This is a genomic window from Ruegeria sp. BB7, assembly GCF_056539365.1.
Genome location: NZ_JBQFUV010000006.1, coordinates 113,917 through 170,281, shown reverse-complemented (window position 1 = coordinate 170,281; position 56,365 = coordinate 113,917). Strand labels below are relative to the sequence as shown.

Here is a 56,365-nt window from a genome sequence, read left to right as displayed (position 1 = left end):
TGCTGTGCGTGTCTGACAAGCCGTTGCACGGGGAATTAAAGCTTCCCGGCATGGCTTCGTCGTTCTATACCACTCAGGTCAGTCGCCATCTGGCGATCGGAATTCGCGCGATGGAACATTTGCGCGGCATGCCGTTAGAGCGTCTGCACAGCCGGAAATTGCGTTCATTTGACGAAACGGCCTTTCTCTGACGCAAAAAAACAACGGATTCCCCCTATTTTTAGGGTTTTTCGCGCTACTATTCGTTGTGTTCGGCCACAATATCCCGTTACAGTTACGCGGTGAGGCCCTATGTATCGGGCACGTTAAGGAGACCAAGAAATGGCAAAGCCTATGACAAAGACTCAGCTGGTTGCTGCTCTCGCTGAGGAAATGGGAACCGACAAGAAAGCTGCAAACGCCGCGCTGGAGGCCGTGACCGGCCTGATCACCCGCGAAGTTTCGGCCGGCGGCGCAGTGACCCTGCCCGGCGTTGGCAAAATCTACTGCCGTGAACGCCCCGAGCGCATGGTGCGCAACCCCGCCACCGGCGAGCAGTTCAAAAAAGAAGCTGACAAGGTGGTCAAAATGACCATTGCAAAAGCACTGAAAGACAGCGTGAACGGCTGATCCCAGCTTTCACTGCTTACGATTGAGGGCCGCCTTTTGGGGGCCCTTTTTCTTTTTTGTTTTGCGGATCGTGAACGACTGCTCGATCACCTGAGCTAGCCCCAGCTTGCTGGTGGCGTTTATAGAACTGTCATAGCTAAGACAGATTTCGCCTGACTACCCCAGATCAAAGATTTCTGTTGGCAATTGGGCTGCCGGTATGTCGATTTCTGCCGCCGCGTCCTCGGGCAAAGACAGCTCAGGAAACGTCGGGGCTTCAGGGGCAGAAACGTCCACTGGTAAATCTGGCAATTCGACGTCTGGAACGTCGATTTCCGGGAAGTCGAAACTTAACTCCTCGAGCTTGTCGATTGCATTTTGTGAGGGGTTTGGCACTTTTGTAGGCTTCATTCATCTTGCTCCTTTTAGTTATCCACTCGACGCTTTTTCAGGACGCTTTGATTTGCCTTTTTTGTTTTCGCACACCTATCCGATTCCAATGTGCCCGCTGAGTTTTCGGGCTTTTCTTGCACACGCCATTGTGAAGCATCCAAACAAACGAACAAGAAACAATCTGTTCACGTTGGGTAAACAGTAGTGGTCTGGTCACACCTTGGAAGCATCAGCGCACTGTCCAATCATGAATGACCACGCGAACAACCAGAACAATTAGACAGCCAAAGAACCGCCCCCAGATGCGAGCGTGATGTGATGGTGAGGCTTTTTGACAAGCAAAGCTTGCAGCCAAATTGGAAATCGGGAACAGTCCCAGCGACGTGACAGGAGGCCCTATGGACTTACGCGCAATTGCCATGGGGCTGGTTTTTGCCTTCATATGGTCGTCGGCCTTTACCTCAGCGCGGATTATCGTTGCTGATGCGTCTCCGCTATTTTCACTGGCTCTTCGATTTTTGATTTCTGGATGTCTGGGCGTCGCCATTGCGCGCGCCATGGGTCAAAACTGGAACCTGACGCGGCCTCAGTGGCGCGCGACGATCCTGTTCGGAATTTGCCAAAACGCCCTTTATTTGGGTCTGAACTTCTATGCAATGCAAACTGTTGAGGCCTCTGTTGCTGCCATCATAGCCTCGACCATGCCACTGCTTGTGGCGTTGGCCGGGTGGTTGTTTCTTGGAGAGAGGCTGCGCCCATTTGCGGTTTTGGGCTTATGTGCAGGCTTCGCTGGCGTGGCCCTGATCATGAGCACCCGCATCGGAGGCGGTGTCGACCTGTTTGGCGTAACCCTCTGCTGTATCGGGGCGCTGGCGCTGACCTTTGCCACGCTAACCATACGCGGGGCGACCTCGGGTGGGAATTTCATGATGGTGGTCGGGTTGCAGATGTTGGTCGGATCGGCCGTTCTGTTCGTCGCTGCACCTTTGTTTGAAACGATCTATATCCATCTGACAGTGCCTTTGGCGTTGGCCTTCACCTACACCACTTTGTTCCCTGGGCTGTTGGCCACGCTGATTTGGGTATTGCTGCTGGACCGGATCGGTGCCACCCGCGCAGCGACCTTCCATTTTCTCAATCCTGTTTTCGGCGTTACCATCGCCGCCATTCTGCTGGGCGAAAAACTGGGCCCATTGGACGTTGTGGGCGTCGGAATCACGACGTTGGGCATTCTTGCTGTGCAATTGTCGCGGCAGCCGCTTCAGGGCAGCAAGGTTTCCACTTGACGCAGCAACTTGGGCGCGTCGGGCTTAACGTTGGCTCCGTAGGTAGCAACGACCGAACCTTTCGAATCCAGCAGGATCTTGTTGAAATTCCACCTCGGAACAAACCCTGTCTGAACTGCCACGGACTTATAGAATGGATGCGCCTCCGGGCCAGTCACCGGGGTAATATCTGTCATTGGTAGCGTCAGGCCGTAGTTCAGCTCGCAGAATTCATTAACCTCATCTGCTGTGTTCAGTTCTTGGTTGAAAGAATCCGACGGCACAGCCAAAATAATCAATCCACGATCAGAATAATCCTTATAAACCTTTTGTAGAGCCGCATATTGGCCGGTAAATCCGCATTGCGACGCTGTATTGACGACCAATACCGGCCGGCCCCGCCAATCGTCGATGGACAATGTCCCACCGTCGATCGAGGCAAATTCACCACTTACAGGGGCCGCCTGAACCGCACGGCCTATCAAAATCAATGCAGTCAGAAGAAAAACGCGAACCATGGCAATACCTCCCTATTGTTTTGGTATACGTCACGGTCGAGCCTGCGGATCAACCGCACGACTGCGCGAGCGCATTGAAATAGGGCTTTGATTTCCACGTCCCTGCCCCCAGATTATGCCACAGGAAAAATGACCGGAGGAGCCATGACCCGCTATACCAAAGACCCCGAGGCCATCGCCGCCCTGTCGCCCGAAGAGTTTCATGTCACTCAGCGCAGTGGAACCGAGCGCCCCGGCACCGGTAAATACCTGAGCAACAAGGAACCGGGAATTTATGTAGACATCGTCTCGGGTGAGCCGCTGTTTGCCTCGACCCACAAATACGAATCCGGTTGTGGCTGGCCCAGCTTTACCAAACCCATCATCCATGAGCATGTGGAAGAATTCCACGATGCCACTCATGGTATGGTTCGCACCGAAGTCCGCTCAAAACATGGCGACAGCCATCTGGGACATGTGTTTCCGGACGGTCCGCGCGAACATGGCGGGCTGCGCTATTGCATCAACTCTGCCGCTCTGCGGTTCATCCATCGTGATGAGATGGAGGCCGAAGGGTATGGTGAATATCTGATCCATGTGGAGGAAATCCAATGACCGAAGAACGTGCCGTTCTGGCCGGAGGTTGCTTCTGGGGCATGCAGGACCTGATCCGCAAGCTGCCGGGGGTGTCTCGCACGCGCGTCGGCTATACGGGTGGTGACGTGCCCAATGCCACTTATCGCAACCATGGCACTCATGCCGAAGGGATCGAGATCTTTTTCGACCCCGCCACAATCACCTATCGTGATTTGCTGGAGTTCTTCTTCCAGATTCACGATCCCACCACGGTGAACCGCCAGGGTAATGACAGGGGGATGAGCTATCGTTCGGCCATTTACTATGTGGTTGACGGGCAAAAGCAGGTCGCGCTGGACACCATCGCCGATGTGAATGCCAGTGGCCTCTGGCCCGGCAAAGTGGTGACCGAGGTCGAACCCGTCGGTGATTTCTGGGAGGCAGAGCCCGAGCATCAGGATTATCTGGAGCGTATCCCGAACGGCTATACCTGCCATTTCCCACGCGCAGGATGGGTTCTGCCCAAGCGCGACGCAGCTGAATAAAGAGGCTGTTAAAACGATGAAGGGGCCACCATTTGGCGACCCCTTCGTGGTCTCATAGTTTAGTCAGTTGCCCCAAAACCAGCTCAACCATCCAAGGTTGACTGAGACCTTGAAGCGGAACCTTCCGCCCTTTGGACCACTGGCTTCGAGAAGCAGGGACGCTAACATAGCATCACTCCAATCTCATGCGTGGGGGACCCTTACGGTATGTGGCACCACGCGTTTGGCCAGCTTGCCACGATTGTTTATAGTCAGCGCTCGTGGCCAGCTCCGACATCTTCCGGTGGGCATGGCAATACACATCTGTGCAGCGTTACCCTTTGATCTTAAAATAGGAATGGAAACTTAACACTACAAGTGAAAGAATGTGGTTTTTCGCATTCTTGGGGCAGTGTCAGTGTGTCTTTCAAAAATCGAGCCTACCCTGTCGCCACTCGAGGGCGGCCGCTGGCCTCGACGGTAATCGTGGCCTCGACAAACACGTCCTGCGCCTCAATCCTTGCGGTTCGGACATCCCGGTCGACCACGACCCGGATATCCGCTGCACCAGCTTCACGGACCGCATCTTTAGCCTCGGTTCGCAACACCGATTCCAACAATTCCAACGCCGCGTCGGATTCGTTGAAATCCTGTGGTCCGTCTTCGAGGTGAACCCGGAACCGGCCCTCGGACGGGGACGTGACCGTCCCGGTTCTGCGCAGGGTTAGGCGGCCCACCACGGCACCGATGGCATTGGCCACGCCTGCATGTTCTGGCAGGATCATGTGACAGCGCAGACGCTCACCGACCGCAGGGTAATAGCTGGGCGCCGACGCCCCGAGGCCTACCACATCGACGTTCAACGTCGTATCCAGCGCCAACAGACCTCGGTGACCAGACAGGCCCCTTCGCGTCAGTACATGGCGGGCAAGATCAGCCGACGGAACGCCAAAAGCCTCAGCCTCTTCTGCAAAAGTAGTCTCTAACAAGGTCAATGTGGTTTGTTCGGTCAGCTGGTCCACGATGATCTGCGCCAGTTCCTCCGGCGTCTTGGCCAGCCTGTCACCAGTTCCGATCCGCTTGCGCGCGATCAGTTCCAGCGCTTTGTGCGCGGCATCCCGATCCCAGGAATCCAACCGACCCAAAACATGGCTGGCATCCGATGGCGTCACGCCCGAGACCTGAACGATCCCACGATCCACCAACCGCGCCAGAGCCCCGTTCTCTATCCGGGTCCGCAGTAAATCGCTGAGCGGTAGAACCTTGTCACCCAGCCTTTCAAGCAGGTCCTCTTCCCGCGCACCCAAACCTTCGGCATGAATACCGGGAACGCGGCGAGCGAAACGCGTGTCATGCTCGCCCACTGTCGTTGCCCGCAACTGCGCGTCCAAAGCGACATGAACGACCTCAGGCGCTTCGGACGCAATCAGCGATACCGGCAAAACTCGTCGCGGCCCCAGATAAACACCGCCGCCCAACCCTTCGGTCACCACATGCACCTGACTGTCACCACCCAGGCCATGGGTGCGCATCGCGACCGCCTCGACCATGGTGCGGAAGCCACCGACCTGGGCGCCAGCTGGATCAATCGCAGGCTTACCGTCGCGGATCAGCGCCACATCGGTGGTCGTGCCTCCGATATCAGACACAAGGGCGTTCTCAGTGCCCGTCAGCCAGCTTGCCCCGACAATCGAAGCCGCCGGGCCGCTGAGGATGGTTTCAATCGGCCGTTCACGCGCCTGCTCGGCGCTCATCAGGGCACCATCCCCACGCACCACCATCATCGGCGCAGTGATACCCAATTCCAGCAACCGGTCCTGCGCCCGCCCGATCAACCGGTCGATCATCCCGATCAGTCGAGCGTTCAGCACCGCGGTCACTGCCCTCTTGGGGCCATTCAGCTTGGCTGACAAGTGATGCGAACATGTGACCGGAGCGCCCGTCTTTTCCGCAATGATCCGCGCCGCCTCCAGCTCATGCGCCGGATTCCGGGTGGCGAACTGCGCCGCAATGGCAAAACCCGAAATGCCTTTGTGAGAGTCTAAGAACGCCTCAAGCGCCGCCACATCCAGCGGTGCAGCTTCGCCGCCGGCATGGGTGTGACCACCCCCGACAACCAGCGCCGGATCACCTTTCAACGCATCCCGCAGCCCGTGCTTGTCCAGATCGCCGTCCTTGAACCCGATATAGATCAGCGCGACGCGCCCGCCCTGCCCTTCGACCAGCGCATTTGTCGCCAAGGTGGTCGACAGCGACGCCATCGAAATCTGCTCCGGCGCCACCTGCGCCGCATCCAGAACCGCCTGAATCGCCTTGCCCACGCCAATCGCCAGATCTGCCCTCGTGGTCAGGGACTTGGCCGAGGCGATAACCTCACGCTCATCCCGGATCAGCACCGCATCCGTGTAGGTTCCGCCCGTATCCACCCCCAAAGCCAACGCCATCGGATTCTCCTTCCTGTTCGCTGCGGATGGGTTTAGCGGTTTGGACCGGCACGTCCAGCCTGTTTGCGGCACTTATGGCAATCGTTGCACCGCCCAGCGCGCAGCGTCGGAAACCGTGGGGTCCGGATCATCCGTCAAACCCTGCGCAACGGGCCGAAGCTCGGCCCTGCCCGAGTTTCCGATGGCATAGAGCACATTGCGCACAAACCGATCCCGCCCGATGCGTTTGACCGGCGATCCTGAAAACTTCGCGCGAAACGCCGCATCATCCAGCACCGCCAATCCCGCCAGAGCAGGTGCTTTCAGATCATCCCGGGCAGCATAGCGCATATCGCTGGCCGCAACTGCAAACTTGTTCCAAGGACAGGCCGCCAGACAATCGTCGCAGCCGTAAATCCGGTTGCCGAGCTTACCCCGCAACTCTTCGTCCACCGGGCCTTTGTGCTCGATGGTCAGATAGGAAATGCAGCGTGTTGCATCCAGCTGGTAGGGGGCCGGAAAAGCATCGGTCGGACAGGCATCCAGACAGGCCCGGCACGAGCCGCAATGGTCCACCTCAGCCATATCGGCAGGCAGGTCCAGAGTGGTAAAAACAGACCCTATAAAAGCCCAATTGCCCCAGTCCCGGCTGACCAGATTAGTATGCTTGCCCTGCCAACCCAATCCGGCTGCATGACCCAAAGCCTTTTCCGGCACTGGCGCGGTATCGACAAACACCTTCACCTCACCCCCAGCTTCGGCGATCAGCCAACGCGCCAATCGCTTCAGCCGCTTCTTGACCAGATCATGGTAATCTTTGTTTTGCGCATAGACTGAGATTGCCGCCTTGTCCGGGTAGCCCAAAACCTCAGTCGGATCATGTTCAGGCGTATAACTTTCGGCCAGCATGATGACAGATTGCGCCTCGGGCCAAAGCGCCGCCGGATCGCCCCGCCAATGGGACCGCTCGGCCATCCACCCCATCTGCCCGTGATATCCGGCCTTTAAGAACGCGTCCAACCGGGCCGGAACCTGCGGCACATCCCACGGACGACAGATACGACAGGATACAAATCCTTCGTTCAGCGCCTGCGCCACCAACTTTTCCTTTAAACCCGATCCGCTCTTCATCTGGCTAAAAATATCCTCGGGGGGAATCGCGCAACTGCGCGATGGGGGGCAGACAGCCCCCTTTTTACACTATCAGAAATCCAGATCGGCGTAATGCGGCGGTGGCCGGAAGCCGGGCACTTGATCCGCCAGAATAGACCGGAATGCAGGGCGGGATTTAATCTTGGCATACCAATCCTTAACCGCCTGAGAACGGTTCCAATCCACATCCGAAATGTAATCCAGCGCCGAGAGATGTGCAGCAGCGGCAAAATCCGCCAAGGTCATCTGATCCCCTGCCAGCCACCGACGGTGATCCAGCAACCATGCCATGTAATCCAGATGATACTTGATCGCCCGCGCACCTTCCTTGACGTTCTTACTGTCGGGATAGCCCTCACCCGTGACCTTCTTGTTAACCCGCTCATACAAAAGCTTAGAAGTCACCTCGTGGTGGAACTTGTCATCGAACCACCCCACCAGCCGGCGCACCTCGTATCGCGCCTCGGCCGTCTTTGGCATCAGCGCAGGCTCAGGTCGGGTTTCCTCGATATATTCGCAAATCGCAGCACTTTCTGCCATGACATGTCCATCCAGACGCAGCACTGGCACTTTGCCAGCAGGGTTGCGGCGCAGGAAATCCGGGTCTTTCTCCCAGTATTTCTCTTCGACCAGCTCAACCTCGATCTTTTTTTCTGCCAGAGACAGGCGGACCTTGCGGCAATAGGGGGACAGGGGAACATGAAACAGTCGCGCCATGGGCTTCCAATCGAACCAGTGAATACCCCCCCAGCTTTAGCCTTGAGGGGCGATAAGTTTCAATCCTCGAAACAATCCGCGCGACCATCTGCGCGGATGGTGGCCGCTCCTTCCAGAATGGACGACGCCCGCCTGCGGGTGAACACCGAAGGGTCGGTGACCGACCGTTTGCGGGGCGAGGGCAGAATGGCAGCAATCCGCGCGGCCTGCACCGGGCTTAACTTTGCGGCACTTACATTGAAGTTGCGCCGCGCTGCCGCTTCGACGCCAAACACGCCCTGTCCGGTCTCGGCCACGTTTAAATAGACCTCGAGAATGCGCTGCTTACTCCAGAAAATCTCGACAACAGGTGTAATCGAAGTTTCCAGCGCCTTGCGCACCCAACTGCGGTCCTGCCACAGGAACACGTTCTTTACGACTTGCTGAGTAATCGTGGACGCCCCGCGCGAACCGCCATCCTCCAACGCATCGCGGATGGCTTCGACATCAAATCCCCAATGCCGGCAGAAGTTAGCGTCCTCGGCTGCAACAACAGCACGGGCCATGACCGGAGAGATTTCTTCGATCGGCACCCAGTCACGTTCGACCTTGCCCAACCGGCGCCATTCGGACCAGATTGTATGGGTTATTGGCGGATTCACCACCGAATAGAGCATCACCAGACCAACGAAAAAGACCACGACGCCCAACAGGACACGCGTAACCCATCGACGAATCCGCGATAGGGTCTGTATCTTAGCCTTCGACGCCTTGCTTTTCTTACTGCTCGACTTGCGCGCTGCTTTCTTTGCCATCCTGTTGCTATACGACGCGGCGAACCGGTTTGGAACGGTTTATATCGCCAGCGCGCGGGCCTCGCGCGGGCGGATGACCGGGCGCGCGGTTTCCGGCAGCACCGGATTACGAGAACGCAGTTCCGGGAACAGACGCAATACTTCGTCCTGCGTGTCCTGCTCCACCTGGGAAATTGCGTGGCCCGGATAATAGCTTTCGCTTTTCGCCCCGTTGGCTATGACGATCTCATGCTGTGCAAACAAAAGATGGATGTACTCGACCTCACCACTTTCGACGCGCGTGACAGTGCGCCCGTTAACCAGGCAATGCGCCGCAATCAGCACCTCGGAATGTCCAAACAAATAAGGCGCGCGCCAGTCAGCAATCAGCATTCGATGCTGCGGAGATACGGTCAGCGGATGATTCAGCCCCAATACCCCGGCCTCGAATCGGATGGGGGCCAGTTTACCCTGCGCCTGCACCTTGGTGCGCCCCACCCAAAGTAAGGGCTGGTCGCCATGATCTGTGGTGGTGATTAAATCCTCTACTTTCAAATCCTCGATCAATCGAGGCCCCTCGGGTGTGCCGATCATCGTGCCAGGCGTGAAACAGGGCGGGCCAAGATCACCATTTGCAATATTGACGGACCCGAATGAGGCCCCCGTATCGCTGGTATCTGTAATGGACGAACTGACGAAAGCACCGTCCTGCAGTACCTGGCCATCGGTGGGTGTAAACACCTCACGCCCATCCGCCAGATAAAACGTCACACCGGTATAAGAGACCTGAGTGCCATCGCTTAACTCAACCGTCACCATGTCGTTGAAAAAAGAGGATGTGATGTCGACACCATCAACGGAATCACCGTTCAGGCGATTGATCAGATCATTGTCGTTCTGATCGACAATATCAAACTTCTGCACCGTCAAAGTCGAGCCAGGCACCGTCCCATTGGCTCCTGGATTGGCCGGGTCCAGAACAAAGAACTGATCCGTATAGGTCATCGGCATGCGACTGCTTTCACCTCCTTGTTTCTCTGGGCTGCAATCTGCCTGCATTTCCCAAAATAACTATGGCCACAACTAAACGTGGTCGGCATTAAATCGCAATTAACGAGGGGAAATTACTTTAAGACAAGGAAAACCCGCGTGCTTTTCGTGACACGCGGGCTTTGTTGTTTTCGGATGATCGCCTGGCTTATTCAGCCGGAACTGCTTCTGCTTCGTTGGTCAGAGGATGGCTGAGCTTGTTCAGCATCTCTTTCGGGCAGACCTGCAGGAAGTTGGCTTTTTCCACATCCCAATGTTGCAGAATGTCAGCGGCCTTGCGGCTGAAGGTCTCAGACTGATGGGTTTCGATCATCGATTTCAGCTGATCTTCCCAATGGTCGACGGTCACCGGGCAGGTCACCAGTGTTTCCATGTTCATCAGCTTTTCGGCCTTGCCTTCGGGGTCGTACAGATAGGCCATGCCGCCTGTCATGCCCGCGCCGAAGTTGGCACCGATATCTCCCAGAATCACAGCCACACCGCCGGTCATGTACTCACACCCGTTCGAGCCACAGCCCTCGATCACCACCTTGGCGCCCGAGTTCCGTACCGCAAACCGTTCACCGGCGCGGCCGGCAGCGAACAAGTACCCATCGGTGGCCCCGTACAGGACGGTATTGCCGATGATGGTGTTGTCATCCGCCTTCAGCGGGCTGACCTGCGGCGGGCGCACGACGATCATGCCACCCGACAGGCCCTTGCCGACATAGTCGTTGGCGTCACCCGACACTTCCAGCTTCAGACCCGGTGCTGCAAAGGCTCCTAGCGACTGACCGGCCGAGCCCTGCAGTTTGACATGCAGGTGGTCCGACTGGAACGTATTCCGCATGCCGAAATTCTGCACAATGTGGCTTGAGACGCGCGTACCGACAGTCCGGTGCGTGTTCTGCACCGCGTAGGACAACTGCATCTTTTCACCGTCTTTCAGGAACCGCGCCGCATCGCGCACGATCTCGGCGTCCAGCGTGTCAGGTACCGCATTCCGATCCTTGTCACGGTTGTAGACGATGTCATGCGCACCATCGACAGTGATCAGCAGCGGGTTCAGGTCCAGATCATCCAGATGTGCCGAGCCCCGGCTGACCTGTGCCAACAGATCGGCCCGACCAATGATCTCGTCGATCGAGCGCGCACCAAGGCTGGCCAACAACTCACGCACTTCCTGCGCGTAGAAGGTGATAAGATTCACAACCTTATCCGCGTTGCCGGTGAACTTGGCGCGCAGGTCCTCGTCCTGCGTGCAGACACCGACCGGGCAGGTGTTCGACTGGCACTGACGTACCATGATACAGCCCATCGCGATCAGGGCGGCGGTGCCGATGCCGTATTCCTCAGCCCCCATCATCGCAGCCATAACGATATCACGACCGGTCCGCAGGCCACCGTCAGTCCGCAGGGTCACGCGGTCGCGCAGATTGTTCATCGCCAGAACCTGATGCGCTTCGGTCAGTCCCATCTCCCACGGCAGCCCGGCATATTTGATGGATGTCGCAGGCGATGCGCCCGTGCCGCCGTTGTGGCCCGAGATCAGAATTACATCCGCCTTGGCCTTGGCGACACCAGCGGCAATCGTGCCAACGCCCGAGGACGCCACCAGTTTCACCGTAACCTTGCAGCGCGGGTTGATCTGTTTCAGGTCGTAGATCAGCTGCGCAAGATCTTCGATCGAGTAGATATCGTGGTGCGGCGGCGGCGAGATCAGGGTCACGCCCTTGGTCGAATGGCGCAGGCGCGCGATCAGGTCTGTCACCTTCATGCCCGGCAACTGACCACCTTCGCCCGGCTTGGCACCCTGCGCGACCTTGATCTCCAGCTCTTCACACTGGTTCAGGTATTCGGCAGTCACCCCGAACCGGCCCGAAGCGACCTGCTTGATCTTGGCCGACGGGTTGTCACCGTTGGGCTCCGGCACGAAATGCGCCGGGTCTTCGCCGCCCTCGCCCGAGTCAGACTTGGCTCCGATCCGGTTCATCGCCACGTTCAGCGTTTTGTGTGCCTCGGGGCTCAGCGCCCCAAGCGACATGCCCGGCGTGACAAAGCGTTTGCGGATCGAGGTGATGGATTCGACCTCTTCAATCGGGACCGGCTTGCCCATGGGTTTGAAATCCATCAGGTCACGCAGGTGGATCGGTGGGTTCGACTGCATCTTGGCCGAATACTGCTTCCACAACTCATATGAGGCTCTGTTACAGGCCATTTGCATCATATGCATCGAGGTTGCTTCCCACGCGTGGGTCTCACCAGACTTGCGCGCCTTGTAGAAACCACCAATGGGCAGCACGTCCAGACCGCTGGTCCAGCCCTTGGCATGGATTGCCTCGGCCTTGACCCGGATTCCGTGAATACCGATGCCCGAAATACGACTGGTCATACCCGGGAAATACTCTGCCACCATGGCACGGCTAAGGCCGACAGCCTCAAAATTCAGGCCACCGCGATAAGACGAGATAACCGAGATACCCATCTTGGCCATGATCTTGAGCAGACCCTGATCAATCGCCTCGCGGTAGCGGGCCACATTCTCGGTCAACGAACCGTCCAACAAGCCGCGTTCAATGCGGTCAGCCAGCGAATCTTCGGCCAGATAGGCGTTCACCACAGTCGCACCGCAGCCGATCAACACCGCAAAGTAATGCGGATCAATACATTCCGCCGAACGCACATTGAGCGAACAGAAGGTCCGCAACCCCTGGCGGGTCAGATGGCTGTGCACCGCACTGGTGGCCAGAATCATCGGCATCGCCACCTTGTCCGGCCCAGAATACTGATCAGTCAGCACCAAATGCCCGGCACCCGAGCGCACTGCCTCCTCAGATTCGGCTCTAATACGGGTCAAAGCACGATCCAATGCTCCTTCGCCGGGCTCAAAGCTACAGTCGATCTCGGCCAATGGAGAGTTGAAATTCTCGACCAGAGTTTCCCACTGAGCATTGCCGACAAAGGGGCTTTCCAGAACGATGATCTCGGTCTGGCTGCTGTCTTCGTCCAACACGTTCTTAAGGTTACCGAAACGCGTCTTCAGCGACATCACACGGTATTCACGCAAACTGTCGATCGGTGGATTCGTTACTTGGCTGAAGTTCTGGCGGAAGAAATGGCTCAGCGGGCGGTATTGTTTGGACAGCACGGCCGAAGGCGTGTCATCGCCCATCGAGGCCAGCGCCTCCTTGCCATCCTCGGCCATGGGCGCCAAGATTTGCTCCAGTTCTTCAACCGAATACCCGGCAGCGATCTGGCGCTTGCGCAGCTCCTCACCTGCAAACAGGGGCCGTTCGGTCACACCGCTCAGCGTAGCATCCAGATCGTTGATCTTACCAACCCATTCGCCAAATGGCAGCGCACGGGCCAGTTTGTTCTTGATCTGCGTGTCGCGGTAGAGCTTGCCCTTTTTCATATCTACGGCCAGCATCTGCCCCGGTCCCAGCGCGCCTTTTTCGGTCACGGTGGCTTCGTCAATTGGCACCATGCCCGCCTCGGACCCCGCGATGACCAGACCATCGCCCGTCACCACATAGCGCATCGGACGCAGGCCATTCCGGTCCAACCCGGCACAGACCCAACGGCCATCGGTCATGGCCAATGCGGCGGGGCCGTCCCAAGGTTCCATCACCGAGTTGCAGTAAGAATACATGTCACGCCAGGCCTGCGGCAGTTCCACCGCCTGCTTGGACCAGCTTTCCGGCACCAGCATGGTTTTCGCCATGGGGGCAGAACGCCCAGCGCGGACCAGAACCTCAAAAACAGAGTCTAACGCAGCCGAATCTGACGATCCTCCTGCGATGATCGGTTTGATATCATCGGCATAGTCTCCAAAGGTCGAGGACGCCATGCGGATTTCGTGGCTTTTAACCCAGTTGATGTTGCCCTTCAGCGTGTTGATCTCGCCGTTATGGGCCAACATGCGGAACGGCTGCGCCAGCCACCATTGCGGGAAAGTGTTGGTCGAATAGCGCTGGTGATAAATCGCAAACGCCGATTCAAAGCGTTCGTCCATCAAGTCGGGGTAGAACACGGCAACCTGCTCGGCCAGCATCATGCCCTTGTAAATGATCGAGCGGCAGCTGAGCGACGCCAGATACAAACCGGAAATCCCTGCAGACGCAGCGGCTTTTTCGATGCGGCGACGGATGACATAGAGCTCACGCTCGAATGTCTCCTCATCAACGCCCTTGGAATTCGAGATCAGGATCTGCTCGATCTCGGGGCGGGTCGCGTTTGCCTTTTCGCCCAAGCAGGTTACGTCCACCGGCACATGGCGCCAGCCATAGATGTAGTAGCCCATGCGTAAAACTTCGGTTTCAACGATGGTCCGGCACCGCTCCTGCGCGCTGAAATCGGTGCGGGGCAGAAAGACCTGACCAACGGCAATAAGTTCATCCAGATTGGGCTCGTGGCCTGTGCGACGGATCTGATCATAGAAGAAGGGTACCGGGATCTGTACATGAATGCCCGCGCCGTCGCCGGTCTTGCCGTCAGCGTCTACAGCACCACGGTGCCAGATTGCCTTGAGCGCATCTATCCCGGCATCCACAACCTTGCGCGACGGCTTGCCGTCAACGGATACAACAAGGCCCACGCCGCAGGAAGAATGCTCTTCTTCCTCTGAATAGAGACCGTTTTCCGCCATCCATTTGCGCTTGGCTTCTTCGGCCCGCACCCAATCGGCATCATATTTGGTCATTGGCTGTCTCCTTCTTCCGGCAGGGCATACATGGCTTCGACCTCGGCTTTGGTCATTTGCCTGCGTTCTCCCTCGAACGCGTATCCCTCGGGCTTTTTGTCGATATAGAGTTCAAGTTTCAGGGGGCTTCCGGTTCCGTTGTCGAACAATCCGGCGGCCATTTGTGTTTGTCCGTGCATTTCCCCGGGCAGGGTGATCCGGTACCACAGCGCCGATCCGCAATCCGAGCAAAACGCGCGTTCTGCCCAATCCGAAGACGCAAAGACCTTGACGGGTCCCAGCGCGGCGTATCCCGGTTCGGCCTGAAAGGTCACCAGCATCGAGCTGGTCCAGCGGCGGCACTGATCGCAATGGCAGGCACCCAGCGCGTCGCGCGCCGGGGTGGCGGTCACTGTAACCGCGCCACACATGCATTGGCCTTGCAATTCGGGCATTCGAACCCTCCTGTCGCTGGGCGTTGAGTTACTCGGCTGCGACTGCAGCCTTAGCATTGAACCTGTCGATGATCGCATCGGCGCAGTCGCGCCCGTCGCGGATCGCCCAAACCACCAGAGAGGCACCGCGCACGATGTCACCAATCGCATAGACGCCATCCATATCGGTCTCACCGGTCTGGAAGGCGGCCTTGACGGTACCCCAGCGGGTCACGGGCAGGTCGGGTTGACCAAACAGGGTGGGCAGGTCTTCGGGCTCGAAACCCAGCGCTTTGATCACCAGATCGGCCTCTTCGACGTAATCCGCGCCTTCGATCACCTCGGGCGCCTGACGGCCTGAGGCGTCGGGCTGGCCTAGGCGCATCTTCTGCACCATCACACCAGACACGTTGTCGTCACCGGTGAACCCCTTGGGTGCGCTGAGCCATTCAAAAATCACGCCTTCTTCCTCGGCGTTCTGCGTTTCGCGCTGCGAACCCGGCATGTTGGCGCGGTCGCGGCGATACAGGCATTTGACCGAGGTCGCGCCCTGCCGAATAGATGTGCGCACGCAATCCATCGCGGTGTCACCGCCGCCAATCACGACGACTTTCTTACCATCGGCGTTCAGGCGACCATTGTCGAAATCCTCAACTGCGTCACCAAAGCTCTTGCGATTCGAGGCAGTCAGGAAGTCGATGGCTTTTTCAATGCCATTCAGACCACTGCCCGGCATGGACAGATCACGGGATTTATAAACACCGGTCGCGATAATCACCGCGTCGTGCTTGGCGCGGATCTCTTCGAACTTGGCAGCGTCCACGTCACAGTTCAGGACGAACTCAACCCCACCATCGGCCAGCAGATCATTGCGGCGCTGCACGATGTCTTTTTCCAGCTTGAAGCCCGGAATACCATACATCAGCAACCCGCCCGCGCGGTCATAGCGATCATATACGGTGACCTGAATACCGGCGCGGCGCAGCATGTCTGCTGCGGCCAGACCACCAGGACCACCACCGATAATGCCAACTCTTTCGCTGCGCTCAGCAGCAGGCGCGACAGGCTTCACCCAGCCTTTGTCCCAAGCGGTGTCGGTGATGTATTTCTCGATGGTGCCGATGGTGACAGTGCCGTGGCCCGATTGCTCGATAACGCAATTTCCTTCGCACAGACGGTCTTGAGGGCAGATGCGGCCACAAATCTCGGGAAAAGTATTGGTGGCTTGGCTGGTCTGATAAGCTTCTTCCAGACGGCCAGTGGCGGTCAGGTTCAACCAGTCGGGGATATTGTTGTGCAGCGGGCAGTGCGACTGGCAATAGGGAACACCGCACTGGCTGCAGCGGCTGGCCTGCTCCTGCGCTTTCGCCGACGCATATTCCGCGTAGATTTCATTGAAGTCTTCTTTGCGCACCTCGGCGGCACGTTTTTCCGGCATGTCCCGGTCGATCTGCACAAATTTCAGCATCGGTTGCTTGGCCACGGGTCAGACTCCATGAATTGGCTTGGTCGAGTTTCTTTAAGAGATGTCATCACAAATGAAAAGGCAATAGTGCTGACCTAATTTAGAAAAAATCAATCGATCCGGAAACTATCTGTAAAATAATTGAACATTTTAGTTCCGATTCGGACTTATTAAGGTGCTTTCAATTTCTGCAGCACGCTTATACCCATTTCTCACAAAGAATGCGTGAGGGCAGCACGGCAGGTCAGATGAGTCTTTTCCAGTTGATTCTCACGGCGATTATTCAGGGTATCACTGAATTTCTGCCGATTTCATCTTCGGGTCACCTGATCCTATTGCCCAGCCTAACGGGTTTGGGCGATCAGGGTTTGGCCATAGATGTTGCCGTGCATGTCGGCACGCTGGGGGCTGTGGTTCTGTACTTTTGGTCCGACGTGAAACAGGCCGCATCCGGTCTGCCGCGCGCCCTGACAGGAAAAGTCGATACCCCACAGGCGCGTTTGGCGATGGGTCTCATCATCTCAACGATTCCTACCGTTATAGTTGGCACCTTCCTGTTCAATAGCGGGCTCAGCCAGTCTCTGCGTTCCATGGCATTAATTGGATGGACCATGCTGGGTTTTGGATTGCTACTCTATTGGATGGACCAGAAAGGACCGCAAACGAAGCAGGCCGGTGACTGGGGTCTGCGCGACGCGATGATCATGGGGCTTTGGCAGGTTCTGGCACTGATCCCCGGCACTTCGCGTTCAGGAATCACCATTACTGGCGCTCGGCAACTGGGTTACAGCCGGGAAGACGGGGCGCGAATTGCAATGCTGATGTCGATCCCGACAATCATCGCCTCGGGTGCTTTGTTGTCCGTGGATGTCATCCGAAAAGCAGATGCCCAATTGGCTAAAGACGGCGCAATTGCCGCCCTTTTTGCTTTTTTCGCAGCCCTGTTGGCGCTGAGCCTCATGATGCGCCTGCTGCGCAGCGTCAGCTTCACGCCGTATGTCATCTATCGCGTGATTCTGGGCGCAATCCTGCTGATAATCGCGTACAGCTGATTAGGTCCGCAGGTTGCTGGCCGACTTCTGAATTTCGTCATACTGCCCAGAGGGGCGAAATTTCCACAGATAGTCTGGCAAAACGGATTCCAGCGTGGCCGGTTCGATCCCCAAATCCTCAAAACCTTTGGCACCTTCAGACACTACATTGTCACGGCGCAGGTTCTTCAGTTGGTCACGCGTCAGAATGTTGTTGGGGAACAGCTGAAAGCTGACGAATTTCGCAATGTCCAGAACACCCGCCATAATCCGCGCGGCCAAGAATGGCATACCCACGATCACGCGGCGGCGATGGATCACCTCCAGCATCTGCTGCATCAGCGCGCGGAAGGTTTTCACCTCAGGCCCGCCCAGCTCATAGATACCCGCCTCGGCCTGCCCCAGAACACCCTGAACGGCAGCCTTGGCCACGTCATCCACATAAACCGGCTGGAATTTGGTTTCAGCGCCGACCAGAGGCAGGAACGGCCCCATACGGGTCATCCCCGCAAAGCGGTTAAAGAACTGGTCTTCGACCCCAAAAATGACCGATGGGCGCAGGATTACCGCGTTCGGCATATGCGCCAGCACTCCGGCTTCACCCTGAGCCTTGGTTCGAGAATATTCGCTGTTTGACTCCGCATCCGCTCCGATGGCTGAAATATGCACCAGCCGCTCAACGCCCTGCTCAGCGGCGATCCGCGCGATCCGTTCGGCCCCTTCGGCCTGCACGGTACCAAATGCATTCTTGCCTAGTTCGTTCAGCACACCCACGCAGTTCACCACCGCGTCGGCCCCGTGCATGACGGACGCAACCGATGCATCGTCTCGGATGTTGCATAGAATAGGTTCAACCTGACCGACAACGCCGTAGGGTTTGACGAACATCGCCTCATTCGGGCGCCGCACCGCGACCCGCACACGCCACCCTTCGTTTGCCATGCGCCGGGCGATATACCGACCGACAAATCCCGATCCACCATAAATCGTGACCAATTTGGACATGAGAGGGCTCCTGCTGATAGGTCTTGATCCGATCTACCGCCCAAAGTCCCGGCAAACAAGACGCAATAACGCCGCGCATCCGGGAAAGAACAGAGACCTCCAAGACGCTTTAGGCGTGGACCAAAAAACTTTCAAAAATCTTTCCGAATCTAGTTGACGCCCCCCGTCAGTAGGCTTAAACGCCCCTCCACGACACCTGCCCAGGTGGCGGAATTGGTAGACGCGCTAGCTTCAGGTGCTAGTGTCCGTATGGACGTGGAGGTTCGAGTCCTCTCCTGGGCACCAAATTTCCTAAATCAATACTATTCCACCAGCTTTGTGTTAAGCAGGCCGATTTCGGCGCAGTTCTTGAACCGCCTCGCGCGACAACGCATCTGCGGTAAGCCAACCAGATCGATATTCCTCCAGGTTAGGACACCGACTGTTCCGATACGATCTCACCGAACCGGGTGAAGAACTTGCCTGACAATTTCTTGGCTGTTCCCGAAATCAAGCGGCTACCCAATTGGGCAATCTTGCCCCCAACCTCGACCTTCGCAGCATAGGCCAGAACCGTCTCATCTCCGTCCTCGGTCAGCGTCACATCTGCGCCACCTTTGGCAAAACCTGCCGCTCCTCCCTTCCCCTCGCCGGACAGTGAAAATCCGCCAGGCGCATTTGTATTGTCCAAAGTCACCTCGCCAGCGAACTTTGCTTTGACCGGACCGATTTTCAGGACAACTTTCGCCTCGAGCGCCTCGGGTGAATTTTGGATCAACTCCTCGCAACCCGGGATGCACTCTTGCAGAATCTCGGGGTTGTTCAGGGCCCGATACACCACGTCCCGCGGTGCCGCGATGCGAATTTCGTCATTGAGTTCCATTCAATTTCCCTTTTTCAATGGCATCTTGGGTAAACAAGAAACGCAGTCTCTGTCGCCTCTTCAACGGTTCGTTCGAGGCGCGCAGCCGGTTAAACACGTTTCCCACCAGACGCCTCCCTCGTCTTGTCGGTGTTTCGCCACAGCACAATCTTCGACAAAATCAACACTGCAATCTTATGTGGGTCAATCGCACAGATATCCAACCCCGCCGTTGATTTGACCTGTCCCACATATACCGAAACCACACCCTAAATGATAAGTTTCGCCGTTAACGTAACAGCCTTTCTGCAGCTAGCCACCATGGAAGCTCGGGTCGCGTTACATAGCACGCCAATTCGCATCGATTGCTTTGGGTGGGCCGCTCGAAAAGGTCGGCCCTCCTTTTCAATAAAGGGCACGACCACTACTGGATTACTGCATCTTCCCATGCGGACAAGAACTTTCTGCGCTTCAGGTCATCTAAAAATGTCAGCAAAGCCGGGTTCAATCCGATGGCCTCTCGATCCGCTGAACTGTCCTCAGACGAAAGCGGCGGCAGCGAAGACTGAATATCCTGCGATGCTGGTTTCTCTGCGATCAGGTAGCGGACGAATTCCCCGGCCGCATCCGGTTCCTGCGTTGCCTGTGAAACCAAAGCTGTCCGCATCATGATGGTTTGAAAATCAGTTGGTAGAATAACCTCTAGGGTATCCTTGCCCTCAGTGCGGACTGCGGCGTAGCTGCCAAGGACATTGTAAGCGACCAAAAGCGTCCCGTCGGCAAGATCGTTGATCATTTCGCCCGAACAACAATACAATAGAACATCCAAACCGCCCATAACCTCCATCAAACGCCAGTATGTTTCGGAAGCACGGGCATCCTGCGTCGCGAAAAGATAACCGAGGCCGGACTCACGGACATCATAGGTTCCTACTTTGCCGCGAAATTCTTCGGGGCGTTCACGCAGTATTTCGATCAACCCTTGGCGTGTCAGCGGAAGTTGCTGACCTTCAAACGCAGTGCGATTGATAACTATGGCTGCAGGTTCCGTCGTAAACGAGAACAAACTTTGGTGCCACTGCGCCCAGGACGGTGTTTGAATATCATCCAAAGGCAATGCAAAGCCATCATTTGCCAGCTTCAGTTGCAGATCCATTGCACTGGAGACAACAACATCGAAAGCGTCGGGCGTGGCGCGAACACGCTCGTTGATATCGGCGGTGCCAGAGACAAGGTATTCGATACTAATAAGGGGGTTTTGGGCGACAAAACCCTCTATCAACGGTGCAAACAAAACCGTATCCGTACTTGAAATAACCCGGAGACGAGGCCCATCGGCACCTTCGTTAAAGATCAGGCGATCTTCCCAATCTTCGGCCAACCCCATGCCGGGCAACACGAGCAGGACTAGAGCGATAAGATAACGCATGCGCCCCCCTTTGGCTGATTTGTCAGAACCAATGTGCCGCCATGTGCGGTCGCCACATCCTCGGCGATGGTCAACCCCAAGCCCGATCCAATCGTTCCAACTGCGTTTTTGCCACGCTCAAACCGTCGCGTCAGTTGACCTATTTCTTCAGGAGGGAAGCCCGGACCCGAGTCGCTTACCTTCACCTCAGGCTTCGCGTTGACCTCTATTTCAACTGCACTATCCGCTGGTGCATATTTCAGCGCATTGTCGATCATGTTGCGCACCGCGTTTTGTATCAGAATTGGATCACCGGAATAGGGAACCGTGGGGTCGCCTGTCAGCGAAAGTGACAGCTCCTTCATTTCCGCAATTGGCGTTAATCGCTGAACCAGCTCGCGGATCAATTCGACCAGATCCACATCTTCGCGTTCAAGGCGATCGGCACGGGACGTGATCATTGCATGATCCAAAAGCTGCCCCGCAGCACGAGAGCTTTCGTCAATGGCGCGAACCATGGCACGCAGGGCCTCGCGGTTATCTTTTCGCTCAACCCGGTGGAGCGTTGCCTCGGCATATGATCTGACGGTTGCGAGCGGCGTTCGCACCCGGTGGGCTGCCTCGGCAATAAAGTCCTCGGACTGGCTGAGCGATTGATCCAAACGGCCCATCAGTGAATTCAAAGACGTCACCAATGGTGCCATTTCCCGAGGGACCGGTTTCTTGAAGGGGCTCAAATCCTGTGGGCCTCGTCGCGTCACCGACGTCGTCAATTTGTTGAGCTGCCCGATGGTCGTCGAGGTAACCCAAAAGGAAAGTGCCGCTGTAAGAAGAAAGAAGCCCAATCCCAATAGGGCGGCATTTCGCGAAATCTGATCCAGCGTTTGTGATAGGGCATCCTGTGTCTGGCCCAGCACGACCTCAATTTCCGTTTGCCTGCCCAAGCCGACCAGCGTGCGGCTGGCGCTGACCTGTCGGATACGTTCCCCGCGCAATTCGCCGGATTTGAAGGACCAATCGCTCTCTTCCACCCCTCCGGCCAAGCGAAGGTCCTCATATCCAGACAGGAACTCTCCATCCTGAAAGATGGCATAAAACACCCGGTCATCCGACGGGGTGCTTAGCATCGAGAACGCCGCATAGGGAATATCCACCTCAAGCACCCCATCCCTGAGCGCGGCAGCATCAAGGATGGATGCGACTGACGCCTCCAGAATGTTGTCCTGACCTTGCTGGGCCACTTGGGCCGCATAGTTTCGAACCGCGAAAAACAGAAGAACTGCAAGAACCGCCGCGCCGCCGATCAATGTCAGCACAAGCCTGTTCCGCAAAGATCCAGAAACGGTCGGATTATCGATCATGATCCAACCTGTATCCCAGACCGCGCAAAGTGGTTATTTTCAGCTCTGACTTTTCAAGGTGCCTGCGCAAGCGGCCGACATACACCTCGATAGCATTGTCCGACACGTTGTCGTCGTAAGAGAACAATCTGTCTGCCAGCTTTTGCTTCGAAAATACGTGACCGGGGGCGTTTATGAACAGCTCCATCAAGCGCAGTTCACGGTTTCGCAAAGATACGGTGTCCCCCCCCACCGTTAAATGACCGGCCACCGGATCAAACACCACGCCGCCCATCTCGATTGTCGATTTCGTGATGCCTGATTTTCGGCGCAGCACAGCGCGGCAGCGCGCCTCAAGCTCGGCGTGGTCGAAAGGTTTGGTCACGTAGTCGTCGGCCCCCAGATCAAGCGAACCGATTCGGTCCGAAACCTGACTACGGGCGGTCAAAACGATCACGGGCGTGTCCAAACGGCCTGCCCGGTGGCGTTTCAGAAAGTCTCGGCCATCCCCATCTGGCAGCATAATATCCAAGAGGATCAGGTCATATTCCTCGGTTTCTACGTAAGCGGTCGCATCATCCAAATTCGCTGCGTGATCAATAACATGGCCATCCAGCCGCATTCGGGAACTGACCGCATTCGCGAGGTCAATATTGTCTTCGACAAGCAGAAATTTCATCAGGCCCTAACAGAATTTTGCCGCGTGACAGGTTGATGTCAGGTTGGTGTGGTTTTGTTTCACCCAGTCTGAGCCGCCATGCGGCTGGATGTCAAACGGGAGGAAAACATGACGACATTCAAACTGGGCCGACGCGCCCTGATCGCAGCTGTGGCCGCAATTGGCCTGACTGGCCCAACTTGGGCCGATCAGGTGGTCGATAGCATTCACTTTCTGATCCCCGGCGGTGCTGGCGGCGGTTGGGACGGCACAGCCCGCGGCACGGGCGAAGCACTGACCAAAGCGGGCCTCGTGGGTACTGCGTCTTACGAAAACATGTCAGGCGGTGGCGGCGGTAAAGCCATCGGTTTCCTGATCGAAAATGCCGACAGTAACCACGGCACACTGATGGTGAATTCGACACCTATCGTGATCCGCTCGCTGACCGGTGTGTTTCCGCATAATTTCCGCGATCTGACACTGGTTTCGGGTACCATCGGTGACTATGCCGCGATTGTCGTAGGCAAGGACAGCCCGATCAACTCGATGGAAGATCTACTGGCCGCGTTTGACGCTGATCCATCGGGCACGGCCATCGGTGGCGGTTCGGTACCGGGCGGCATGGACCATCTGGTTGCAGCCATGGTGATGGAAGCGGCCGGCAAGGATGCATTGGCTGTGAAATACATCCCCTACGACGCGGGTGGCAAAGCCATGGCAGCCCTGCTGTCGGGTGAGATCGCAGCCCTGTCGACCGGCTTCTCGGAAGCTGTCGATCTGGCGAATGCGGGAGAGGTCAAGATCATCGGAGTAACCGCCGATGAACGCGTGGACGCTGCACCCGATGCGATGACCATGAAAGAACAGGGCATCGACACATCCTTCGTGAACTGGCGTGGCTTCTTCGCGGCCCCCGGCCTGCCGGAAGACAAGTTGGTGGCTTACCAAGACGCAATTGCCAAGATGTATGACACGCCGGAATGGGAAGAAGTTCGCGCCCGTAATGGGTGGGTGAACATCCACAACTCGGGTGATGATTTCCAGTCGTTCCTTGAGCAGCAGGAACAACAGATCGGCGATCTGATGAAAAAGCTGGGTTTCCTTTAAAAATAGATTTGGCAGAGCGGTGCGCCGCTCTGCCATCCCTAACGTCAACGAATAAGGAGGGGGTCACATGGCGCTGGATCGCTGGATCGCACTCGTTCTTCTGGGTGTAAGTATAATGTATGGCTACGCCGCCTGGTTCACTATGGATGGTAGTCTTCCACCCTTCATGCAACGGAACCCCATCTGGCCAAGCACCTTCCCCAAAGTGTTGTCTGTGTTGGCTATAATCACGACAACGATCATCCTGCTGGGCTTTGAAAAATCCGAGCCGAAAGAGGCCGATATCGATTATCGACGTCTGGGAGACTATCACTTGGATCAGGCACTGACGCTGTTGGCGCTGATGGTCATATACGCCCTGTGTTTGCGCCCTGTGGGGTTCCTGATATCAACCTCTGCCTTCCTGATCCTCGGATCCTTCATTCTGGGTGAGCGCAGGTGGCACATCATGCTGCCCGTAGCGTTCATCGCAACAGGCACCGTCTGGTATCTGGTTCAGGAAGTTCTTGGCATCTACATGCGCCCCCTGCCGGGCATTTTCGGAGGCTGACATGCTTGAAGGACTTCTGATCGGCCTGCAAACGGCATTCTCAATCCAAAACCTTCTGATGGTCGTCGCAGGATGTCTGATCGGCACGTTTATCGGCATGCTACCGGGCCTTGGGCCGATGTCGATCATTGCCATCATGATCCCGGTCGCCATCTCGATGGGCGACCCATCGGCGGCACTGATCCTGTTGGCCGGTGTCTACTATGGTGCAATCTTTGGCGGCTCGACGTCATCGATCTTGCTGAACGCGCCGGGGGTCGCGGGCACAGTCGCCTCAAGTTTCGACGGCTACCCAATGGCGCGGCAAGGCAAAGCCGGCAAAGCGCTGACAATCGCTGCGATTGCCAGTTTCGCTGGCGGTACGCTGGGCGCTGTGCTGCTGATGGTGTTTGCCCCTGCCCTGTCTTCGGTCGCACTGTTGTTCCATTCGGCCGAGTATTTCGCTCTGATGGTGGTGGGACTTTCAGCCATCGCCGCGTTTGCGGGAAGCGGACAGGTTGCCAAAGCCATCATCATGACGGTCCTTGGGCTGATCATGGCAACCGTTGGCGAAGGCGCACTGTTCAACCTGCCTCGTTTCACGATGGGGATTATGGACCTGCAATCGGGCTTTGGATTTATCACGCTGGCTATGGCCATGTTTGCCCTACCCGAAGCACTGTTTCTGGTTCTCAAGCCAAAGGACCTGAAGGGCGACGAGGGTGAAATCAAAGATCTACGTATCACCAAGGATGAAGCCAAAGCCATCGCTCCGGTGATCGGACGGCAATCGGTGCAGGGATTCTTTATCGGGGTTCTGCCAGGCGCCGGTGCTACGATTGCCAGCTTCCTCGGCTATGCGGTCGAGCGCAACATAGCCCCGAAAGAGGAACAGGAGGAATTCGGTAAAGGGTCGATCAAGGGTCTGGCGGCACCTGAATCAGCAAACAACGCAGCCTGTACCGGATCATTCGTTCCGCTGCTGACCTTGGGTATTCCCGGGTCGGGCACAACGGCGATCCTACTGGGGGCGTTGATTGCCTTGAACGTGACGCCGGGCCCGCGCCTGATGCTGGACGAACCTCAGATCTTCTGGGCCGTGATCATGTCGATGTTCATCGGCAACCTTGTCCTTCTGATCCTGAACCTGCCGCTGATCCCCTACATCGCCAAGGTGCTGGCAGTTCCGCGCAACTACCTGATCCCGTTCATTTTGTTCTTCACTTTGATGGGGGCTTATATCGGGCAGAACAATGCGACAGAATTGCTGATCCTCGTTGGTTTCGGCGTGTGCGCGACAGCGTTGAAGTTTGCCGACTATCCACTGGCCCCGCTGCTGATCGGGTTCATTCTTGGTGGGATGATGGAGGACAACTTTGCGCGGTCGATGCAGCTCTATGACGGCATCGCGTTCATCTGGGAACGTCCCATGACGCTGGGCCTATTGGTGATTGCGGCCCTGTTGGTGTTACTGCCCAGCTATCGGGCACGTCGGGCGCGGGCGCGGGCAGCCGGGGTCGCAGATGGCGACTGAGCCCCTTGCGGGAATACGGGTTCTGGACCTGACAAACGTTCTGGCAGGCCCGTATTGCTGCTATCAACTTGCACTGATGGGAGCCGAAGTGATCAAGGTCGAACGCCCAGAGGGCGGCGACCTTGCTCGCGTTTTGGGAGCTGACCCCGAGCGCAACAAGGCCGGAATGGGTATCAGCTTTCTCGCCCAAAACGCGGACAAAAAGTCTGTCACTCTGGATATGAAATCTGCAAAAGGCAAAGAGCTGCTGAAACGGTTGGTGCAAACCGCGGATGTTTTGGTTGAGAACTTCCGACCTGGCGTCATGGATCGTCTCGGGTTGGGCTATGAAACCTTGCGCACTGAAAACGCCAATCTGATCTACTGCGCCATCAGCGGTTTTGGTCAGGACGGGCCGCGCCGAAAAGACCCGGCCTATGATCAGATCGTTCAGGGCCTCAGCGGTGTCATGTCGATCACAGGCGCGCCTGATACAGCCCCATATCGCGTTGGCTACCCGTTGGCTGACACTGTCGGAGGCCTAACGGCGTCTTTCGCCATCAGCGCGGCCCTGAACGCCAACCCTCGCGGCGCGTTTTTGGACATCGCCATGTCCGAAACGGTGATTTCGACAATGGGCTGGGTGGTTTCGAACTATCTGATCGGCGGTGTCACACCGGGTGCACATGGCAACGAAAACACAACTTCCGCGCCATCAGGTACATTTGCCACCGCAGATAACCCGATCAACATTGCCGCAAACCGCGATGAACAATGGCAGGCACTCGCCCTACATCTCGGTCGAGAGGATTTGCTGCAAAACCCCGACTATGCGACGCGCGAGGATCGCAAACGGAACCGCCATTCTCTGCGAAAAGATCTGGAAGAGACTTTGCGCACGCGTTCGGCCAATGAATGGGTCAACGAACTGAATGCGTTGGGCGTTCCGACCGGGCATGTCTTGACTGTGCCCGAAGCCCTATCGGACGACCAGCTCGCTGGCCGTGGATTGATTGGGTGCCTGTCCGTGCACGGTGAAGAATTGAATTTGGCTGGCAGCCCCGTCGTGATGGACGGACAGCGCAGGATGCCTCAATACCCTCCGCCCGATCTTGGCGCAGACAACTCTGTGATCTGGTCGGAACTTGGCTTGTCCAGTGCAGAGATCGGCGCATTGAAGAAGGAGGGTGTGATATGAACGATGTCGCCGACTGGTGGAAAACAGCCATCATCGACATGGAACCAGGGCGCATAGACCTTCGCGGAGAGCCAATACAGGACCTCATTGGTAATCTCGGCTTTGCCGAAATGATCTGGTTCATGGTGCGTGGTGACAGGCCATCACCTGCACAATTGCAGTTGTTTGAGGCTGCGCTGGTCGCCGCCGTGGATCATGGACCGCAAGCGCCGTCAATTGCGACGGCCCGTATGGCGGTGACGTGTGGATTGCCTCTGAACAACGCCATGGCCAGTGCCGTGAATATGCTGGGTGACATCCATGGCGGCGCAGGTGAGCAAGCCGTCACGCTCTACCATTTCGTCAATTCGCACCCTTCAAGTGTTGGCGTGGCGGTGGACGACTGGGTTGGTTTGAACGGAAAAATTCTGCCAGGGTTTGGTCATCGGTTTCACACGCCAACGGACCCCCGCGCACCACGCTTAATGAGCTTGGTCGACGAAGCGGTGGCACACAACGCGTGTGATGGCCATTTCAGAGCTATCGCGAGTAAGATTGAGGCAGAATTGGCATTCCGCAAGGGTAAGCCGGTTCCAATGAACATCGACGGAGCCACAGCAGTTATTTATGCCGAACTCGGCTTTGCTCCGCCCCTTGCACGGGGCTTGTTTTGCTTGTCACGGTCGGTTGGCATTCTCGCGCACGCTTGGGAACAAACGCAGCAAGGCGGTCGAAACAAAGGCCCGACGCCGCCCAAGTATCGCTGACCTATTTGAATGCTGAGAAGCAGCACAATAACGGCCAATAAAACAACTTGATCAGGTTGATTGACCTACCAACCTGATCAAACGGTCAGGCCTGTTTTTCGACTACCGGCTCGACATCGGGGCGAACGGGTTCAATGTCCGGTTGGACAGGTTCGACGTCAGGACGAACAGGTTCGGCCTCCATCTCGATAATCTCAGGCTCAACCTTTTCCTCGGGCTCTTCCACTTCTGGCTCAGGCTCGGGTTCTGCCTTATCCTCCAGCGCGCCGACGATCAGCGGCAGCATGTGCACGCCGGTTGCAGTCGCAATCTCGGGTGTTTGCGGGGTCTGCCAGCTGAGCGTATCGAAACTGCCGCAGTTCTGACAGACCGGGCCCCATTCGGGTTGGATGTCGTGACAGTTGTCGCACACCCATTGCGGACCGCGCGGTGCATTCAGCGCCTTGGCCAACCAGCCCTGAACAACAGCGTCAGAAGCACCCTCGCCCCGTTCGATCGCGGCCATCAGTGTATAGGCCCGTGCGTCAGCCTGCTTTTCCACCACATCGCCCAGCGCGCGGCGAGCTTCGGGGAAATCTTCAGCCACGATGTTCAGTTCGGCCAGGATCAGACGGGTTTCGGGATTTTCCGGGTGAATACGCGTCAACCCCGTGAATCGGGTAACCCGTTCAGCCGGTGTTTCATTTGGCGCGATTTCGGCAAAGGCATGGGCCAGATCGGGATGCGGCTGCACCTCCCACGCCTTTTTCAGGATCTTGGTCGCAGCGCGCGGCTTGCCCTTTTCGATATAGGCTCGCGCGGCCATCGCAGCGGCAGGTACCAGATCGGGCGACAGGCGGTTGGCCTCGATCGCGTGTTCACGTTGTTCGACCGTGGCGCTATCATCCAGAATGTCCTTGGCCTCGGACAGGGCCAGCACCGCATCGCGGCGCTTGAACACGTCACGTGGCAGGTGGCCAGCTTTCAGCTTGGCCGTCAGGGTCGAACGCGCGCCAGTCCAATCCTGTGATTTGGTCTGCAGACCCAACAGAATATCCTGTGTCTCGGCATGGCGCGGTTTGATCGCCAGCGCCTTTTCGGCCAACTTGCGGGCGGTGTCGTCGTCACCCTCGGACAGTTTCTGTTTCATGATTCCGCGCACACCGACAAATCGAGTGGCGTTGTTGGTGACCAGTTTTTTGTAGGTTTCCGAAGCTTTCTTGGTATCACCATTCATCTCGGCAGCTTGCGCCACCAACAGATTGGTCAGTTCCGGCTTGTTCAGCAGCTTCTCGGCCTTGGTGGCCTTGGACATGGCCACGCGCCCTTCGCCCGAAGCCAACGCCATCAGACCATCGGCCAGCGCCTGATACCCACGTTTTTCCCGGCTGCGGTCGAAATAACGCGACAGAGCGGTTTCGTCACCGTTGAGGAATTTCAACGTGGCAATCAACAGGGTCAGTAATTTGAAGAACAGCCAGATCAAAGCCACAAGGATACCCAGCGCAATAACCGATTGTAGCGGACCAAGCGTGTATTCAACACCTCCGGCGGTGATCTGCACACCGCCGCTGGTTTCCATCAAGAACATGGCGCCCATGGCCAGCAGGCCAATAATCGCTACAAAAACGAGGATCTTTAACAATGACCACAGCATGGCAGGTCCTTCAGTTCGAGTTTACGCTGGATTGCAGCGCATTTGCGGCATCCACGGCAGCCACCCGTGTCTGGGCCGCCTGTTCCCAATCGGCCAATGCAGCCTGTGCCGCATCAGGTAGAGATTTAACTTCTGCCAGCGCTGCCGAAACATCGCCTTTGGACAGAGCTGCCTGCGCCCGTGACAGGATCGCGTCGGCGCCGTCACCCTCTTGCGGGGTCACAGACCGAGCTCCGGTCTGACGTTGCAGGAAGGCGACAAGGCCGGTGCCCTTGTCCGCGTCACGCGCATCAGCCAAAGCGGCGCGGGCTGCGGGCGGGAAAGCATCTCTCAGTGCGGCCAATGTTGTGACACCTTCGCTTGCTGGGGCTGAAAGGGCCTCAGGCACGCTCAGGCCACCTGCTGCCAGTTCGGTGATCAGATCCCCATAAGGCTGGCCTGCATCCAATTGCCCGTGGATCTGAGACAGGACGGCAGCATTGGTTGCCGCCTTTGCATCGGCGGCGGCTTTGGCTTCAAGCGCCTGCGCATCTGAGACCATTTTCTCAACCTCAGCCCGCTGTGCAGCCAAAGAGTCTTGCAGTTTCTTTAACTCGGCTTCAAACGCAGCGGTCGTATCAGGTGAGGCACCCTGCGTCACTGCGCTGTTTTCCAACTCATTCAGGCGACTGGTTAGTGGATCGACCTTACCCATCAGTTCCTCGAGGCCGGATTTCAGCGCTTCAATATCCGCGCTGAGCGGTGTGACCTGATCGGTCAGAGCAGCGATTTTGCCGTCTACATCCGAACTGCCGGGCAAGGATTTTGTCAGGTCCTCAATCTGCCCAGCTTGGGTACGAATGTTCGCCCTCAATTCGGCAATCGCATCAGGCTGATCGGAATTGAACAGTCCAGCGGTACCTGCCGCAAACCCGATCGCCGCCGCAACCACACCTCCGACCAAGGCGGGGATGAAGCCGCCACGCTTCTCATCCTCATGCGCAACAGGATCATCATAAGTCGCCGCTAGTGCGGCTTCGGCTTCGGCTTCGGCTTCGGCTTCGGCTTCGGCTTCGGCTTCGGCTTCGGCTTCGGCTTCGGCTTCGGAAAGAAGCTCCTCAGCCGGATCGGCCGCGTCAATACCGGTCTCTTTGGGCTCGGTCAGCTCGCCCTCCGCCGGTTCACCCTTTGGATCAGGCAGTTCAACAGGTGCCTCTTCCAAGGTTACTGCAGGATCCTTCAGGTCGTCCGACTTGGGGTCTTCCACCGGCTTTTGATCGGATTTCTTCTTACCAGCCACCGCAACATTCCCCTTATCGAATCCAAAATACCATGAATAACAGACCACTCTAAGTTAATCGGTGGTCTCGTCACCCTCAACCCGCATCGCATGTTTCACAAATTTTTTAACGGCTTTCAGCATTTTCTTTGGGGTCGGCTCCTTGGCGATCTGCAAACGCACATAGTCCAAGGAATAAAGGGAATCGGCCGTTGCTTCGCTAATTGCCACCAACCACAACGGCGCTGTCCCGCCCCAAACTTCGGCAAAATGTCGCGCCGTCCTCGGGGAAAACAGGGGCGCAACAACGGCTGCTTTGCCCCTGGAGGCTGCGACAGCTTCGGGTGTTAGTGGTAACAAATGCTGTTGGTAGACGGCCTGTTCACGCACAGTCAGCCCCGACTCGGTCAAGCGGGCAGCCACATTTCCCCGGCTGTGCTCTCCGCGCAGATGCAACAGAGGGCTGTCGGGTCGATGTTTGATCAAATAAGCCACAAGTTCCTCGGCAGTTGCACCGACCATCTGTGCATTCCAGCCAGCACCTTTGGCGGTACCGGTGGTCGCCGGACCAACACAAAAGGCAGGAATATCCCGCGACAAACCCTTTGAAATAGCTGCATTCACACCATTTGCCGACGTGAAGATCAGCCCCCTTACCCCGTCAGTATCCACACTAATTGGCAAGGGCTTGATTTCAAGGATCGGGGAATAAATGACTTTAACCCGGGATCTGGTGCGGGTTGAAAGCTGCGCGACGAACCGTTCAGAGGCCGCGCGCGGGCGGGTCATCAGCAAATACAACTGTCGGCGTCCTCGGCCTTGGGATTGTTTGCATCCGCGCAGGGTGATACCCCGCTTGGCAGTCATGATGTAACGGATCAGGCCAATGGTGCAAACACTTACCGTTCTCGGGTTGGAAAGTAGCTGTGATGACACAGCGGCCGCCGTCGTGCGCCAAACCGATGGCACGAGGGCTGAAGTTTTGTCGTCAGTCGTGCATGGCCAAACTGAATTGCACAGCGCTTTCGGCGGCGTTGTCCCCGAGATCGCCGCACGGGCACATGCAGAGAAACTGGATACATGCGTGGTTCAAGCGCTGGAGGCCACAGGTCTGACCCTGTCCAATATGGACGCAATTGCCGTAACTGCCGGGCCGGGATTAATTGGCGGCGTCATGTCCGGCGTCATGTGCGCCAAAGGGTTAAGTGCCGCAACCGGGATACCGTTGATCGGAGTGAACCACCTGGCTGGGCATGCCCTGACACCCCGCCTGACCGATGGCATTGGGTTCCCTTACCTGATGCTGCTGGTCTCGGGCGGGCATTGCCAATATCTGATCGCCCACGGACCTGAAAAATTTACCCGCCTCGGCGGCACCATCGACGACGCGCCGGGCGAGGCTTTCGACAAAACCGCACGGCTGCTGGGCCTGCCGCAACCCGGTGGCCCCTCGGTCGAGGCCGAGGCGCGGTCGGGCGATCCCAAACGGTTCCGCTTTCCACGCCCGCTGCTGGACCGGCCCGGATGTGACCTGTCCTTCTCCGGGCTCAAAACCGCGCTGATGCGGATGCGGGATCAGATCGTTGCCGAAAAGGGCGGGCTGACCCGTCAGGACCGCGCCGATCTGTGTGCAGGATTTCAACAGGCCATCGTGGACACACTGGCCGAAAAAACGCGCAGGGCTATCGACCGATATTTAGAAGAAAATCCCTCGGACCCGGTGATTGCGGTCGCTGGTGGCGTGGCCGCAAATTCGGCTATTCGCGCTGCGTTAGAGACTGTTTGCACCGAAAAAGGTGCAAGGTTCACCGCTCCGCCGCTAAACTTGTGCACCGACAACGCCGCGATGATCGCCTATGCCGGACTAGAGAGGTTTCGCACAGGGGCGCGGGATGGTCTGGACCTGACCGCCCGGCCCCGCTGGCCGCTGGATCAAACCAGCCCGACTATGCTGGGCAGCGGTAAGAAAGGGGCCAAGGCATGAGCGTTTCGGTTCTCGGATCAGGTGCGTTTGGCACGGCGCTGGCGATTTCACTGGCCGGAAACGGGCCGATTACATTGTGGTCGCGCAGTGGCGAGCAGGCTCAAAACATGCAAGACAGCCGCGAAAACACTGCGCGCCTACCGGATGTGACCTTACCGGACGGGATTGCGGCAACTGCGGACATTCAGGATGCTGTAACCGCCGATGTGCTGCTGCTGGCCGTACCAATGCAGAAACTGCGTTCGGCCCTGACCGAACATGCGTCGGTTCTGGCCGGGAAAACGCTGGTGGCCTGCTGCAAGGGGATTGAGCTGTCCTCGGGCCTGGGACCGCTTTCGGTGATCCGCCAGACAATCCCGGATGCGCGCCCGGCCCTTCTGACCGGACCCAGCTTTGCTGATGACATTGCGCGGGGCCTGCCCACAGCGCTGACCCTAGCCTGCGCAGACGCCGATCTGAGCAAAACCCTGCAGTCCGAGCTGACCACGGCCAACCTGCGCCTTTATCGCACGACGGATGTGATCGGCGCGGAGCTGGGCGGTGCATTGAAGAATGTCATGGCCATCGGCTGCGGGGCTGCCATCGGTGCAGGGCTGGGCGACAGTGCCCGTGCTGCCCTGATGACCCGCGGCTTTGCCGAGATGCAACGCTTTGCATTGATGCGCGGCGCTCGACCTGACACCTTGATGGGGCTTTCAGGGTTGGGTGATCTGGTGCTGACGTGTTCTTCTGAATTGTCCCGAAACTACCGTTTTGGCCTTTGTTTGGGTCAAAATCGCCCGTTTGATTCCCATACCACCGTCGAAGGTGTCGCCACCGCCCGCGCCATGGCCGAGATCGCCGCAGCCGAGGGGCTGGACATGCCCATCAGCGCCGCAGTGGCCGACCTGAGCCACGGCACCTATAGTGTGGCCCAAGCCATTCAAACCCTGCTCAACCGACCCCTCAAGGAGGAATAATATGCTGATAGCCCTGATCGCCAAGGACAAGGACGGCGCCCTGCAAACCCGCAAGGACAACCGCGCCGACCATTTGGCCTATATCGAGGAAACCGGAGTTGTCTCACAGGCCGGTCCGCTGATGAATGGCGATGACATGATCGGCTCTCTTGTCATTCTGGATGTCGAGGATATGGCTGCCGCACAACGCTGGGCGGACAATGATCCTTATGCCAAGGCAGGGCTGTTCCAATCGGTTGAGCTGATCCACTGGAAAAAGGTCATCGGCTGATGGCGTATTGGCTGTTCAAATCCGAACCCTCGACCTGGAGCTGGGACCAGCAGGTCGCCAAAGGAGACACAGGTGAGGAATGGGACGGCGTGCGAAATTATCAGGCGCGAAATTTCATGCGTCAGATGCAAAACGGCGATCGCGGGTTTTTTTACCATTCGCAAAAAGACAAGGCGATCGTCGGCATTGTTGAGGTTTGCGCCGAGGCCCATCCAGACAGCAGCACCGATGACGAACGCTGGGAATGCGTGGATATCAAAGCGGTGCGGCCATTTTCAACGCATGTCACGCTGGACCAGATTAAGGCGGACGAACGTCTGGCTGAGATGGTGTTGGTAAAAAACTCTCGCCTGTCGGTACAGCCGGTAAGCGAAGCGGAATGGCAGGAAATCTGCGATTTAGGTCAGACACAGGCAGACTGACCATATCCGACAGATAATCCAAAAAAGGGAAGGCCCTGACGGATGCAGAACCTTCCCTACCCCCGCGTGCTCCCTACTCACCACACGCGTATGGAAATCTCTGGTTCTGACCGTCCTAGTCATACTTGGACCATAGCCGGGTTTCGTCAGGCGTTTCAAATACCAAGTCTTTAAAATAAGGATCAAATACAAAACGCCCGCCGATGGGGAGGCGGGCGTTTCATCGGAAAAACGTGTGGCTTAGGCGTAGACGGCCTCTTTGCCGAAATGCTTGGTCAGCATGTAATAGACCACGGCACGGTACTTGTTGCGCTCGGACATGCCATAGGTTTCCAGAACCGAGTTGATCGCTTCCATAAGCTCGGGGCCATCCGCCAGACCCAGTTTCTTGATCAGGAAATTGTTTTTGACCGTCTCAAGTTCACCGTCCTGCGTGGCCGCTACGGTCGACGCGTCGGCGTCATAGATCGCCGGACCACAACCGATGGTGACCTTGGTTAGCAGGTCCATATCGGGGTCCATCCCGCATTTGTTTTTCAGATCATCAGCGTATTTGGCAATCATCTCGTCGCGTTTTCCCATACCCCAGTCTCCTTAATCCGTTTCTGTGTCACTGTTTAGCTATGCCGGAAAGACTAGCCTCCTCTCCCTGCTCGCATAAGGAAAAAAAACTGCAAATTCTCCCCCTTAGCTAAAGTTCTGTGCAAATGGACGAGTGGGTCAGCGACAATAACCCCAGCCGGGACCCTGCAGGTGGAAATGGTCAGCATGTAAACGGTTGAAATCAGGCCCAAGAACCACGCGGAACCAATCACAGGCCCCGCGCCAGATATGACGCAGAAATAGGGCTTTTGACCCTGTCCCCTGCCAATCCTCCAGCAAGGTCAGATTACGACCATCTGTCAACTCTACACCAATGATGTCGATCGAGTCTGCGCGGGCATGACTGCTCCACCCGCTGTTTTCACCCTGCGCGGTCCGCATCCGACGACAGTTGTAACTGCCGATATGGCGCAATTTGGCCACGCCTGAACCAAACGCATCCCGCGCAGCGGGTTGCACCACGTGATGCTCCCACATGGCCAGCCGCAAAGTTGTGGTGCAGCTGGTTTCAACCGGATCGACCTCAGCAATCGTCAAACCCGACAACAAGCCTCGCCCGACAATGCCACAGTTCGGATCAATGGTCAGATCCTCCATGGCGTCAAAGGTCACGCCGGCATCTGACAATGTTCCACGGCACAGCGCCTCATCCCCCAAGGCACGGGTCAGCTGATACGACGTGACCGGTGTGACCGGCGCGGTCACGGACAGGTCACGCAGAGGGTTCCAGTGGTCGGGCAGCGGTGATTTGGGATGCGACAGCAGCACATATCCGGCCGACCCAACAAGAAATAGAAATACGATGATAGAAAAGAAAGACGCCGCCAGATACAAGATCCGGCGGCGTCCTGAACGTTTGGTCATACCCGATCAGCAATCAGTAGCGGTAATGCTCGGGCTTGTAGGGGCCTTCGGGCTTCACTCCGATATAGGCCGCTTGCTCGTTGTCCATTTTGGTCAGCTTCACGCCGATGCGATCCAGATGCAGGCGGGCTACTTTCTCATCCAGATGCTTGGGCAGGATGTAGACGTCGTTTTCGTATTCATCACCCTTGGTGAACAGCTCGATCTGCGCCAGGACCTGGTTGGTGAAGGACGCCGACATCACAAAAGACGGGTGTCCGGTGGCGTTACCCAGGTTCAGCAGGCGACCTTCGGACAGCAGGATCAGGCGATTGCCCGAGGGCATCTCGATCATGTCCACCTGTTCCTTGATGTTGGTCCATTTGTGGTTCTTCAGGCTTGCCACCTGAATTTCGTTGTCGAAGTGACCGATATTGCCGACGATGGCCATGTCCTTCATCGCGCGCATATGCTCGATGCGGATCACGTCCTTGTTGCCGGTGGTGGTGATGAAGATATCTGCTGAAGCAACTTCGTCTTCCAGCAGAGTCACCTCGAAACCATCCATTGCGGCCTGCAGGGCGCAGATCGGATCCACTTCGGTGACTTTCACACGGGCACCCGCACCACGCAGCGAGGCAGCCGAGCCTTTGCCCACGTCGCCATAGCCACACACCACAGCAACCTTACCGGCCATCATGGTATCGGTGGCGCGGCGGATACCGTCGACCAGCGATTCCTTGCAGCCATATTTGTTGTCGAATTTCGACTTGGTGACCGAGTCATTCACGTTGATCGCCGGGAACGGCAGGTGGCCGTCCTTCACCAGCTGATACAGGCGGTTCACGCCGGTGGTGGTTTCCTCGGACACACCCTGAATCTGGTCGCGCATCTTGGTGAACCAACCGGGCGAGGCCGCCATACGTTTGGCGATCTGAGCCTTGATGACCTCTTCCTCTTCCGAACCGGGGACGGGGATGATGTCCTCACCGGCTTCGGCGCGTGCGCCCAGCAGGATGTACAGCGTTGCATCGCCGCCATCGTCCAAGATCATGTTGGGGCCGTCTTCGAACAGGAAGGATTTGTCCAGATAGTCCCAATGCTCTTCCAAAGTCTGGCCTTTGATCGCGAAAACCGGAACACCGGCCTCGGCAATCGCCGCCGCCGCGTGGTCTTGCGTCGAGAAGATGTTGCACGACGCCCAGCGCACATCTGCGCCCAGCGCAACCAGTGTTTCGATCAGAACAGCTGTCTGGATAGTCATGTGCAGCGAACCAACGATGCGGGCGCCTTTCAGAGGCTTGCTTTCACCATATTCGGCACGCAATGCCATCAGGCCCGGCATCTCGGTTTCCGCGATATCCAGTTCCTTGCGGCCGAACCCGGCCAACGAAATGTCTTTGACGATATAGTCCCCGGCCATCAGGTGCTCCACTCCGGTAAATCACGTTCGGGCTGCCCCTAGCATTCCTTAGGACAGGTGGCAACGAACTTGGCCGGAAACGGGATAATCTGCCGGTAAAATCAGCTTGGCTCACCCTTCAGTGCAATTTTCGGGGTCGCTTCAAAAAAATCTGTGCCAACGGCGACAATACAACTAATGCCGTTCGCCTGGGTCACCAGAACCGTATAGCTTCCGGTTTCCTTCGAGGTCCAAACCTCCATCACGGCCTGCGCCCCACGGGTTTTCTGCAATCCGCCAAAGGTCAGCTCTTCTGAATAGTTGTCCTGTAGTTTGGCAATCACATGCTCGCGTTGTGCACAGCCTTGAGCAAAGGCCGGTGGGGCAGTTGCGGCCATCCCAAAGGCCAGTGTCAGTCCAAACAGTCGCTTAAACATAGTTCGCTCCTTTCGATACGCGTTACGGTCCGAGAGGGGCACACCGAGAGGAGTATGCACCCCCCCTCAGCACAAATGTCGGTATCACCGCGCGCCAATTCAAAGCACGCCCGGTCAAGAAAAAGTTGGCAGCTGGTGATCTCGACAGGTAAAGCATAACACAAAAACGCGAAACTTACGTGTCCCACTTCACAAGGCATGGCAAAATGGCAACACAACCCCGAGCATGGCAGCGGATGCTGTCGGGGCGCAGGCTGGACCTGCTGGACCCTACCCCTGTGGACATCGAAATCGAAGATATCGCCCACGGACTGGCGTTTGTGGCCCGCTGGAATGGCCAAACAGCGGGGGATTTTGCCTATTCCGTGGCCGAGCACTCCCTTCTGGTTGAAGAACTGTTTGGCCGAATTGCCCCCAAAGCACCTGTGAAATGGCGGCTCGCGGCTTTGTTACACGACGCGCCGGAATATGTGATCGGAGATATGATCTCGCCGGTCAAAGCCGCCGTCGGCCCCGATTACGGCGCGCTGGATGACCGTCTGGCGGCGGCAATCCATATCCGGTTTGGGTTGCCTGCTGAGGTGCCTAAAACGGTGAAACGGCAGATCAAGAAAGCCGACAAGATCAGCGCCTGGATGGAGGCCACCCAGATTGCAGGGTTTTCCGAGGCAGAGGCGACCAAGTTCTTTGGTCGTCCGGACAAGGCGGTAATGGAAGGGTTGGAAATTACCTTGCGCCCACCAGTTGAGGTGCGGGAAGCGTATACACAGCGTCATTTAGAACTATTGCAACACCTATAGCAACTTGGATCGGCTAATGATCAGAAAGACCCTTTATTCCTTTATCCTTTCGGCCTTTGCAACCGACTTGGTTGCATCGCAACACGACGATGCAGGCTATTTGTTTGATGAGTTTTTTACCGAAGCGCATATCGAACAAATTCGCGACAACTCTGCGAAAATCTACGTGCTGAATTTGTCCAAAAAACTGGGCGAGTTCAGCATAAGAGTGATCGAAAAGGAACGCTTTGAAGAAATGGTTCCGAACTCGGTTACCGACATAGCAATCAGTGGCCTTCGATCCGATACTATCGATCATATTCTGGAGGATTTTTCTGCTAGTGAGCTTTCAGGTATCGTGGAGTTTCTTAACTCTGACGTTTGGCAAAAGCTAAAAGAAGCACCGAGTGCTGATAACGTTGTAGTCATACCCGGTTTTGCCGGGTACGACGAAAATTCAACCAAAAGCATTCTTTCAGAAGAGAAGTTTCAACAGTTTCAAGCCTTTTTTGAAAGCGAACCCGGCAAAGCCTTCGAAGAGGAGATACGGGGGTTCTTGATTTCACTTGGGTTTGGAGTTGGTTTAGCCCCTCTTCGTATGAACAATATAGAACCTGAAATTTACGCACCCTTTGTTATCGAAGTTCTGGAGGCTGACAGGATTGTAGCGTTTTCAAACCCTGTGGCGCGCAAAGACTTGATCGCCCAATTCAAGGCCGAAATGCTCAAAACACAGTCGCACGCAAACTGAGACTAGAGAATAAGTCTACCGCGGACTACGCTTCGCCAAAATCCGCTGCAACGTCCGTCGATGCATGTTCAGGCGACGCGCTGTCTCGGAGACATTCCGGTCGCACAGTTCATACACCCGCTGGATATGCTCCCAACGCACGCGGTCCGCGCTCATGGGGTTTTCCGGAGGCGGGGGCAGTTCGTCACCCTTGGCCAGCAGCGCGCTGGTGATGTCGGTGGCATCGGCGGGTTTCGACAGATAATCAGTCGCGCCGATCTTGACGGCAGCCACAGCGGTGGCAATCGCACCATATCCAGTCAGAACCACAACCCGGCTGTCGGGGCGTTTTTCACGCAGCACTTCGACCACATCCAGACCGTTGCCATCCTCAAGCCGTAGATCGACAACGGCATAGGCGGGGGGACGCGCGGTTGAAATGGCGCGGCCTGCGGCGACGGATCCGGCGGTTTCAACTTCGAAGCCGCGCTTCTCCATGGCTTTGGCCAGACGTCTCAGAAACGGTTCGTCATCATCCACCAACAAAAGTGATTTATCGGGGCCGATGTCGAGGTCAGAGCTGTCCGCCATATTCTGTTCTTTCCGCTATTTCACGCCTTTGGCTTAACCATGAGTAATAGCAGCGCCATCCCAAAGGTCAAATCGACTGTTCGTGTTAGATTTGATCCAGAAAGCATCCGACCTTGTCAGCCATCTGCTCAGGTGTGTCATCGCGTTTGAAAAATTCAAGGAAACCGTGCTCGGGCGTCACCAGATAGGTAAAGGTGGAATGGTCGACCAGATAGAACTCATCGCCTTTGTCATGGGCCTTGTAATAAGTCTTATAAGCCTGGCTGGCTGCCTTTACCTGTTCGGCCGAGCCCGTCAGCGCGATAGTCTTGCCGCCAAGGTTGAACGCATAGTCATCCACCACCTCGGGCGTGTCACGGTCAGGGTCGATCGAAATGAACAGGGGTGTCACCGACTGGCCACGCTCGGCCAGGATATCCACGGCATCAGCATTGCGCGACATGTCAAAGGGGCAGACGTCCGGGCAGAAAGTATAGCCGAAATAGACCAGCGTCGGTTCAGTGATCACATCCTTGTCGGTAACAGTTTCGCCTTTGCCATTGATCAATTCGAACGGGCCACCAATGGTTGCTGAGCCACCGGCGATCTGGCTGGACCGGCATTGCGCAAATTGATCATTCGACCCAGCACCCCGTGTCAGCAGCCACATGGCACCCAGACCAACGGCCAGAACAACGGTTGCGAGTATGGCATAAAGACGGATCATGACATCAATCCTGCAATGAAAGGGGTTGTTGATCGTTTCGGCCGGGACACCTATCAAGATGTTCAGCCGATGCAACAGGACATAATAGACCGATGGCAAATTCCAACAGCACGTTATTGCGCGGTCAGGAACGCAGCAGCTGGATTCGGCTGCGTACCCTGATCCTGCTACGCTGGGTCGCTATTATCGGCCAGTTCACGGCCATCACCGTCGCGCAGCAATACTATCACGTGCAGCTGGAACTGGCGCTGTGCTATCTGGCGATTGGTATCTCGGTCATGGGTAACATGACGGCCATCCTGTTGTTTCCCCAAAACAAACGGCTGAGTGAGTTCCAGAACTTTTTGATGGTCCTGTTCGATCTGCTGCAATTGTCGATTCTTTTGTACCTGACAGGGGGCCTCAACAATCCGTTTGCCCTGTTGCTGCTGGGTCCGGTGACAATTTCAGCCAATGTAATGAGTACCCGTTCGACCCTGATCGTCGGAGGCGTCGCGCTTGCGCTGACAACGGTGCTGGCAGAATTTCATCTCCCCCTGCGCACGGCTGCAGGGGTTGAGCTTGAGATCCCCGGCATATTGCTGTTCGGAAACTGGGCCGCCATTGTCATTGCCATTGTCTTTATCGGTGCCTATTCCCACCGGGTCAGTTCCGAAGTCCAGTCCATGTCCGAAGCGCTTGCGGCAACCCACATGGCCTTGGCGCGCGAACAGAAGCTGACCGATCTGGGAGGCGTGGTCGCGGCCGCTGCGCATGAGCTTGGCACGCCACTGGCCACGATCAAACTAACCAGTGCAGAATTGATCGAAGAGCTGGATGACCGCCCTGAGCTGAAGGAAGACGCAGCCCTGATCCGCGAACAGGCCAACCGTTGCCGCGATATCCTGCGCGACATGGGGCGAGCGGGGAAAGACGATTTGCATTTGCGGCAGGCACCTCTGTCCACCGTTGTGCATGAGGCTGCCGAACCTCATATTCACCGGGGCAAGACTGTTCATTTTGCTGAAGGTCCGGTTGGGGACGGCGATGTGCAGCAGCCCTCGATCCTGCGAAAGCCCGAAATCATCCACGGGCTGCGCAACCTGATCCAGAATGCAGTGGATTTCGCCCGGGGCAACGTTTGGGTCGAAGCAGAATGGAACACCGATCATATTATCATCGACATTATGGATGACGGGCGCGGCTACCCTGTTCATATGATCGGCAGGATTGGCGATCCCTTCATGCGCCGTCGCCGGACCGAAACAGATCAGCAAACACGCCCGGAATATGAAGGAATGGGCTTGGGCCTGTTCATCGCTAAAACCTTGTTGGAACGCAGCGGTGCCGAGCTGCATTTTGCTAACGGCTCGGACCCCTATCAGAACTTGTGTGATGATCCCGAACGCCGGGGCGCAATCGTAAGGGTGTCATGGCCGCGTAACCTGGTAGACGCACAGACCGGCGATACACCAGTGCCTTCGGGCGCAAATCAACGTATTCAGGTCTGAATTAAGACCCCGTTAACTATTCCGGCGCATAGTTTTCTTTTGTGGTGTCATCCCCGAGGAACGCATGGTCGAGTGGATCATCCTGGCCGCTATCAGCCTGGTATCAGCCAGTCTGGCAGCGCAATGGCTTTTACCCCGTCGCCGACAAACAGGTGACAATTTCGGACTGTCCGCCCCGGCATCGCTGTTTAACGCGGTGTTTCTATTCGACGAAGACCGGTTAATCAGCCATTCGGACATCGCATTGGACGGGTTTGAATCTGTGCGCGATTGGGCCGATCTGCGCCGCCTGTTGAAAAGGGATTTCCCAACCTTTCCGGAGGTTCCCGATCATATCCGTCGGGCGGGCACTTTGGTCATTCCTGCTATCGACTGCACTATCGAAAGAGATGTTTTTTGTGAATGGATCGACGGGATCGTCCGCGTTCAGCTGCGCGACAGCATAGATCGACCGGCACCTGAGAAACGCAACGCACAGGATCCAATACGACAGGCGATGGAGCAGGCACCTTATCCTGTCTGGCTGCAGGATCACCAAGGCAATGTACGGTGGTGTAATGCCGCCTATGTCTCTTTGGTGCGCAAAGTGCGCGGTCAGGACACCGATCTGACCGCTCCACTGTTTCCAGGCGCGGACAGCGAAACACGGTTGAGCACAAAAACTCGTATCTCAATCTCGTCCGACGACAGTGAAAACAAGCTGTGGTTCGACCTGACATTAGTTGATCATACCGAAGGGCATCTGTGCTATGCGGTCGATATAAACGCCATCGTTGCGGCAGAAACCACACAGCGCAAATTCGTTCAGACAATGACGAAAACCTTTGCCCAGCTTTCCATAGGGTTAGCCATTTTCGACCGAAACCGCCAATTGGCCCTGTTCAACCCGGCCTTGATCGACCTGACCGCCTTACCCCCGGACTTCCTTAGCTGCCGCCCCAGCTTGTCCAGCTTTTTTGACCGGCTGCGCGATCAGCACATGATACCGGAACCCAAAAACTACCGCAGCTGGCGCAGTCAGATGAATGATCTTCTCGAAGCTGCCGAGGACGGAAATTATCAGGAAACTTGGTCGCTACCGTCCGGTTCGGTTTATTCGGTCAGCGGCCGCCCTCACCCAGACGGCGCCGTGGCTTTTTTATTCGAAGATATCACTGCCGAGATCACCCTGACCCGAAGGTTTCGCTCGGAAATGGACCTGATGCAGTCAGTGCTGGACAAGTTGGTCGACGCCATCGCTGTATTTGGCGACGACGGAACCCTGGCCTTCACCAATCGTGCATATCAACAGCTGTGGGGCGATACCGGAGAGGTCGGGTTCGAGCTGGATTCCGTACTGGAAGTGACGCGCACCTGGCAGGAACATTGCGCGGCCACTCCAATACTGGGTGAAATCCGGGATTTTGTGGAAATGCGGGATAATCGCGCCGAATGGTCCAGCGGACTTCGCTTGCGAAACGGCACTAACCTGACTTGTACTGTCAGCCCTATGCAGAACGGCGCAACGATCGTCCGGTTCACGACTGAAGATGCCCCGAAAGCTCTGCCAATTCGGCAAATCAGCGCTTGAACCGGGTTGCAGCCGACCGGACGTAAGGCCATTGTGGCGCCATGACGCCGCATTCACGTTCGATCACCCTGAATTCGCCTGAAGAAACCGCAGAACTGGCCACCGGGCTGGGTGCGAAATTGCTACCTGGCGATATCGTTTTGCTTGAGGGCGAAATCGGCAGCGGCAAAACTCATTTTGCCCGCAGCCTGATCCAATCACTGATGATTGTGCCCGAGGATGTCCCATCACCCACCTTCACACTGGTGCAAGCCTATGACACCCCGTCCGGCGATATCTGGCATTGCGATCTGTACCGACTGAGCGCGGTGGAAGAGATCGAAGAATTGGGCCTGACCGAAGCATTCGACGCTGCCATTTGTCTGATCGAATGGCCCGGCAAACTGGGTCCGTTAACCCCAACCAACGCCCTGACGCTCCACTTACAAACAGACCCTAATTCAATGGAAAAACGTCAATTGACCCTATGCTGGTCCGATCCGAAATGGCCCCAAAAACTGGAGTGCGCCGCATGACAAACCGGGCTGTTCTGGCCGAGGCCCTGATTGCACAAACACCTTGGTCCAACGCGATACGCACTCCGCTGGCCGGGGATGCCTCGCACCGCCGGTATGAGAGATTGACCGATCCTGACACCGGCCAGACAGCGGTTCTTATGGACTCTGCTCCCGGCAAGGCTGAACCGGTCGAGGCCTTTGTCCGCATGGCAAACTACTTAAGAAAAATCGGCCTCAGCGCGCCGGAGATCTATGCCGAGGACACCGAATTCGGATTTTTGCTGCTGGAAGATTTCGGCGATGACCTGTTCGCCCGCGTTCTGGAGCAACACCCGAAGAAAGAGCGCGAACTGTATGAGGCCGCAACCGATGTACTGATCGAGCTACATAAGGCGCCAACCTTGTCGCTGCCCTCGTACGACCCGACCCTGATGACCGAGCTGGCGGCGCTGGCTTTCACCAAATACGCGCAGGCGATTCTTGGTAAATATGACACGGATGCCCGGGTTCGGTTCGAACACCGCTTTTCGGACATTCTGCATCGCGAAACCTCGGGCTGCAAAGTGGTCGTCCAGCGCGACTATCATGCGGAAAACATGATCTGGCTGCCAAATCGCGAAGGGGTGAAGCGGGTAGGTCTTCTGGACTTCCAAACCGCCATGCTGGGGCATCCGGCCTATGACCTTGTCTCGATGCTGCAGGATGTGCGTCGCGACGTATCCCCGGGTACTGAGATGCGGATGGTGAACCGGTATATCACAGCAACAGGAGTGAATGATCACGATTTTCGCACCGCTTATGCTGTGCTGGGTGCACAAAGAAACCTGCGAATTCTCGGGGTGTTTGCTCGTCTGGCGACAGAACACGGCAAACCAAATTACATTGACCTGATCCCGGCCACTTGGGCGCATCTTATGCGCGATCTGAACCACCCTGCGTTGGTCACAGTCTCCGATCTGCTGCGAGATGCCCTGCCCGCACCGACCCCAGTGAATCTGGACAGGCTCAGACAGACATGACCCGACACCCCGACGCCGTGATGCTGTTTGCTGCCGGGTTCGGCACCCGGATGGGCGCATTGACCAAAGACCGGCCCAAACCGCTGATCGAAGTCGCAGGTCGCCCCTTGATTGACCACGCGTTGGGTATGGTCGACGATCTGCAACCGGCGCGAGTTGTTGCCAACCTGCATTACCTGCCTGATCAGCTCGAGGCGCATCTGGCCCCTAAAGGCATACAGCTATCGCGCGAAGAGCCCGAAATTCTGGAAACAGGCGGCGGTCTGCGCGCCGCCCTACCCTTATTGGGAGAAGGTCCGGTTTACACCCTGAACACCGATGCAATTTGGTCTGGGCCGAACCCGCTGACCCTTCTGCGTGATATCTGGGACCCTGGCCGGATGGATGCCTTGCTGATGTGTGTGCCAACCGGGCAGACCATTGGCCATTCCGGGTCTGGCGATTTCACTGCGGATGCGGATGGGCGAATCATGCGCGGGCCGGGGCTTATCTATGGCGGGGCGCAGATCATGAAGACCGAAGGGCTGGTGGCGATTTCAGAAAAAGCGTTCTCGCTAAACATTCTCTGGGATCAGATGCAAAGCCAAAGGCGTCTGTTCGCCGCCATCTATCCCGGCCGCTGGTGCGATGTGGGCCGCCCAGAAGGTATCGCTTTGGCCGAAGGTCTGATTGCCGATGTTTGAGCCCAGCGCCGCGCCGCGTGTCTTTGCCGTTCCACCCGGCGCTGATTTCCCCAAAGCGTTGGTAAACGGATTGCGGGTGCGCAGCGCCGATCACCCGCCCGAAGCGCTGGCGCGCATACAACTGGTCGTCAACACCCGACGCATGGCCCGCCGCGTGCGCGAACTGTTCGATCAGGGCCCGGCCTGTCTTTTGCCGCGGCTGTCTTTGCTGACCGACCTGGGTGAAAGCGTCGATCTCGCGCAAATCCCTCCGGCCATTCCACCCCTGCGGCGCAGGTTGGAGTTGACGCAGTTGATTTCCAAGCTGTTGGAACAACAACCGGATCTCGCTGCGCGATCCTCATTGTTTGACCTGTCCGACAGTCTGGCCGCGCTGATTGATGAAATGCAGGGCGAAGGGGTATCCCCCGACGCGATCCGGCAACTGGACGTCAGCGATATGTCCGGTCATTGGGCCCGCGCGCAGGCGTTTATCGGGATTGCCGATCATTTCGTCGATTCCGGCCCCGATGCACTGGATGCGCAAGCGCGGCAGCGGCGCGTAGTGGAGAACCTGATCGACCGCTGGCAGGTCGCACCACCGCAACATCCGGTGATCCTTGCGGGCTCGACCGGGTCGCGCGGCACCACGCTGATGCTGATGGAGGCCGTCGCCCGCCTGCCGCAAGGGGCGTTGATTCTGCCTGGCTATGATTTCGACCAGCCGGACACTGTCTGGCGGGGATTGGACGAAGCGCTGACCTCGGAAGATCACCCGCAATACCGTTTCCGGAAACTGATGACACGGCTTGTCCTTCAGCCCGGACAAATCAAGCCTTGGACAAATGATTCTGCCCCGTCGCCTGCGCGTAACAAACTGATTTCACTAGCATTACGCCCTGCCCCGATCACCGATGCCTGGATGTCCGAAGGCCCTCAACTGACCAATCTGGAAGATGCCACCCAAGACCTGACGCTGGTCGAGGCGCAATCCCCCCGGGCCGAGGCGCTGGCCATCGCCCTGCGCCTGCGAGAGGCCGCCGAAACCGGCCAGACCGCCGCGCTAATCACGCCTGACCGGATGTTGACCCGTCAAGTCAGCGCTGCGTTGGATAGATGGGACATCCTGCCCGACGACAGTGCGGGCCTGCCGTTGCAATTGTCGCCTCCGGGTCGGTTCCTACGCCACGTGGCAGGTCTGTTCGCCCGGAGGCTCGAAGGTGAGGCGCTACTGACGCTACTGAAACACCCGCTCTGCCATGGCGGCGGTGATCGCGGCGCACATCTGCTGCATAGCCGCGATCTGGAACTGGATTTGCGGCGTCATGGCCCACCGTTCCCTGACGGCGCCAGCGTGACCGCATTCGCCATCCGCAAAGAGGTGCCCGAGGGTTGGATGCGCTGGCTCACCACGCATTTTTGCGATCAGCATGTAACCGGTGAGCTGCCGTTGTCAGAGTGGGTATCGCGTCTGCGGAGTTTGGCCGAGGCGATTTCCGCCGGAAGCGAGGGTGAAACCGGACCACTGTGGGAGAAGAACGCAGGTCAAAAGGCATTGGCAGTTCTGACCGCAATGGAGAACGAGGCCCAACATGGCGGCCAGATGACCGCCCATGATTTCGCTGATCTGCTGGGCGCGCTTCTGGCAGGCGAAGAAGTTCGCGACCGTGATGCGCCGCACCCGCATATCATGATCTGGGGTACACTCGAAGCGCGGGTACAGGGCGCCGATCTACTGATCCTGGGCGGCTTAAACGAGGGCAGTTGGCCCGAGGCTGCTGCACCAGACCCCTGGCTTAACCGTCAGATGCGCGACAAGGCCGGTTTGTTGCTGCCTGAACGCCGGATCGGCCTGTCGGCCCACGATTTCCAACAAGCTGTCGGCGCGCCCGAGGTCTGGCTAACCCGCGCAACCCGATCCGATGACGCCGAAACCGTGGCATCACGCTGGCTGAACCGTATGACGAACCTGTTGCAGGGCTTGCCGGGGCAGGGTGGTCCCGAAGCCCTGGCAGCCATGCGTTCACGGGGTCAAAAATACCTGCGCTGGGCAGAACAGCTCGAGGCTGCACCCCGGATAGAACCGGCCCCACGCCCGTCGCCGCGTCCCCCTGTTGCCGCCCGCCCGCGCAGCCTGAGTGTGACCGAGATCAAGCGCCTGATCCGTGATCCATACGCAATCTACGCCAAGCACGTGCTGCGCCTGCGGCCACTGGATCCTCTGGTACAGGCGCCGGATGCTTTGCTGCGCGGGATCGTAATCCACGAAATCCTCGAACATTTCGTCAAGGACAGTGTTCTTGATTCTGCCTTGCTGACCCGCGAAAACTTTCTGAAACGCGCAGAGACTCTGCTGGACCGGCACGTGGCGTGGCCCACCGCCCGAAAACTTTGGCTGGCACGGTTAGAACGGATCGCAGACGATTTCCTGAGCGCCGAAACGTCCCGACGCGGTGACGGAGGGCCGGTGGCGTTTGAGGCAGCTATGAAATTGGTGCTGTCGCCACTGGATTTCACCATCGCAGGTCGGGCCGATCGGATTGACGTCAACAGCCGGGGCGCGCTGCGGATCGTGGATTACAAAACCGGTACGCCACCGACCGAAAGCCAGCAGGCCAAATTCGACAAACAGCTATTGATCGAGGCCGCCATGGCCGAGCAGGGCGCTATCGAAGGGATCGACCCGCTGCCCGTGGCTGAGGCTATCTTTATCGGCATGGGCGGCACCTATAAAGAGGTCCAAGCTCCTTTGGGCAAGGAGCCGCCCGATAAAGTTCTGAGCGAGCTAAAAGAGTTGATTTCGGCTTATTTAGAGCCTGATCAAGGCTTCACGTCCCGTAGGATGTTGCACAAAGACACAGACATTGGGGACTATGACCATCTATCCCGCTTCGGCGAATGGGACCGCACAGCCGATACCACGCCAGAGGACCTGATATGAGCGCCCGCAACGACGCAACCGAGCGACAGGTGCAGGCGGCGCGGCCCGATGCCTCGACCTGGCTGGCGGCCAATGCGGGCTCGGGCAAAACCCGGGTTCTGACCGATCGGGTGGCACGGTTGTTGCTGAACGGGGTACAGCCGCAACACATCCTATGCCTGACCTATACAAAGGCCGCCGCCAGCGAGATGCAGAACCGGCTGTTCAAGCGGCTTGGTAAGTGGGCGATGCTGGATAACAACGAGCTTGAGGCCGAATTGGTCGAGCTTGGCGTGACAGGTGCCATTGACCCCGATCGGCTGGCCCAGGCCCGCACCCTGTTCGCCCGCGCAATTGAGACGCCGGGCGGTCTGAAGATTCAGACGATTCACTCGTTCTGTGCGTCCTTGCTGCGGCGGTTCCCGCTGGAGGCCGGGGTCAGTCCGCAATTTTCCGAGATGGAGGACCGCGCCGCAGCCCTGTTGCGCGAAGAAATTGTCGCAGATTTTGCCGAAGGTCCGCAGGCCGCGCTGATCGAGGATGTCGCCCGTTTCGTTACAGATACCGGATTTGAGAACCTCACGGCTGCGATCACCCACAAGCGTAACCTGTTCACCCATTCACTGGACTGGTCCGACCTGTTGCAGAAATTCGATCTGCCTGACGGGTTTGACGAAGATACCCTGCTGGGACGCGTGTTTTTAGAAGGCGAAGTCACCTTCATTAATTCGGCTATCGAGGTTCTACGTACCCAATCGAAGACTATGGTCGAACTGGCAGGTACGTTGGCCAGCGTTGATTGGGCTGCCCCCAAAAGAATCGACTTAGAGACTCTGTATTCCGTATTTCTGTACAAAAAAGATGGAAAGTTTCGACCTGAAGCAAAGACAAAATCCGTTCCGACCAAAAAAACGCAGGACGCTCTAGGTACTCAGACTGGTCAGTTTCACAACCTGATGGAACGAGTGGCAGAAGCTCGTGAAATGGAACTGGCGTTTGTTGCTGCGCGCAAGACGCATGTCCTGCACCGCTTTGCCGCCGCATTCCTGCCGGAATATGAACAACGCAAGCAGTTGCGCGGCTGGTTGGATTTCGACGACCTGATCCTGCGCGCACGGCAGGTGCTGAATGACCCCGCGGTGGCTGAATGGGTTTTGTACCGGCTGGACGGTGGCATCGACCACATTCTGGTGGACGAGGCTCAGGACACCAGCCCGGACCAATGGGACGTGGTCGAAAAGCTGGCGCAGGAATTTACCAGCGGGGAAGGGGCGAGATCCGGAGTCGAGCGCACCATCTTCGTGGTCGGCGACAAGAAACAATCCATCTATTCATTTCAGGGGGCCGACCCGCAAGCCTTTGACCAGATGCAAAACGAGTTTGGCCGCAAACTGACAGAATCAGGCTCTAAACTGTGGGATTTGACGTTGGAATACTCGTTCCGATCGTCCAGCGCGATCCTGTCTCTGGTCGATATCCTGTTTGAAAACCGCGTCGAGGCAGGGTTCCACAAGGATAGCCAACACCGCGCCTTCAAGTCCGATCTTCCTGGTCGGGTCGATCTTTGGCCGGTGATTGAAAAGATCGAACAAGACGATGACGGAGACTGGACCGACCCGGTGGATCGTCCGGGATCGCGCCATCACACCGTCATTCTGGCCGAGAAGGTGGCCAAGTCGATCAAGGACATGATCGACAGCGGCGAGACGATCCCCGAGGATGGCAAAACACCCGGGACTTTCGTGCGTCGCAAGGTGCAACCGGGGGATTTCCTGATCCTCGTCCAGCGCCGATCAGACCTGTTTGCCGAAATCATCCGCGCCTGTAAGGCCCTGCGCCTGCCCATTGCCGGGGCTGACCGACTGAAGGTGGGCGCGGAATTAGCGGTGAAAGATCTGGCCGCGTTGCTAAGCTTTCTGGCGACGCCCGAGGACAGCCTATCGCTGGCGACCGTGCTGAAATCACCTTTGTTTGGCTGGTCGGAACAGCAACTCTTTGATCTGGCGCACAGGCGGCAGGAACAATTCCTGTGGGCCGCGCTGCGCCAGCGGGCTGAGGAATTTCCCGAAACGCTGGACATCCTGAATGATCTGCGTGGCCAGATCGACTTTCTGCGCCCCTACGACTTGATCGAGCGCATTCTCACCCGCCACGACGGACGCCGCAAATTGCTGGGGCGTCTGGGGGCAGAGGCCGAGGATGGAATCAACGCGCTGCTGTCGCAGGCGCTGGCTTATGAGCGTACCGATATCCCCAGCCTGACAGGATTCCTCGTCTGGATGCAGACCGACGATCTGGAAATCAAACGTCAGATGAGCGGTGTTGGCAACATGATCCGGGTGATGACGGTGCATGGCTCCAAGGGGCTTGAGGCGCCTATCGTGATCCTGCCGGATACCGGCAAACGTCAGGCCCCGCGCGATGCCGAGATCATGGTGGGTGAGGGGATACCGCTGTGGAAAGTACCGGCAGACGCCTCGCCAGCCTTGATCGCACAGGCGCGGGCTGAAGCCCGCGACAGGGAAGAGAATGAGCGGCTTCGTTTGCTATATGTGGCTCTAACACGTGCAGAAAAGTGGTTGATTGTGGGCGCGGCTGGGGATGTCGGCAAGGACGGAACCAGCTGGTATCAGATGGTTGAGGCCGCAATGGCGCGCGCAGGGGCCACTCAACTACCCGATTCCGAGACCTTGCGTCTGGCCCACGCGGATTGGGACGCGCTGCCGATGGTGGAACACACGGAAGCCGAGGTTTCCGAAACGCCGTTGCCCAAACACTTCACGTCCTCAGCAACCGCCCCGGAACCAGCGCCGGAAACACTCAGTCCTTCAGATCTGGGCGGAGCCAAAGCGGTTCCCGGCGACGGCGGCCTGGATGAAGAAGCCGCCAAACTGCGCGGCACGCGTCTGCACCTGTTGCTGGAGCATTTGCCATCCGTCGAACAGGACACGTGGTCGCAGCTTTGCACCCGGATACTACCTGATATGCAGGAAATCGAACGTCAGGAGCTGTTGAATGAGGCAATTGGCGTTTTGACAAGCGGGCATCTGCAGGCCGTTTTTGCAGCTGACACACTGGCCGAAATCCCTATCACGTCGGACCTGAGCGGGGTGCGCATTCACGGTGTGATCGACCGGCTGATCGTGACGAAGACCGATGTGCAGGTAATTGATTTCAAATCCAATACCATCGTTCCGAATAGCCCAACCACTTGCCCCGAAGGCTTGTTGCGGCAGATGGGGGCTTACGCGCAGGCTTTGGCGCAGATCTATCCGGACCGCGAAATTCGCACGGCCATCTTGTGGACCCGCACAGCAGAGCTGATGTGGCTGCCACACGATCTGGTGACAGAGGCATTGGCACGCGCCCAGATATCTTGACCTCGGATTGTCCCGACCCTACGTTCAGTTCCCGAGTTTACCCCATTCAGGAGACAGAATATGTCGACCGTAGCCGTAACCGACGATACCTTTGACGCCGAAGTCAAGAATTCCGACATCCCAGTTGTTGTCGATTTCTGGGCCGAATGGTGTGGCCCCTGCAAGCAGATTGGCCCCGCTCTGGAAGAGCTGGCCGCTGAATACGGCGACAAGGTGAAAATCGCCAAGGTTGATGTGGACAGCAACCCGAACTCGGCCGCCGCCATGGGCGTGCGCGGCATTCCGGCGCTGTTCATCTTCAAGGATGGCCAGGTTGTTTCGAACCGCGCAGGCGCGGCCCCGAAAGCGGCACTGCAAAGCTGGATCGAAGAATCCATCTGATCGGATGTGATCAGAAAACATCAAAGGCGCCTGACATCGGGCGCCTTTTTTGTTCTGAGGAGGATCAGATGGCAAAAACACGAGTTCTTGTGGAATTCGGAATGGGCACGTCGCTGCGTCGTGAGGACTATACCGAGGCCGCAATGCGAGCGATCAAGGATGCGCTGTGGCATAACTCGGTCAACATGGCCGAGCTGTTCGGTTTTCCGAAAGAGGCTATGATCATCGACGCTGAGATCGGTGTGCAGAAACCCGACCAGGTGGATCAGGACGCGCTGAAAGCTATTTTCCCTTATGGCCAGCCGAATATCACCGTCACGCAAGGTGGGCTGGATGTTGAAAAACCGCATACCGATGGCCGCACCGTCATCGCCAACGCCGCCATCATCGTCTCATTCGACATGGAGCCCGTGACATGACCGAGAAGCGTATCATTTTGGAAATGGGCACCGGAAACGACCTGTATGGGCAGGATTACACAAAGGCCGCGCGACGGGCGGTGCAGGACGCGCTGCATCATTCGTCGATCACCCTGTTTTCAAAGCTGGGCATCGACCATGCCGAGATGCGCGTGCAAGTGACGATTGGCGTGCAAAACCCGGATCGCGTGGATTGCGACTTGGTCGCCGCCGATCTGCCCCGTGGTCGTGCCGAGGTTCGGGCTGTCAAAGGTGGGCTGGATGTCGAGGATACTGAAGCTGGTACAGTGCACGTGGTTGCGACTGCCGCTATCGAGGCCTTCCTGCCGGATCTCGCCGGTCAATACAAACTGACCTGACAAAGAAAAAGCCGCTCGGATGAGCGGCTTGCATTCTTCTTCGCACTGTTAGCGGATTAGACGTCGCTGATGTCCGCACGGCACAGGCCGATATCGTCCAGCTGTGCGTCGCTCAGTTCCGACAGGATCTTGCGAGTTTTGCGAGTTTCATTCCACGCAATTGCATTGTCATAGATTGCGTAGAACGTGTCCACTACGTGCAGGATGGTAGCTGCTCCGAGCGGCGCATGGATATTTGCAGTGGTTGCCATTTGCGCATTCCTTCAAACAGAAACAGCCGACCCTTCGTCGGTTGTGAGCCTCATTTAGGACCAACAGCCGAGTCTCACAATTGCTAGTCCGGTAACCCCGAATTGCGATTCTTGCATATCTTTTAAGCAGCTTGTGACCTGTTGCGCTGCGGGCGGGTCCAGCCCATATAGGGTGCCAGCGAAGAATGGAGGCCCTGATGGCAGACAGCGATTTTCCCGGTTGGCATGGCACAACGATCATTGGCGTCAAAAAGGGCGGCCAGGTGGTGATTGCCGGCGACGGACAGGTCAGCCTGGGCCAGACCGTGATCAAGGGCACCGCCCGCAAGGTGCGCCGCCTGTCCCCCGGCGGGTTCGAGGTTGTTGCCGGTTTCGCCGGATCGACCGCTGATGCGTTTACTTTGCTGGAAAGGCTGGAAGCCAAGCTTGAGGCCACACCGGGGCAACTGGCCCGCTCCTCGGTCGAGTTGGCCAAGGATTGGCGTACCGACAAGTACCTGCAAAAGCTTGAGGCGATGCTGATCGTCACCGACGGTAAAGACCTACTGGTGATCACCGGGGCAGGGGACGTGCTGGAACCGGAACACAACGTGGCAGCCATTGGATCTGGTGGGAACTTTGCTCTGGCTGCGGCCCGCGCGATGATGGACAGCGACAAACAGGCCGAGCAGGTTGCGCGTGAGGCGATGGCGATTGCCGCCGATATCTGCGTCTATACCAACGGTAATCTGACGATTGAGACGATCTAAGACAATTTGCGTTTATCTAAAAACACATCATCGAAATACGTGTTCAACCGAAGGGAGAGGCAGCGTATTTCGATTCAAATCAAACGCAATTCTGTCTCAGGCTAACAGCGCCTTTATCTCTTTTCCCTTCCATCGCAGATGCATGCCGATCAGACCCATGATCGCGGCAATGATCACGATGTAATAAGGCACGCGGATGTCGATGCTCATCAACCCGCCGCCTACCAAGGACATGACACCTCCGGCCAGACAGAAAACGGCAGTGGTAACACCCATGACCCAACCTTGGTCGGCCTCACTGACGGATGATGAAAACAAGCCCAGCATGGTCGGGTAGGATACGCCAAAGAAGAAGTAGAAGAAGAACACCGGAATATAGCTCAACACGCCGCTGGGACTGAAGGCGAACGCAAAACCACAGATGACCATGGTGACCAGCGAGGTATAGATAATTTGGTGTTTGTTGAACCGCTGCTGCGCAGGTTTCACCAGGAAAGTACTGGAGAACGCCAACGCAAAACCAATCGTCACCATCGCCATGCTGCCACCGATGACGCCGTAACCCCATGCGCTGGTCAAGAAGTTGTCGACGAAGACATAAAACGTGACGTTAGCGATCATGAACAGTGCATAAACTGGCAGGATTTTTAGAACCATCGGATGTTCACGCACCGCGATCAGACTATCGGTGATGTCACGGGGGCGGAAAACAAAAGGTTCACGCTCGGTGCGGGTATCCTTGAAGAAGGTCATCACAAGGAAGATGGCAATCAGCACCAGAACGAAAGCCCCATAAAAGGGCGTTTTCAACGTTGCAAAGCTGCCCAGCAGGGCCGCATCTGAAAGGACGGCCCCGATGATCGGGCCCCCGACCAGGCCAAAGCTGACACCGGTCACGATGTAACCCATATTACGGTCCCGGTCGGCAGCGTCGGTACTACCGTCAATCATCGCCGCCTGTGCGATCGGCTGATTGCCAGCAGTAAATCCCGTGATCGAGCGGCCAATTATCAGCAGCAGCAGACTGTTCATGTAAAGTGATGCGATAGTCAAAGCATAACCAACAAGCGCTCCACCCAGACAGACCAGCAACGCATTCTTGCGCCCGATGGAATCCGAGACTTTTGAAACGTAAACCACGCCCAGAAACCAGGACAGAAAAAAGCACCCGATCACCAGTCCATAATAGAAATGGCGGCGGCCCACAGGCGTGCTGTCGGGCAGGAATCCGGATTTGGTTTCCATTATGAGGGAATTGATGATGGGAAAAACCAGCCCTTGCCCGATCAGGTCCACAAACACCACGAACAGCAAAGTGATCTTGGCAATCTTCGTCATAAAATTCGCCCTCGGTTCCAATGCCTTGGGGCGAGTGTAACAGACAGGCGTTGCGTCACCTAATGCCAAGTCAGAGGCCGGACGAACCGGCCTCTGACCAGTAGAATTATTTCAGCGATGCAACGCCCAGCGGGACACCGGCAACCTCGCACCAGATGTACACTTCGTTGTAGCCCGACACATCCATGGTCGGCGGCACGGCATAAGACTGTTTGCCGGTCAGATTCAGCAGCGCGCCCAATTTGCTGTCGGGGGCGTAGGTGCCGTCCTTACCAAAGGCCACACGGGGATCGGGGCCGCCATCCAGCGAGAAGTCGTCGCCCAGCTCTACGATGAAGCGCTCGCCATCCTTTACCAGTTTCACCGAGCCGCTGGTGATGTGGTTCGAACGGCCCTCGAACGTGCCTTTCTTTTTGGCGCCGCCAGCCAAAGCAGTGGTGGTGCCAGCCAAGGTCAGGGCCGCGCCGGTGGCAGCAGCTTTCACGAAAAGCGAACGACGAGTCATCATGATGAGGTATCTCCAAAAAATTGTCGCGGGCTAGGGTGCCCATCGCCGGAAGTTATGCCGCAGGCAATGGTCACAAAGCGATTCACATCATGGCGAAAACCCGTGTGCGTTCCGTGAGATGTCGTGATGTTGTCGTGATCGGCTTGTGTTTTCGCTCGGTATGATTAGGTTCCGCTGCGAAACAGACGGATAGATTTGACATGACCGACCTGACCCCGCGCGAGATCGTCTCGGAACTGGACCGCTTTATCATCGGGCAGAAAGACGCCAAGCGTGCCGTGGCCGTGGCACTGCGCAACCGCTGGCGG

General features: G+C 57.1%; 56 protein-coding genes and 1 tRNA gene (2 of these 57 running past the window's edge). 30 read left to right on the top strand and 27 right to left on the bottom strand.

Features of this window, described 5'->3' with window-relative positions:
- Positions 1-191, top strand: partial view of an AMP nucleosidase gene (locus ACR0D7_RS12260; RefSeq protein WP_480679258.1) — the end only. It extends 1,273 nt beyond the left edge of the window; 191 of the gene's 1,464 nt are visible here — the last part of the coding sequence; its start codon lies beyond the left edge, outside the window; it ends in the stop codon at positions 189-191.
- A 130-nt stretch (positions 192-321) separates the two neighbouring features.
- On the top strand, positions 322-609 hold the full coding sequence (locus tag ACR0D7_RS12255; RefSeq protein ID WP_170349467.1) for an HU family DNA-binding protein: 288 nt from the start codon (positions 322-324) through the stop codon (positions 607-609).
- Positions 610-765: 156 nt separating this feature from the next.
- Here ACR0D7_RS12255 and ACR0D7_RS12250 read toward each other — a convergent pair whose 3' ends face one another.
- The gene (locus ACR0D7_RS12250) at positions 766-999 is read right to left on the bottom strand and encodes a hypothetical protein (RefSeq protein WP_480679257.1); all 234 of its coding nucleotides are present in this window, start codon (positions 997-999) and stop codon (positions 766-768) included.
- Positions 1,000-1,379: 380 nt separating this feature from the next.
- Between ACR0D7_RS12250 and ACR0D7_RS12245 the strand changes: the two genes are divergently transcribed.
- The gene (locus ACR0D7_RS12245) at positions 1,380-2,267 is read left to right on the top strand and encodes a DMT family transporter (protein ID WP_480679256.1); all 888 of its coding nucleotides are present in this window, start codon (positions 1,380-1,382) and stop codon (positions 2,265-2,267) included.
- Here ACR0D7_RS12245 and ACR0D7_RS12240 read toward each other — a convergent pair.
- A complete protein-coding gene (locus ACR0D7_RS12240) occupies positions 2,243-2,764 on the bottom strand; it encodes a glutathione peroxidase (protein ID WP_480679255.1) in 522 nt (173 codons plus the stop codon). The two genes, ACR0D7_RS12245 and ACR0D7_RS12240, sit on opposite strands and share 25 nt — an antisense overlap.
- Before the next feature lie 144 nt (positions 2,765-2,908).
- On the opposite strand from ACR0D7_RS12240, the gene msrB reads away from it, so the two are divergent.
- A complete protein-coding gene (gene msrB, locus ACR0D7_RS12235; protein ID WP_170570716.1) occupies positions 2,909-3,358 on the top strand; it encodes a peptide-methionine (R)-S-oxide reductase MsrB in 450 nt (149 codons plus the stop codon).
- A complete protein-coding gene (msrA, locus tag ACR0D7_RS12230) occupies positions 3,355-3,864 on the top strand; it encodes a peptide-methionine (S)-S-oxide reductase MsrA (RefSeq protein WP_480679254.1) in 510 nt (169 codons plus the stop codon). The genes msrB and msrA overlap by 4 nt, the downstream gene beginning before the upstream one ends.
- Before the next feature lie 419 nt (positions 3,865-4,283).
- On the opposite strand, the gene ACR0D7_RS12225 is transcribed toward msrA, so the two are convergent.
- From ACR0D7_RS12225 to ACR0D7_RS12190, 8 genes are all read right to left on the bottom strand, one after another.
- A complete protein-coding gene (locus tag ACR0D7_RS12225; protein ID WP_480679253.1) occupies positions 4,284-6,287 on the bottom strand; it encodes a hydantoinase/oxoprolinase family protein in 2,004 nt (667 codons plus the stop codon).
- Positions 6,288-6,359: 72 nt separating this feature from the next.
- Complete coding sequence (queG, locus tag ACR0D7_RS12220; RefSeq protein WP_480679252.1) at positions 6,360-7,397, bottom strand: tRNA epoxyqueuosine(34) reductase QueG; 1,038 nt, start codon at positions 7,395-7,397, stop codon at positions 6,360-6,362.
- A 72-nt stretch (positions 7,398-7,469) separates the two neighbouring features.
- A complete protein-coding gene (gene fzlA / locus ACR0D7_RS12215) occupies positions 7,470-8,135 on the bottom strand; it encodes an FtsZ-binding protein FzlA (protein ID WP_170570728.1) in 666 nt (221 codons plus the stop codon).
- Positions 8,136-8,194: 59 nt separating this feature from the next.
- A complete protein-coding gene (mtgA, locus tag ACR0D7_RS12210) occupies positions 8,195-8,929 on the bottom strand; it encodes a monofunctional biosynthetic peptidoglycan transglycosylase (RefSeq protein WP_480679251.1) in 735 nt (244 codons plus the stop codon).
- A 39-nt stretch (positions 8,930-8,968) separates the two neighbouring features.
- Positions 8,969-9,919, bottom strand: a complete 951-nt coding sequence (locus tag ACR0D7_RS12205; RefSeq protein WP_480679250.1) for a Hint domain-containing protein — start codon at positions 9,917-9,919, stop codon at positions 8,969-8,971.
- Between the two features lie 187 nt (positions 9,920-10,106).
- Entirely contained in the window at positions 10,107-14,639 is a 4,533-nt protein-coding gene (gltB, locus tag ACR0D7_RS12200) for a glutamate synthase large subunit (protein WP_480679249.1), read from the bottom strand.
- Complete coding sequence (locus tag ACR0D7_RS12195; RefSeq protein WP_170382476.1) at positions 14,636-15,073, bottom strand: GFA family protein; 438 nt, start codon at positions 15,071-15,073, stop codon at positions 14,636-14,638. The genes gltB and ACR0D7_RS12195 overlap by 4 nt, the downstream gene beginning before the upstream one ends.
- A gap of 28 nt (positions 15,074-15,101) precedes the next feature.
- Positions 15,102-16,535: an NAD(P)-dependent oxidoreductase gene (locus tag ACR0D7_RS12190; protein WP_480679248.1), complete on the bottom strand. Its 1,434-nt coding sequence runs from the start codon at positions 16,533-16,535 to the stop codon at positions 15,102-15,104.
- Positions 16,536-16,765: 230 nt separating this feature from the next.
- Between ACR0D7_RS12190 and ACR0D7_RS12185 the strand changes: the two genes are divergently transcribed.
- Complete coding sequence (locus ACR0D7_RS12185; protein ID WP_480679247.1) at positions 16,766-17,569, top strand: undecaprenyl-diphosphate phosphatase; 804 nt, start codon at positions 16,766-16,768, stop codon at positions 17,567-17,569.
- On the opposite strand, the gene ACR0D7_RS12180 is transcribed toward ACR0D7_RS12185, so the two are convergent.
- On the bottom strand, positions 17,570-18,553 hold the full coding sequence (locus tag ACR0D7_RS12180) for a complex I NDUFA9 subunit family protein (protein ID WP_480679246.1): 984 nt from the start codon (positions 18,551-18,553) through the stop codon (positions 17,570-17,572).
- 198 nt (positions 18,554-18,751) lie between these two features.
- On the opposite strand from ACR0D7_RS12180, the gene ACR0D7_RS12175 reads away from it, so the two are divergent.
- Positions 18,752-18,838: transfer RNA gene (locus ACR0D7_RS12175), tRNA-Leu, on the top strand.
- 124 nt (positions 18,839-18,962) lie between these two features.
- Here the strand turns inward: ACR0D7_RS12175 and ACR0D7_RS12170 are convergent.
- From ACR0D7_RS12170 to ACR0D7_RS12155, 4 genes are all read right to left on the bottom strand, one after another.
- The gene (locus ACR0D7_RS12170) at positions 18,963-19,415 is read right to left on the bottom strand and encodes an SRPBCC family protein (protein ID WP_480679245.1); all 453 of its coding nucleotides are present in this window, start codon (positions 19,413-19,415) and stop codon (positions 18,963-18,965) included.
- A gap of 403 nt (positions 19,416-19,818) precedes the next feature.
- The gene (locus ACR0D7_RS12165; RefSeq protein ID WP_480679244.1) at positions 19,819-20,823 is read right to left on the bottom strand and encodes an ABC transporter substrate-binding protein; all 1,005 of its coding nucleotides are present in this window, start codon (positions 20,821-20,823) and stop codon (positions 19,819-19,821) included.
- The gene (locus ACR0D7_RS12160; protein ID WP_480679243.1) at positions 20,802-22,163 is read right to left on the bottom strand and encodes a sensor histidine kinase; all 1,362 of its coding nucleotides are present in this window, start codon (positions 22,161-22,163) and stop codon (positions 20,802-20,804) included. The genes ACR0D7_RS12165 and ACR0D7_RS12160 overlap by 22 nt, the downstream gene beginning before the upstream one ends.
- On the bottom strand, positions 22,153-22,821 hold the full coding sequence (locus ACR0D7_RS12155) for a response regulator transcription factor (protein WP_480679242.1): 669 nt from the start codon (positions 22,819-22,821) through the stop codon (positions 22,153-22,155). The genes ACR0D7_RS12160 and ACR0D7_RS12155 overlap by 11 nt, the downstream gene beginning before the upstream one ends.
- A gap of 108 nt (positions 22,822-22,929) precedes the next feature.
- Here ACR0D7_RS12155 and ACR0D7_RS12150 point away from each other — a divergent pair, with 108 nt between their 5' ends.
- The 5 genes from ACR0D7_RS12150 (at position 22,930) to ACR0D7_RS12130 (ending at position 27,893) form a co-directional block, all read left to right on the top strand.
- Positions 22,930-23,907, top strand: coding sequence for a Bug family tripartite tricarboxylate transporter substrate binding protein (locus ACR0D7_RS12150; protein ID WP_170570791.1), 978 nt, complete (start codon positions 22,930-22,932; stop codon positions 23,905-23,907).
- 67 nt (positions 23,908-23,974) lie between these two features.
- Positions 23,975-24,457, top strand: coding sequence for a tripartite tricarboxylate transporter TctB family protein (locus tag ACR0D7_RS12145; protein WP_480679241.1), 483 nt, complete (start codon positions 23,975-23,977; stop codon positions 24,455-24,457).
- 1 nt (position 24,458) lies between these two features.
- Positions 24,459-25,970 (top strand): tripartite tricarboxylate transporter permease, encoded by a 1,512-nt coding sequence (locus ACR0D7_RS12140; RefSeq protein ID WP_480679240.1) that lies wholly within the window; start codon positions 24,459-24,461, stop codon positions 25,968-25,970.
- Positions 25,960-27,147: a CaiB/BaiF CoA transferase family protein gene (locus tag ACR0D7_RS12135; protein WP_480679239.1), complete on the top strand. Its 1,188-nt coding sequence runs from the start codon at positions 25,960-25,962 to the stop codon at positions 27,145-27,147. The genes ACR0D7_RS12140 and ACR0D7_RS12135 overlap by 11 nt, the downstream gene beginning before the upstream one ends.
- Positions 27,144-27,893 carry a citryl-CoA lyase gene (locus ACR0D7_RS12130; RefSeq protein WP_480679238.1) on the top strand — a complete coding sequence of 250 codons (750 nt, stop codon included), beginning with the start codon at positions 27,144-27,146 and terminating at the stop codon, positions 27,891-27,893. Before ACR0D7_RS12135 ends, ACR0D7_RS12130 begins: the two co-directional genes overlap by 4 nt.
- A gap of 85 nt (positions 27,894-27,978) precedes the next feature.
- On the opposite strand, the gene ACR0D7_RS12125 is transcribed toward ACR0D7_RS12130, so the two are convergent.
- From ACR0D7_RS12125 to ACR0D7_RS12115, 3 genes are read right to left on the bottom strand one after another with little or no spacing between them, the layout of a single operon-like run.
- The gene (locus ACR0D7_RS12125; RefSeq protein WP_480679237.1) at positions 27,979-29,529 is read right to left on the bottom strand and encodes a heme biosynthesis HemY N-terminal domain-containing protein; all 1,551 of its coding nucleotides are present in this window, start codon (positions 29,527-29,529) and stop codon (positions 27,979-27,981) included.
- 10 nt (positions 29,530-29,539) lie between these two features.
- Positions 29,540-30,808 carry a COG4223 family protein gene (locus ACR0D7_RS12120; RefSeq protein WP_480679236.1) on the bottom strand — a complete coding sequence of 423 codons (1,269 nt, stop codon included), beginning with the start codon at positions 30,806-30,808 and terminating at the stop codon, positions 29,540-29,542.
- A 54-nt stretch (positions 30,809-30,862) separates the two neighbouring features.
- Entirely contained in the window at positions 30,863-31,588 is a 726-nt protein-coding gene (locus ACR0D7_RS12115) for a uroporphyrinogen-III synthase (RefSeq protein ID WP_480679235.1), read from the bottom strand.
- Positions 31,589-31,673: 85 nt separating this feature from the next.
- Between ACR0D7_RS12115 and tsaD the strand changes: the two genes are divergently transcribed.
- The 4 genes from tsaD to ACR0D7_RS12095 are packed head-to-tail and all read left to right on the top strand — an operon-like array spanning position 31,674 to position 34,423.
- On the top strand, positions 31,674-32,771 hold the full coding sequence (gene tsaD / locus ACR0D7_RS12110; protein ID WP_480679234.1) for a tRNA (adenosine(37)-N6)-threonylcarbamoyltransferase complex transferase subunit TsaD: 1,098 nt from the start codon (positions 31,674-31,676) through the stop codon (positions 32,769-32,771).
- Positions 32,768-33,730: an NAD(P)H-dependent glycerol-3-phosphate dehydrogenase gene (locus tag ACR0D7_RS12105; RefSeq protein WP_480679233.1), complete on the top strand. Its 963-nt coding sequence runs from the start codon at positions 32,768-32,770 to the stop codon at positions 33,728-33,730. The genes tsaD and ACR0D7_RS12105 overlap by 4 nt, the downstream gene beginning before the upstream one ends.
- Before the next feature lies 1 nt (position 33,731).
- On the top strand, positions 33,732-34,001 hold the full coding sequence (locus ACR0D7_RS12100; RefSeq protein ID WP_480679232.1) for a YciI family protein: 270 nt from the start codon (positions 33,732-33,734) through the stop codon (positions 33,999-34,001).
- Complete coding sequence (locus ACR0D7_RS12095) at positions 34,001-34,423, top strand: EVE domain-containing protein (RefSeq protein WP_480679231.1); 423 nt, start codon at positions 34,001-34,003, stop codon at positions 34,421-34,423. The genes ACR0D7_RS12100 and ACR0D7_RS12095 overlap by 1 nt, the downstream gene beginning before the upstream one ends.
- Before the next feature lie 240 nt (positions 34,424-34,663).
- Here the strand turns inward: ACR0D7_RS12095 and ACR0D7_RS12090 are convergent, their stop codons facing one another.
- The 4 genes from ACR0D7_RS12090 to ACR0D7_RS12075 all read right to left on the bottom strand — a co-directional run bounded on the left by ACR0D7_RS12090 (position 34,664) and on the right by ACR0D7_RS12075 (position 37,708).
- Positions 34,664-35,005, bottom strand: coding sequence for a DUF2853 family protein (locus ACR0D7_RS12090; RefSeq protein WP_480679230.1), 342 nt, complete (start codon positions 35,003-35,005; stop codon positions 34,664-34,666).
- A gap of 138 nt (positions 35,006-35,143) precedes the next feature.
- Positions 35,144-35,890, bottom strand: a complete 747-nt coding sequence (locus ACR0D7_RS12085) for an extensin-like domain-containing protein (RefSeq protein ID WP_480679229.1) — start codon at positions 35,888-35,890, stop codon at positions 35,144-35,146.
- Between the two features lie 13 nt (positions 35,891-35,903).
- On the bottom strand, positions 35,904-37,292 hold the full coding sequence (ahcY, locus tag ACR0D7_RS12080; protein ID WP_170570832.1) for an adenosylhomocysteinase: 1,389 nt from the start codon (positions 37,290-37,292) through the stop codon (positions 35,904-35,906).
- A gap of 101 nt (positions 37,293-37,393) precedes the next feature.
- Positions 37,394-37,708, bottom strand: coding sequence for a hypothetical protein (locus tag ACR0D7_RS12075; RefSeq protein WP_170570835.1), 315 nt, complete (start codon positions 37,706-37,708; stop codon positions 37,394-37,396).
- Positions 37,709-37,914: 206 nt separating this feature from the next.
- On the opposite strand from ACR0D7_RS12075, the gene ACR0D7_RS12070 reads away from it, so the two are divergent.
- A complete protein-coding gene (locus ACR0D7_RS12070) occupies positions 37,915-38,508 on the top strand; it encodes an HD domain-containing protein (RefSeq protein WP_480679228.1) in 594 nt (197 codons plus the stop codon).
- Positions 38,509-38,524: 16 nt separating this feature from the next.
- On the top strand, positions 38,525-39,238 hold the full coding sequence (locus tag ACR0D7_RS12065; RefSeq protein WP_480679227.1) for a hypothetical protein: 714 nt from the start codon (positions 38,525-38,527) through the stop codon (positions 39,236-39,238).
- Positions 39,239-39,253: 15 nt separating this feature from the next.
- Here ACR0D7_RS12065 and ACR0D7_RS12060 read toward each other — a convergent pair whose 3' ends face one another.
- Both ACR0D7_RS12060 and ACR0D7_RS12055 read right to left on the bottom strand, forming a co-directional pair.
- Complete coding sequence (locus ACR0D7_RS12060) at positions 39,254-39,808, bottom strand: ActR/PrrA/RegA family redox response regulator transcription factor (protein WP_058283361.1); 555 nt, start codon at positions 39,806-39,808, stop codon at positions 39,254-39,256.
- An 85-nt stretch (positions 39,809-39,893) separates the two neighbouring features.
- Entirely contained in the window at positions 39,894-40,514 is a 621-nt protein-coding gene (locus tag ACR0D7_RS12055) for an SCO family protein (protein WP_480679226.1), read from the bottom strand.
- Between the two features lie 92 nt (positions 40,515-40,606).
- Here ACR0D7_RS12055 and regB point away from each other — a divergent pair, with 92 nt between their 5' ends.
- From regB to ACR0D7_RS12005, 10 genes are all read left to right on the top strand, one after another.
- On the top strand, positions 40,607-42,004 hold the full coding sequence (regB, locus tag ACR0D7_RS12050; protein ID WP_480679225.1) for a sensor histidine kinase RegB: 1,398 nt from the start codon (positions 40,607-40,609) through the stop codon (positions 42,002-42,004).
- A 64-nt stretch (positions 42,005-42,068) separates the two neighbouring features.
- Positions 42,069-43,574, top strand: a complete 1,506-nt coding sequence (locus ACR0D7_RS12045) for a PAS-domain containing protein (RefSeq protein ID WP_480679224.1) — start codon at positions 42,069-42,071, stop codon at positions 43,572-43,574.
- Positions 43,575-43,615: 41 nt separating this feature from the next.
- Positions 43,616-44,089, top strand: a complete 474-nt coding sequence (tsaE, locus tag ACR0D7_RS12040) for a tRNA (adenosine(37)-N6)-threonylcarbamoyltransferase complex ATPase subunit type 1 TsaE (protein ID WP_480679223.1) — start codon at positions 43,616-43,618, stop codon at positions 44,087-44,089.
- Complete coding sequence (locus tag ACR0D7_RS12035; RefSeq protein WP_480679222.1) at positions 44,086-45,090, top strand: aminoglycoside phosphotransferase family protein; 1,005 nt, start codon at positions 44,086-44,088, stop codon at positions 45,088-45,090. The genes tsaE and ACR0D7_RS12035 overlap by 4 nt, the downstream gene beginning before the upstream one ends.
- On the top strand, positions 45,087-45,773 hold the full coding sequence (locus ACR0D7_RS12030; RefSeq protein ID WP_480679221.1) for a nucleotidyltransferase family protein: 687 nt from the start codon (positions 45,087-45,089) through the stop codon (positions 45,771-45,773). The genes ACR0D7_RS12035 and ACR0D7_RS12030 overlap by 4 nt, the downstream gene beginning before the upstream one ends.
- Positions 45,766-48,693 carry a double-strand break repair protein AddB gene (gene addB / locus ACR0D7_RS12025; protein WP_480679220.1) on the top strand — a complete coding sequence of 976 codons (2,928 nt, stop codon included), beginning with the start codon at positions 45,766-45,768 and terminating at the stop codon, positions 48,691-48,693. The genes ACR0D7_RS12030 and addB overlap by 8 nt, the downstream gene beginning before the upstream one ends.
- On the top strand, positions 48,690-52,052 hold the full coding sequence (addA, locus tag ACR0D7_RS12020) for a double-strand break repair helicase AddA (protein ID WP_480679219.1): 3,363 nt from the start codon (positions 48,690-48,692) through the stop codon (positions 52,050-52,052). Before addB ends, addA begins: the two co-directional genes overlap by 4 nt.
- A gap of 6 nt (positions 52,053-52,058) precedes the next feature.
- Positions 52,059-52,433, top strand: a complete 375-nt coding sequence (gene trxA, locus ACR0D7_RS12015; protein WP_368039644.1) for a thioredoxin — start codon at positions 52,059-52,061, stop codon at positions 52,431-52,433.
- A 68-nt stretch (positions 52,434-52,501) separates the two neighbouring features.
- The gene (locus ACR0D7_RS12010; RefSeq protein WP_480679218.1) at positions 52,502-52,852 is read left to right on the top strand and encodes a Lin0512 family protein; all 351 of its coding nucleotides are present in this window, start codon (positions 52,502-52,504) and stop codon (positions 52,850-52,852) included.
- Complete coding sequence (locus ACR0D7_RS12005; protein WP_170570863.1) at positions 52,849-53,211, top strand: Lin0512 family protein; 363 nt, start codon at positions 52,849-52,851, stop codon at positions 53,209-53,211. The genes ACR0D7_RS12010 and ACR0D7_RS12005 overlap by 4 nt, the downstream gene beginning before the upstream one ends.
- Before the next feature lie 56 nt (positions 53,212-53,267).
- Here ACR0D7_RS12005 and ACR0D7_RS12000 read toward each other — a convergent pair whose 3' ends face one another.
- Positions 53,268-53,462 carry a DUF1127 domain-containing protein gene (locus ACR0D7_RS12000; protein ID WP_480679217.1) on the bottom strand — a complete coding sequence of 65 codons (195 nt, stop codon included), beginning with the start codon at positions 53,460-53,462 and terminating at the stop codon, positions 53,268-53,270.
- A gap of 197 nt (positions 53,463-53,659) precedes the next feature.
- On the opposite strand from ACR0D7_RS12000, the gene hslV reads away from it, so the two are divergent.
- Positions 53,660-54,211: an ATP-dependent protease subunit HslV gene (gene hslV / locus ACR0D7_RS11995; RefSeq protein WP_480679216.1), complete on the top strand. Its 552-nt coding sequence runs from the start codon at positions 53,660-53,662 to the stop codon at positions 54,209-54,211.
- A 96-nt stretch (positions 54,212-54,307) separates the two neighbouring features.
- Here hslV and ACR0D7_RS11990 read toward each other — a convergent pair whose 3' ends face one another.
- Both ACR0D7_RS11990 and ACR0D7_RS11985 read right to left on the bottom strand, forming a co-directional pair.
- Positions 54,308-55,549 carry an MFS transporter gene (locus tag ACR0D7_RS11990; protein WP_480679215.1) on the bottom strand — a complete coding sequence of 414 codons (1,242 nt, stop codon included), beginning with the start codon at positions 55,547-55,549 and terminating at the stop codon, positions 54,308-54,310.
- A 106-nt stretch (positions 55,550-55,655) separates the two neighbouring features.
- Entirely contained in the window at positions 55,656-56,057 is a 402-nt protein-coding gene (locus ACR0D7_RS11985; protein ID WP_480679214.1) for a DM13 domain-containing protein, read from the bottom strand.
- A 200-nt stretch (positions 56,058-56,257) separates the two neighbouring features.
- On the opposite strand from ACR0D7_RS11985, the gene hslU reads away from it, so the two are divergent.
- Positions 56,258-56,365, top strand: partial view of an ATP-dependent protease ATPase subunit HslU gene (gene hslU, locus ACR0D7_RS11980; RefSeq protein WP_480679213.1) — the 5' portion only. Its footprint extends 1,200 nt past the window's final position; only the first 108 of its 1,308 coding nucleotides appear in the window; it begins with the start codon at positions 56,258-56,260; its stop codon lies beyond the right edge, outside the window.

Coding starts and splice junctions, on each gene's coding strand:
- ACR0D7_RS12255 (WP_170349467.1), top strand. CDS start 322: ATGGCAAAGCCTATGACAAAGACTCAGCTGGTTGCTGCTCTCGCTGAG.
- ACR0D7_RS12250 (WP_480679257.1), bottom strand. CDS start 999: ATGAAGCCTACAAAAGTGCCAAACCCCTCACAAAATGCAATCGACAAG.
- ACR0D7_RS12245 (WP_480679256.1), top strand. CDS start 1,380: ATGGACTTACGCGCAATTGCCATGGGGCTGGTTTTTGCCTTCATATGG.
- ACR0D7_RS12240 (WP_480679255.1), bottom strand. CDS start 2,764: ATGGTTCGCGTTTTTCTTCTGACTGCATTGATTTTGATAGGCCGTGCG.
- msrB (WP_170570716.1), top strand. CDS start 2,909: ATGACCCGCTATACCAAAGACCCCGAGGCCATCGCCGCCCTGTCGCCC.
- msrA (WP_480679254.1), top strand. CDS start 3,355: ATGACCGAAGAACGTGCCGTTCTGGCCGGAGGTTGCTTCTGGGGCATG.
- ACR0D7_RS12225 (WP_480679253.1), bottom strand. CDS start 6,287: ATGGCGTTGGCTTTGGGGGTGGATACGGGCGGAACCTACACGGATGCG.
- queG (WP_480679252.1), bottom strand. CDS start 7,397: ATGAAGAGCGGATCGGGTTTAAAGGAAAAGTTGGTGGCGCAGGCGCTG.
- fzlA (WP_170570728.1), bottom strand. CDS start 8,135: ATGGCGCGACTGTTTCATGTTCCCCTGTCCCCCTATTGCCGCAAGGTC.
- mtgA (WP_480679251.1), bottom strand. CDS start 8,929: ATGGCAAAGAAAGCAGCGCGCAAGTCGAGCAGTAAGAAAAGCAAGGCG.
- ACR0D7_RS12205 (WP_480679250.1), bottom strand. CDS start 9,919: ATGCCGATGACCTATACGGATCAGTTCTTTGTTCTGGACCCGGCCAAT.
- gltB (WP_480679249.1), bottom strand. CDS start 14,639: ATGACCAAATATGATGCCGATTGGGTGCGGGCCGAAGAAGCCAAGCGC.
- ACR0D7_RS12195 (WP_170382476.1), bottom strand. CDS start 15,073: ATGCCCGAATTGCAAGGCCAATGCATGTGTGGCGCGGTTACAGTGACC.
- ACR0D7_RS12185 (WP_480679247.1), top strand. CDS start 16,766: ATGAGTCTTTTCCAGTTGATTCTCACGGCGATTATTCAGGGTATCACT.
- ACR0D7_RS12180 (WP_480679246.1), bottom strand. CDS start 18,553: ATGTCCAAATTGGTCACGATTTATGGTGGATCGGGATTTGTCGGTCGG.
- ACR0D7_RS12170 (WP_480679245.1), bottom strand. CDS start 19,415: ATGGAACTCAATGACGAAATTCGCATCGCGGCACCGCGGGACGTGGTG.
- ACR0D7_RS12165 (WP_480679244.1), bottom strand. CDS start 20,823: ATGCGTTATCTTATCGCTCTAGTCCTGCTCGTGTTGCCCGGCATGGGG.
- ACR0D7_RS12160 (WP_480679243.1), bottom strand. CDS start 22,163: ATGATCGATAATCCGACCGTTTCTGGATCTTTGCGGAACAGGCTTGTG.
- ACR0D7_RS12155 (WP_480679242.1), bottom strand. CDS start 22,821: ATGAAATTTCTGCTTGTCGAAGACAATATTGACCTCGCGAATGCGGTC.
- ACR0D7_RS12150 (WP_170570791.1), top strand. CDS start 22,930: ATGACGACATTCAAACTGGGCCGACGCGCCCTGATCGCAGCTGTGGCC.
- ACR0D7_RS12145 (WP_480679241.1), top strand. CDS start 23,975: ATGGCGCTGGATCGCTGGATCGCACTCGTTCTTCTGGGTGTAAGTATA.
- ACR0D7_RS12140 (WP_480679240.1), top strand. CDS start 24,459: ATGCTTGAAGGACTTCTGATCGGCCTGCAAACGGCATTCTCAATCCAA.
- ACR0D7_RS12135 (WP_480679239.1), top strand. CDS start 25,960: ATGGCGACTGAGCCCCTTGCGGGAATACGGGTTCTGGACCTGACAAAC.
- ACR0D7_RS12130 (WP_480679238.1), top strand. CDS start 27,144: ATGAACGATGTCGCCGACTGGTGGAAAACAGCCATCATCGACATGGAA.
- ACR0D7_RS12125 (WP_480679237.1), bottom strand. CDS start 29,529: ATGCTGTGGTCATTGTTAAAGATCCTCGTTTTTGTAGCGATTATTGGC.
- tsaD (WP_480679234.1), top strand. CDS start 31,674: ATGGTGCAAACACTTACCGTTCTCGGGTTGGAAAGTAGCTGTGATGAC.
- ACR0D7_RS12105 (WP_480679233.1), top strand. CDS start 32,768: ATGAGCGTTTCGGTTCTCGGATCAGGTGCGTTTGGCACGGCGCTGGCG.
- ACR0D7_RS12100 (WP_480679232.1), top strand. CDS start 33,732: ATGCTGATAGCCCTGATCGCCAAGGACAAGGACGGCGCCCTGCAAACC.
- ACR0D7_RS12095 (WP_480679231.1), top strand. CDS start 34,001: ATGGCGTATTGGCTGTTCAAATCCGAACCCTCGACCTGGAGCTGGGAC.
- ACR0D7_RS12090 (WP_480679230.1), bottom strand. CDS start 35,005: ATGGGAAAACGCGACGAGATGATTGCCAAATACGCTGATGATCTGAAA.
- ACR0D7_RS12085 (WP_480679229.1), bottom strand. CDS start 35,890: ATGACCAAACGTTCAGGACGCCGCCGGATCTTGTATCTGGCGGCGTCT.
- ahcY (WP_170570832.1), bottom strand. CDS start 37,292: ATGGCCGGGGACTATATCGTCAAAGACATTTCGTTGGCCGGGTTCGGC.
- ACR0D7_RS12075 (WP_170570835.1), bottom strand. CDS start 37,708: ATGTTTAAGCGACTGTTTGGACTGACACTGGCCTTTGGGATGGCCGCA.
- ACR0D7_RS12070 (WP_480679228.1), top strand. CDS start 37,915: ATGGCAACACAACCCCGAGCATGGCAGCGGATGCTGTCGGGGCGCAGG.
- ACR0D7_RS12065 (WP_480679227.1), top strand. CDS start 38,525: ATGATCAGAAAGACCCTTTATTCCTTTATCCTTTCGGCCTTTGCAACC.
- ACR0D7_RS12060 (WP_058283361.1), bottom strand. CDS start 39,808: ATGGCGGACAGCTCTGACCTCGACATCGGCCCCGATAAATCACTTTTG.
- ACR0D7_RS12055 (WP_480679226.1), bottom strand. CDS start 40,514: ATGATCCGTCTTTATGCCATACTCGCAACCGTTGTTCTGGCCGTTGGT.
- regB (WP_480679225.1), top strand. CDS start 40,607: ATGGCAAATTCCAACAGCACGTTATTGCGCGGTCAGGAACGCAGCAGC.
- ACR0D7_RS12045 (WP_480679224.1), top strand. CDS start 42,069: ATGGTCGAGTGGATCATCCTGGCCGCTATCAGCCTGGTATCAGCCAGT.
- tsaE (WP_480679223.1), top strand. CDS start 43,616: ATGACGCCGCATTCACGTTCGATCACCCTGAATTCGCCTGAAGAAACC.
- ACR0D7_RS12035 (WP_480679222.1), top strand. CDS start 44,086: ATGACAAACCGGGCTGTTCTGGCCGAGGCCCTGATTGCACAAACACCT.
- ACR0D7_RS12030 (WP_480679221.1), top strand. CDS start 45,087: ATGACCCGACACCCCGACGCCGTGATGCTGTTTGCTGCCGGGTTCGGC.
- addB (WP_480679220.1), top strand. CDS start 45,766: ATGTTTGAGCCCAGCGCCGCGCCGCGTGTCTTTGCCGTTCCACCCGGC.
- addA (WP_480679219.1), top strand. CDS start 48,690: ATGAGCGCCCGCAACGACGCAACCGAGCGACAGGTGCAGGCGGCGCGG.
- ACR0D7_RS12010 (WP_480679218.1), top strand. CDS start 52,502: ATGGCAAAAACACGAGTTCTTGTGGAATTCGGAATGGGCACGTCGCTG.
- ACR0D7_RS12005 (WP_170570863.1), top strand. CDS start 52,849: ATGACCGAGAAGCGTATCATTTTGGAAATGGGCACCGGAAACGACCTG.
- ACR0D7_RS12000 (WP_480679217.1), bottom strand. CDS start 53,462: ATGGCAACCACTGCAAATATCCATGCGCCGCTCGGAGCAGCTACCATC.
- hslV (WP_480679216.1), top strand. CDS start 53,660: ATGGCAGACAGCGATTTTCCCGGTTGGCATGGCACAACGATCATTGGC.
- ACR0D7_RS11990 (WP_480679215.1), bottom strand. CDS start 55,549: ATGACGAAGATTGCCAAGATCACTTTGCTGTTCGTGGTGTTTGTGGAC.
- ACR0D7_RS11985 (WP_480679214.1), bottom strand. CDS start 56,057: ATGATGACTCGTCGTTCGCTTTTCGTGAAAGCTGCTGCCACCGGCGCG.